Annotated in this window: 56 protein-coding genes and 1 tRNA gene (2 of these 57 only partly in view); 29 read left to right on the top strand and 28 right to left on the bottom strand. The window is 31.8% G+C overall.

Annotation, left to right across the window (positions count from 1 at the left end):
- The 7 genes from AC1RRQ_RS06900 to AC1RRQ_RS06870 form a co-directional block, all read left to right on the top strand.
- On the top strand, window positions 1–82 hold the 3' portion of the coding sequence (locus tag AC1RRQ_RS06900) for a GIY-YIG nuclease family protein (protein WP_493022271.1). Its footprint begins 164 nt before the window's first position; 82 of the gene's 246 nt are visible here — the last part of the coding sequence; the start codon falls outside the window, past its left edge; it ends in the stop codon at window positions 80–82.
- Between the two features lie 269 nt (window positions 83–351).
- Window positions 352–1,176, top strand: a complete 825-nt coding sequence (locus AC1RRQ_RS06895) for a helix-turn-helix transcriptional regulator (protein WP_493022270.1) — start codon at window positions 352–354, stop codon at window positions 1,174–1,176.
- 314 nt (window positions 1,177–1,490) lie between these two features.
- Window positions 1,491–2,846, top strand: a complete 1,356-nt coding sequence (locus tag AC1RRQ_RS06890) for a TolC family protein (protein WP_493022269.1) — start codon at window positions 1,491–1,493, stop codon at window positions 2,844–2,846.
- A gap of 148 nt (window positions 2,847–2,994) precedes the next feature.
- On the top strand, window positions 2,995–4,044 hold the full coding sequence (locus AC1RRQ_RS06885) for an HlyD family secretion protein (RefSeq protein WP_493022268.1): 1,050 nt from the start codon (window positions 2,995–2,997) through the stop codon (window positions 4,042–4,044).
- A gap of 1 nt (window position 4,045) precedes the next feature.
- Window positions 4,046–5,629 (top strand): MFS transporter, encoded by a 1,584-nt coding sequence (locus AC1RRQ_RS06880; protein ID WP_493022267.1) that lies wholly within the window; start codon window positions 4,046–4,048, stop codon window positions 5,627–5,629.
- Window positions 5,630–5,937: 308 nt separating this feature from the next.
- A complete protein-coding gene (locus tag AC1RRQ_RS06875) occupies window positions 5,938–6,597 on the top strand; it encodes an HAD family hydrolase (protein WP_493022266.1) in 660 nt (219 codons plus the stop codon).
- Window positions 6,598–6,814: 217 nt separating this feature from the next.
- Window positions 6,815–7,054 (top strand): hypothetical protein, encoded by a 240-nt coding sequence (locus AC1RRQ_RS06870; RefSeq protein WP_493022265.1) that lies wholly within the window; start codon window positions 6,815–6,817, stop codon window positions 7,052–7,054.
- 171 nt (window positions 7,055–7,225) lie between these two features.
- Here the strand turns inward: AC1RRQ_RS06870 and AC1RRQ_RS06865 are convergent, their stop codons facing one another.
- Window positions 7,226–7,870 carry a hypothetical protein gene (locus AC1RRQ_RS06865; RefSeq protein ID WP_493022264.1) on the bottom strand — a complete coding sequence of 215 codons (645 nt, stop codon included), beginning with the start codon at window positions 7,868–7,870 and terminating at the stop codon, window positions 7,226–7,228.
- Window positions 7,871–7,880: 10 nt separating this feature from the next.
- Window positions 7,881–8,681: a DUF5677 domain-containing protein gene (locus AC1RRQ_RS06860; RefSeq protein ID WP_493022263.1), complete on the bottom strand. Its 801-nt coding sequence runs from the start codon at window positions 8,679–8,681 to the stop codon at window positions 7,881–7,883.
- 396 nt (window positions 8,682–9,077) lie between these two features.
- On the opposite strand from AC1RRQ_RS06860, the gene AC1RRQ_RS06855 reads away from it, so the two are divergent.
- The 3 genes from AC1RRQ_RS06855 to AC1RRQ_RS06845 all read left to right on the top strand — a co-directional run bounded on the left by AC1RRQ_RS06855 (window position 9,078) and on the right by AC1RRQ_RS06845 (window position 12,182).
- On the top strand, window positions 9,078–10,457 hold the full coding sequence (locus AC1RRQ_RS06855; protein ID WP_493022262.1) for a tyrosine-type recombinase/integrase: 1,380 nt from the start codon (window positions 9,078–9,080) through the stop codon (window positions 10,455–10,457).
- Between the two features lie 248 nt (window positions 10,458–10,705).
- Window positions 10,706–11,896, top strand: coding sequence for an AlbA family DNA-binding domain-containing protein (locus AC1RRQ_RS06850; RefSeq protein ID WP_493022261.1), 1,191 nt, complete (start codon window positions 10,706–10,708; stop codon window positions 11,894–11,896).
- Window positions 11,897–11,930: 34 nt separating this feature from the next.
- Window positions 11,931–12,182 carry a hypothetical protein gene (locus AC1RRQ_RS06845; protein WP_493022260.1) on the top strand — a complete coding sequence of 84 codons (252 nt, stop codon included), beginning with the start codon at window positions 11,931–11,933 and terminating at the stop codon, window positions 12,180–12,182.
- 80 nt (window positions 12,183–12,262) lie between these two features.
- On the opposite strand, the gene AC1RRQ_RS06840 is transcribed toward AC1RRQ_RS06845, so the two are convergent.
- A complete protein-coding gene (locus AC1RRQ_RS06840; protein ID WP_493022259.1) occupies window positions 12,263–12,595 on the bottom strand; it encodes a hypothetical protein in 333 nt (110 codons plus the stop codon).
- 162 nt (window positions 12,596–12,757) lie between these two features.
- Between AC1RRQ_RS06840 and AC1RRQ_RS06835 the strand changes: the two genes are divergently transcribed.
- The 7 genes from AC1RRQ_RS06835 to AC1RRQ_RS06805 all read left to right on the top strand — a co-directional run bounded on the left by AC1RRQ_RS06835 (window position 12,758) and on the right by AC1RRQ_RS06805 (window position 21,949).
- Window positions 12,758–13,642 carry a hypothetical protein gene (locus AC1RRQ_RS06835; protein ID WP_493022258.1) on the top strand — a complete coding sequence of 295 codons (885 nt, stop codon included), beginning with the start codon at window positions 12,758–12,760 and terminating at the stop codon, window positions 13,640–13,642.
- 307 nt (window positions 13,643–13,949) lie between these two features.
- Complete coding sequence (locus AC1RRQ_RS06830; protein ID WP_493022257.1) at window positions 13,950–15,059, top strand: IS3 family transposase; 1,110 nt, start codon at window positions 13,950–13,952, stop codon at window positions 15,057–15,059.
- 18 nt (window positions 15,060–15,077) lie between these two features.
- Entirely contained in the window at window positions 15,078–16,238 is a 1,161-nt protein-coding gene (locus AC1RRQ_RS06825; RefSeq protein WP_493022256.1) for an IS3 family transposase, read from the top strand.
- A gap of 290 nt (window positions 16,239–16,528) precedes the next feature.
- Entirely contained in the window at window positions 16,529–17,623 is a 1,095-nt protein-coding gene (locus AC1RRQ_RS06820; protein ID WP_493022255.1) for a hypothetical protein, read from the top strand.
- Between the two features lie 6 nt (window positions 17,624–17,629).
- Complete coding sequence (locus AC1RRQ_RS06815; protein ID WP_493022254.1) at window positions 17,630–19,171, top strand: hypothetical protein; 1,542 nt, start codon at window positions 17,630–17,632, stop codon at window positions 19,169–19,171.
- Window position 19,172: 1 nt separating this feature from the next.
- Window positions 19,173–20,900: a hypothetical protein gene (locus AC1RRQ_RS06810; protein WP_493022253.1), complete on the top strand. Its 1,728-nt coding sequence runs from the start codon at window positions 19,173–19,175 to the stop codon at window positions 20,898–20,900.
- Window positions 20,888–21,949 carry a DNA adenine methylase gene (locus tag AC1RRQ_RS06805; protein WP_493022252.1) on the top strand — a complete coding sequence of 354 codons (1,062 nt, stop codon included), beginning with the start codon at window positions 20,888–20,890 and terminating at the stop codon, window positions 21,947–21,949. The genes AC1RRQ_RS06810 and AC1RRQ_RS06805 overlap by 13 nt, the downstream gene beginning before the upstream one ends.
- Window positions 21,950–22,258: 309 nt before the next feature.
- On the opposite strand, the gene AC1RRQ_RS06800 is transcribed toward AC1RRQ_RS06805, so the two are convergent.
- From AC1RRQ_RS06800 to AC1RRQ_RS06785, 4 genes are all read right to left on the bottom strand, one after another.
- On the bottom strand, window positions 22,259–24,637 hold the full coding sequence (locus tag AC1RRQ_RS06800) for a hypothetical protein (RefSeq protein ID WP_493022251.1): 2,379 nt from the start codon (window positions 24,635–24,637) through the stop codon (window positions 22,259–22,261).
- A 3-nt stretch (window positions 24,638–24,640) separates the two neighbouring features.
- Window positions 24,641–24,919: a helix-turn-helix domain-containing protein gene (locus AC1RRQ_RS06795; protein WP_493022250.1), complete on the bottom strand. Its 279-nt coding sequence runs from the start codon at window positions 24,917–24,919 to the stop codon at window positions 24,641–24,643.
- A gap of 73 nt (window positions 24,920–24,992) precedes the next feature.
- The gene (locus tag AC1RRQ_RS06790; RefSeq protein WP_493022249.1) at window positions 24,993–25,742 is read right to left on the bottom strand and encodes a hypothetical protein; all 750 of its coding nucleotides are present in this window, start codon (window positions 25,740–25,742) and stop codon (window positions 24,993–24,995) included.
- A gap of 190 nt (window positions 25,743–25,932) precedes the next feature.
- Window positions 25,933–26,014 (bottom strand) — tRNA-Leu (locus AC1RRQ_RS06785).
- A 109-nt stretch (window positions 26,015–26,123) separates the two neighbouring features.
- On the opposite strand from AC1RRQ_RS06785, the gene AC1RRQ_RS06780 reads away from it, so the two are divergent.
- The 4 genes from AC1RRQ_RS06780 to AC1RRQ_RS06765 all read left to right on the top strand — a co-directional run bounded on the left by AC1RRQ_RS06780 (window position 26,124) and on the right by AC1RRQ_RS06765 (window position 30,482).
- Window positions 26,124–27,512, top strand: a complete 1,389-nt coding sequence (locus AC1RRQ_RS06780; protein WP_493022248.1) for a dipeptidase — start codon at window positions 26,124–26,126, stop codon at window positions 27,510–27,512.
- Window positions 27,513–27,927: 415 nt separating this feature from the next.
- Window positions 27,928–28,884, top strand: a complete 957-nt coding sequence (locus AC1RRQ_RS06775; protein WP_493022247.1) for a DUF6624 domain-containing protein — start codon at window positions 27,928–27,930, stop codon at window positions 28,882–28,884.
- A gap of 3 nt (window positions 28,885–28,887) precedes the next feature.
- Window positions 28,888–29,262, top strand: a complete 375-nt coding sequence (locus tag AC1RRQ_RS06770) for a BlaI/MecI/CopY family transcriptional regulator (protein ID WP_253787085.1) — start codon at window positions 28,888–28,890, stop codon at window positions 29,260–29,262.
- Entirely contained in the window at window positions 29,259–30,482 is a 1,224-nt protein-coding gene (locus AC1RRQ_RS06765) for a M56 family metallopeptidase (protein ID WP_493022246.1), read from the top strand. Before AC1RRQ_RS06770 ends, AC1RRQ_RS06765 begins: the two co-directional genes overlap by 4 nt.
- Before the next feature lie 328 nt (window positions 30,483–30,810).
- Here AC1RRQ_RS06765 and AC1RRQ_RS06760 read toward each other — a convergent pair whose 3' ends face one another.
- On the bottom strand, window positions 30,811–32,175 hold the full coding sequence (locus AC1RRQ_RS06760) for a saccharopine dehydrogenase family protein (protein ID WP_493022245.1): 1,365 nt from the start codon (window positions 32,173–32,175) through the stop codon (window positions 30,811–30,813).
- 187 nt (window positions 32,176–32,362) lie between these two features.
- Here AC1RRQ_RS06760 and AC1RRQ_RS06755 point away from each other — a divergent pair, with 187 nt between their 5' ends.
- A complete protein-coding gene (locus AC1RRQ_RS06755; RefSeq protein WP_493022244.1) occupies window positions 32,363–32,749 on the top strand; it encodes a DUF423 domain-containing protein in 387 nt (128 codons plus the stop codon).
- 204 nt (window positions 32,750–32,953) lie between these two features.
- Entirely contained in the window at window positions 32,954–34,558 is a 1,605-nt protein-coding gene (pckA, locus tag AC1RRQ_RS06750; protein WP_493022243.1) for a phosphoenolpyruvate carboxykinase (ATP), read from the top strand.
- Between the two features lie 318 nt (window positions 34,559–34,876).
- Here pckA and AC1RRQ_RS06745 read toward each other — a convergent pair whose 3' ends face one another.
- Together AC1RRQ_RS06745 and AC1RRQ_RS06740 are read right to left on the bottom strand one after the other, a co-directional pair.
- On the bottom strand, window positions 34,877–35,935 hold the full coding sequence (locus AC1RRQ_RS06745; RefSeq protein WP_493022242.1) for a phytase: 1,059 nt from the start codon (window positions 35,933–35,935) through the stop codon (window positions 34,877–34,879).
- A 75-nt stretch (window positions 35,936–36,010) separates the two neighbouring features.
- Window positions 36,011–38,821: a TonB-dependent receptor gene (locus tag AC1RRQ_RS06740; protein ID WP_493022241.1), complete on the bottom strand. Its 2,811-nt coding sequence runs from the start codon at window positions 38,819–38,821 to the stop codon at window positions 36,011–36,013.
- A gap of 236 nt (window positions 38,822–39,057) precedes the next feature.
- Between AC1RRQ_RS06740 and AC1RRQ_RS06735 the strand changes: the two genes are divergently transcribed.
- Window positions 39,058–40,158 carry a DUF4407 domain-containing protein gene (locus tag AC1RRQ_RS06735; protein WP_493022240.1) on the top strand — a complete coding sequence of 367 codons (1,101 nt, stop codon included), beginning with the start codon at window positions 39,058–39,060 and terminating at the stop codon, window positions 40,156–40,158.
- A 135-nt stretch (window positions 40,159–40,293) separates the two neighbouring features.
- Here AC1RRQ_RS06735 and AC1RRQ_RS06730 read toward each other — a convergent pair whose 3' ends face one another.
- The 6 genes from AC1RRQ_RS06730 to ruvC form a co-directional block, all read right to left on the bottom strand.
- On the bottom strand, window positions 40,294–41,001 hold the full coding sequence (locus AC1RRQ_RS06730; protein WP_493022239.1) for a PH domain-containing protein: 708 nt from the start codon (window positions 40,999–41,001) through the stop codon (window positions 40,294–40,296).
- Between the two features lie 82 nt (window positions 41,002–41,083).
- On the bottom strand, window positions 41,084–41,443 hold the full coding sequence (locus AC1RRQ_RS06725) for an MmcQ/YjbR family DNA-binding protein (protein WP_493022238.1): 360 nt from the start codon (window positions 41,441–41,443) through the stop codon (window positions 41,084–41,086).
- Between the two features lie 81 nt (window positions 41,444–41,524).
- Window positions 41,525–41,926, bottom strand: a complete 402-nt coding sequence (locus tag AC1RRQ_RS06720) for a GNAT family N-acetyltransferase (RefSeq protein WP_493022237.1) — start codon at window positions 41,924–41,926, stop codon at window positions 41,525–41,527.
- A gap of 41 nt (window positions 41,927–41,967) precedes the next feature.
- Window positions 41,968–42,756, bottom strand: a complete 789-nt coding sequence (locus tag AC1RRQ_RS06715) for a cyclase family protein (RefSeq protein WP_493022236.1) — start codon at window positions 42,754–42,756, stop codon at window positions 41,968–41,970.
- A gap of 78 nt (window positions 42,757–42,834) precedes the next feature.
- A complete protein-coding gene (hemW, locus tag AC1RRQ_RS06710; protein WP_493022235.1) occupies window positions 42,835–43,989 on the bottom strand; it encodes a radical SAM family heme chaperone HemW in 1,155 nt (384 codons plus the stop codon).
- Between the two features lie 65 nt (window positions 43,990–44,054).
- On the bottom strand, window positions 44,055–44,609 hold the full coding sequence (gene ruvC, locus AC1RRQ_RS06705; protein ID WP_193846381.1) for a crossover junction endodeoxyribonuclease RuvC: 555 nt from the start codon (window positions 44,607–44,609) through the stop codon (window positions 44,055–44,057).
- Window positions 44,610–44,690: 81 nt separating this feature from the next.
- On the opposite strand from ruvC, the gene AC1RRQ_RS06700 reads away from it, so the two are divergent.
- Complete coding sequence (locus tag AC1RRQ_RS06700) at window positions 44,691–45,635, top strand: hypothetical protein (protein ID WP_493022234.1); 945 nt, start codon at window positions 44,691–44,693, stop codon at window positions 45,633–45,635.
- Window positions 45,632–46,735: a glycosyltransferase family 2 protein gene (locus tag AC1RRQ_RS06695; protein WP_493022233.1), complete on the top strand. Its 1,104-nt coding sequence runs from the start codon at window positions 45,632–45,634 to the stop codon at window positions 46,733–46,735. The genes AC1RRQ_RS06700 and AC1RRQ_RS06695 overlap by 4 nt, the downstream gene beginning before the upstream one ends.
- Before the next feature lie 27 nt (window positions 46,736–46,762).
- On the opposite strand, the gene AC1RRQ_RS06690 is transcribed toward AC1RRQ_RS06695, so the two are convergent.
- Together AC1RRQ_RS06690 and AC1RRQ_RS06685 are read right to left on the bottom strand one after the other, a co-directional pair.
- Window positions 46,763–47,251 (bottom strand): hypothetical protein, encoded by a 489-nt coding sequence (locus AC1RRQ_RS06690; RefSeq protein ID WP_493022232.1) that lies wholly within the window; start codon window positions 47,249–47,251, stop codon window positions 46,763–46,765.
- Between the two features lie 47 nt (window positions 47,252–47,298).
- Window positions 47,299–47,676, bottom strand: coding sequence for a hypothetical protein (locus AC1RRQ_RS06685; protein WP_493022231.1), 378 nt, complete (start codon window positions 47,674–47,676; stop codon window positions 47,299–47,301).
- Between the two features lie 45 nt (window positions 47,677–47,721).
- Between AC1RRQ_RS06685 and AC1RRQ_RS06680 the strand changes: the two genes are divergently transcribed.
- Both AC1RRQ_RS06680 and AC1RRQ_RS06675 read left to right on the top strand, forming a co-directional pair.
- On the top strand, window positions 47,722–48,222 hold the full coding sequence (locus AC1RRQ_RS06680; RefSeq protein ID WP_493022230.1) for a DUF456 domain-containing protein: 501 nt from the start codon (window positions 47,722–47,724) through the stop codon (window positions 48,220–48,222).
- Between the two features lie 283 nt (window positions 48,223–48,505).
- Window positions 48,506–49,108: a DUF937 domain-containing protein gene (locus tag AC1RRQ_RS06675; RefSeq protein WP_493022229.1), complete on the top strand. Its 603-nt coding sequence runs from the start codon at window positions 48,506–48,508 to the stop codon at window positions 49,106–49,108.
- 63 nt (window positions 49,109–49,171) lie between these two features.
- On the opposite strand, the gene AC1RRQ_RS06670 is transcribed toward AC1RRQ_RS06675, so the two are convergent.
- The 6 genes from AC1RRQ_RS06670 to AC1RRQ_RS06645 all read right to left on the bottom strand — a co-directional run bounded on the left by AC1RRQ_RS06670 (window position 49,172) and on the right by AC1RRQ_RS06645 (window position 54,574).
- The gene (locus AC1RRQ_RS06670) at window positions 49,172–50,080 is read right to left on the bottom strand and encodes a pseudouridine synthase (protein ID WP_071636064.1); all 909 of its coding nucleotides are present in this window, start codon (window positions 50,078–50,080) and stop codon (window positions 49,172–49,174) included.
- Window positions 50,081–50,426: 346 nt separating this feature from the next.
- Window positions 50,427–51,383, bottom strand: a complete 957-nt coding sequence (locus AC1RRQ_RS06665; protein ID WP_493022228.1) for a geranylgeranylglycerol-phosphate geranylgeranyltransferase — start codon at window positions 51,381–51,383, stop codon at window positions 50,427–50,429.
- 62 nt (window positions 51,384–51,445) lie between these two features.
- The gene (locus AC1RRQ_RS06660; RefSeq protein ID WP_493022227.1) at window positions 51,446–52,036 is read right to left on the bottom strand and encodes a DUF502 domain-containing protein; all 591 of its coding nucleotides are present in this window, start codon (window positions 52,034–52,036) and stop codon (window positions 51,446–51,448) included.
- 70 nt (window positions 52,037–52,106) lie between these two features.
- Window positions 52,107–53,045, bottom strand: coding sequence for a mevalonate kinase family protein (locus tag AC1RRQ_RS06655; protein WP_493022226.1), 939 nt, complete (start codon window positions 53,043–53,045; stop codon window positions 52,107–52,109).
- A 30-nt stretch (window positions 53,046–53,075) separates the two neighbouring features.
- Complete coding sequence (locus AC1RRQ_RS06650) at window positions 53,076–53,426, bottom strand: four helix bundle protein (RefSeq protein WP_493022225.1); 351 nt, start codon at window positions 53,424–53,426, stop codon at window positions 53,076–53,078.
- A 29-nt stretch (window positions 53,427–53,455) separates the two neighbouring features.
- The gene (locus tag AC1RRQ_RS06645; RefSeq protein WP_493022224.1) at window positions 53,456–54,574 is read right to left on the bottom strand and encodes a diphosphomevalonate decarboxylase; all 1,119 of its coding nucleotides are present in this window, start codon (window positions 54,572–54,574) and stop codon (window positions 53,456–53,458) included.
- A gap of 150 nt (window positions 54,575–54,724) precedes the next feature.
- On the opposite strand from AC1RRQ_RS06645, the gene AC1RRQ_RS06640 reads away from it, so the two are divergent.
- On the top strand, window positions 54,725–55,201 hold the full coding sequence (locus AC1RRQ_RS06640) for a TspO/MBR family protein (protein ID WP_493022223.1): 477 nt from the start codon (window positions 54,725–54,727) through the stop codon (window positions 55,199–55,201).
- A gap of 37 nt (window positions 55,202–55,238) precedes the next feature.
- On the opposite strand, the gene AC1RRQ_RS06635 is transcribed toward AC1RRQ_RS06640, so the two are convergent.
- The 4 genes from AC1RRQ_RS06635 to AC1RRQ_RS06620 all read right to left on the bottom strand — a co-directional run.
- Window positions 55,239–55,946: a BamP family beta-assembly machinery protein gene (locus AC1RRQ_RS06635; protein ID WP_493022222.1), complete on the bottom strand. Its 708-nt coding sequence runs from the start codon at window positions 55,944–55,946 to the stop codon at window positions 55,239–55,241.
- A gap of 11 nt (window positions 55,947–55,957) precedes the next feature.
- The gene (locus tag AC1RRQ_RS06630; RefSeq protein ID WP_493022221.1) at window positions 55,958–56,710 is read right to left on the bottom strand and encodes a BamP family beta-assembly machinery protein; all 753 of its coding nucleotides are present in this window, start codon (window positions 56,708–56,710) and stop codon (window positions 55,958–55,960) included.
- Window positions 56,711–56,783: 73 nt separating this feature from the next.
- Complete coding sequence (locus tag AC1RRQ_RS06625) at window positions 56,784–57,461, bottom strand: MBL fold metallo-hydrolase (RefSeq protein ID WP_493022220.1); 678 nt, start codon at window positions 57,459–57,461, stop codon at window positions 56,784–56,786.
- 60 nt (window positions 57,462–57,521) lie between these two features.
- Window positions 57,522–57,671, bottom strand: the final stretch of a protein-coding gene (locus tag AC1RRQ_RS06620) for a Crp/Fnr family transcriptional regulator (RefSeq protein ID WP_493022219.1). Its footprint extends 423 nt past the window's final position; 150 of the gene's 573 nt are visible here — the last part of the coding sequence; the start codon falls outside the window, past its right edge; the stop codon is at window positions 57,522–57,524.

The following is a 57,671-nucleotide window of genomic DNA, read 5'->3' as shown; positions in this document are numbered from 1 at the left end:
AAAAGAAGCTTTAATTGAAGAATTGAGATTGAAAAAGTTAAATCGAAAATCACTCGAAGCTTTAATTCAAGATTCAAAATAAGAAAGATAGGATTAGGTTGGAATACATGCCTGTCATCTCGTCTACGGACGAGACGGGTTCGAGTCCTCTCGTTTTCAAGAACGAGACTAAGTTGTTAAAAGCCTTTCTTAACGGAAAGGCTTTTTTGTTTTTTAGGTTTAAACGCAAAGAGCGCTAAGATTTACGCAAAGTTCGCAAAGTTTTTTTTAAGCTTTGCGAACTTTGCGCTTTTACTTTGTGTGCTTTGCGGTTAAATTTCTTTCTTATCTTTATAATAAGAAATCGCATTAATGGAACATTCCGGTCAGAAATTAGATAAGTATTACATCAAAAAAGTAGATGCCGATAAAAAAAGCATTTACTGCCACCACGATTTGATGGGAGAATTGTTTGTGCCTCCGCATAGACATGATAAAGCGCAAATGCTATATGCCGAAGGTGACGTTGTGTTTGTAACAACCGAAACTAAGACTTATTTTTTGCCGGCAAGACATTTTATCTGGATTCCGAGTGGAGTAGAACACAGCATTGAGCCCAAATCAGAAAGTGTCACGATGCGAAATTTATACTTTCCGGTAGAAAAAGATGAAGATGATTTTTATAAAGTAGAAGGAATTTATCCGGTTAATAATCTGCTTTTGCAAATGATGCTTTTTACCAATCGATGGAATGGTGATCTTAAAAAAGGAACGCCAAACTTTACCATTGCAAAAGCGATAAAAGCGATTCTTCCTCAAATTTGTACCAATAATTTACCTTTAGAATTGCCGCAGCCAAAAGACAAGCGGCTTAGTAAAATTCTGCGTTATATCGAGAATAATCTGGGCGAAACGATTCTGTTTGCTGATGTTGCCCATGAATTTGGTTACAGCGAACGCTCTTTGTATCGCTTGTTTCAAAAAGATCTTAAAATGTCTTTTATACAATATTATACCATTCGCCGAATCTTAAAGGCTATTGAGCTTTTATTAGAAAGGAAACTTTCTGTAAAAGAGGTAGCTCAAGAAGTTGGTTATAGTAGTGTTCCGACTTTCAGCAATACATTCTTCAAGATTTTAGGTCAAAGACCTTCTGATTATTTAAGCGGTGAAGAGATTTTAGAAGGAACAAGGTAGTTTTTTAGACAAACATATATATATGCTTAAAAAAATATTTCACGCAGATTCAGCAGATTTTAGCAGATAATTATTTGATTCTGTATGTCTAAAAAAGTAAAATCTGCGTTGATCTGCTTAAATCATTTTAAATCTGCGTGAAAATTTCATAAACATATCATTTTTATAATGAATTGTTTTACAGTGTTTTAATATAACGTTTTCGGGAAATACAATTTTAACATTTGTCCGAAATGAATATGTTATTGACTTTTTAGAATTATCAGTCAATAGAAAAATGAAGGAACTTTGCAGCATAAAATATTTAATTATTCATGTTCCTTAAAACAACAAACTCTACAGACGATTGTTTTCTCAAAATCCTGCTGTTATTTTTAATTGTAATAGTATTCGATGGTCTACAAGCACAGGAAATTCATTCGGTTTCTTTAAAAGAAGCGGTGAAACTGGCTAAAGAAAACAACAAAAAAATCCTTAGATCTCAAATAGAGATTACGCTCTCGGAGCAAAACATTAAAGAAAGAAAAGAACTCCGCCTGCCGGACATCGCATTAAACGGTATGTATTCCAGAATTACCAATATTACCGAATTTAAAGGAAGCGGTTTCTTAAAAGACAAAGAAGTTACAAAGGCAATTCCAGAAATTTATGAGGTCAATTCGACTTTTAAAATGCCAATTTATGCTGGAAATAAGATTAACAACGCCATCAAAATTGCCAATCAGGAAAGTGAAATTGCCAAAATTAAAACCGAAAAGACCGAAAATGATATCGAGCTTGAAGTGGTGGCCAACTATCTGGCGATTTATAAAATGATGGAACTTCAGAAGATTTTTGAAGAAAACATCAAAGAAGAAAAAAGCCGACTGAAAGAAGTGCAATCGCTTCAAAAACACGGAACGGTTACAAAAAATGAAGTTATTAGAGCCGAATTACAGCTTTCGGATCGTGAATTAAGTGCGCTTACAAATTCCAAAAACATACAAATTGCGCTTCACGATCTGAAAACTTTAATTCAGATTCCGGAAAACGAAGAAATCGCGATCGATACAACGGCAAATATTGATGAACTGAATGGTTTAGATCCGTATGATTTTTATTTGAATAAAGCTTTTAACAATGAAGAAATGCGAATTGCAAGTCAGGAACTAAATATCAAAAAAACAGAATTGCAATTAGTAAAAGGAAATTATCTGCCAACGGTAAACTTCTTCGGGAATTATGGTTTTTATTATCCTAACTATAAATTTTTTCCGCCCAATCCATATTTGTACACTTTAGGACAAGTAGGTATCGAAGCGCGTTTTGATATTTCGGCCTTGTATAAAAATAAAACCAAAGTAGAACAGGCCAACAAAAAAATCGAATGGCAGCAAATGCAGTCGGAAATTATAAAAGATGAAATTCAGGATCAATTGTATAAAGAACATACGCAGTATCAGGAAATCCTTGAAAAATTTGTGGTAGTCGACAAAGCGTTGGATTTAGCGAATGAAAATTACCGAATCGTAAAACTGAAATACTTAAACCAACTGGTTTTAATAACCGAAATGGTCGATGCTGATAATGCTTTGCTTCAGGCGAAATACAACAAAATTTCTACCCGACTAGATGCGATCTTAAAACATTATGAGCTGCTTCATACGGCTGGGATTATGCCTCAGAGTTAAAAGTTTTTAGAAGAAAGAGGCAAGAGAATAGAGTAAAAAATATAGATTTTCAGTTCCGGAGGAACGATTCATATTGTAGCGCCGTCCCGATAGCTATCGGGATTAATCCGGTCGAGAATTAGAAAAATAGATAAAGAATATAGAGTTTATGGTTAAGATAAAAAATGAAACTAGAAGAAACAGAACGTTTCATATATTAATAACAATTATTGCGTGTACGCTTGTGGTAAGCGGGGTTATTTTAGGGATTTGGTTTTATGTATTCAACAGAAACCACGAAGAAACCAATGACGCTCAGGTAGAACAATATGTAACGCCAATTATGTCGAGAATTACAGGTTATGTACAGGAAGTTCGTTTTAACGAAAATCAGTTTGTGCACAAAGGCGATACTTTGGTTGTAATTGACAATCGCGAATACAAATCGAAATTGAATGTGGCTCTTGCCGATGTTCAAAACGCACAGCAAAACAGCGTTGTGGCGCAAAAAAATGCGGTTACGACAGCAAGTGCAACGGCAATTAACGAATCACAGTTAGAAGGCGCAAAATCAAATCTTTGGAAAACTAAATTAGAATACGAAAGATACAAAGCTTTGGTTAAAGACGAAGCAGCAACTTCTCAGCAATTAGAGAAAGTAAAAGCCGATTACGAATCAGCGCAGGCACATTTTGCGGAAATGAAAAACAGAATTCACTCTGCTGCTTTAAGTACATCGGTTGCCGAAGCCAATGTTCCTACAACACAAACCAATATTGCATCGAAACAAGCTGTGGCTGATAATGCGGCATTATTTCTTTCGTATACAATCATTACAGCGCCTTACGACGGCTGGGTTGGAAAAAGAACTTTACAGCCAGGGCAATTGGTAAAAGAAGGACAATCATTACTTTCTATAGTAAGCAAAGAAAAATGGATTACAGCCAATTTTAAAGAAACGCAATTGCAGTATTTAACCGTAGGGCAGGATGTCGAAATTAAAGCCGATGCTTTGAGCGGTAAAACGTTTGTGGGTTCAATTGCGTCTTTATCTCCTGCTAGCGGCGCGAGATTTTCATTGCTTCCTCCTGATAATGCTACAGGAAACTTCGTAAAAATCGAACAAAGAATTCCGGTGAGAATTCAGTTAAAAGACAACGACAAACAAACCGATTTTTTAAGAGCGGGAATGAATATCACTGTGATTGCAGCGCACTAAAATGGAAGATAAAAGTATTTTTAAATCCTGGGTTCCAAGATGGGCAATCATTATTATTTTGTTTGTCTGCCTTTTGCATTCCATGATTTTATTGGGAGTTTATACTTCAAACGTAACCTATGCAGCAAGTTTTCTGGACATTGAACCCGAAGATTTGCAGTTTGCAATGTGCGTTACATACGGAACTTTGCTGGCAACGATTTTGATCGAAAGCCGATTTTCGAGTTTTTTCCCTGCAAAAAATTACCTGATGGCCGTTTATTCCTTAATCGGGATTACGATTGTTTCATCGGCGTATATTACCAATTTTTATCTTTTTTTAATGTTGCGAATTGCCGAGGGAATCCTGATGGCGCTTCCGGTAATTACAATCAGGCAGCTATTGATCGAACAGTTTAATTCTAAAAATGCCATTATAATTGGTTTCTCGTTTTATTACGGTTCGCTTTTATTGTCAACGCCTTTTATTATGAATATTGCGGTTTGGTTTCTGGATCATTACGATTGGAAATACATGCTGTATGTTTCGGGCGGCTTGCAGGTTTTGAATGTCTTTTTAATCTTAGTTACTTTTCGTGGGCACCGAATCACAAAGAAAATCCCGTTGTATCAAATCGACTGGATGAGTTATTTTTTGGTTTTAACTGCAATTCTTTGCGGTGCTTACTTTTTTGTTTATGCCGAGAAAAAATATTGGTTCGATTCTTCTCAAATGGTTTTAACGTTAATGATCGCCTTGATTACAGGCGGATTATTCATCTTTAAAGAACTTTTGGTAAAAAGACCCACTTTTGATTTTGAAGTTTTTAAATACGCCAATCTTCGAATCGGGTTTTTATTGTTTTTTCTTTTTTACATCAGCAGGGCAACGCTGAGTCTTTGTCATTCGGCGATGTTTTCTATTTGGAATTGGGATCCGTCGCGTGTTGCGGGCGTACAATACATAAACGGACTAGGAAATGTAATTGGGTTAATTTTAGCGGCTTATTTTCTGATGAAATCTGTTTCTACCAAAATCATTTTTATGATTGGTTTTTCGCTTATCGCGTTGTTTCATTTTTGGTTTACGTTTTTGTTTGTTCCAGATGTGGCTTTGTCTGATATTATTATTCCATATATTTTGCAAGGAATCGGAGTGGGGTTTTTATTTGTTCCGTTAATTTTATTTACGACATCTTCGGTTCCGGCAAAAATGGCGGTTTCATCAGGAATTGTTGGCGTTTCGGGGCGTTTTTGGGGAAGCACAATTGGATTTTGTGTCATGCAGAATGCGGTTGTATTTTTAAACAAAAAGCACTTTTTAAAACTAAGTCAATTCGTAACCGGCGAAAATCCCGAAGCACAGCAAACAATTGCCTCTACAGCACAAAGTTTTATAGCAAAAGGATATTCTGCAGATAATGCGAATACTTTGGCCTTAAAAAAAGTCTTCGGAACAGTTGCCAAACAAGCCACTCTACTGGCCGATATGGAGATTTATACCATCGTAGGTTATGGTTTGGTAATTTTGATTGTTCTCATTGCGTGTAATCAGCATTTAAGACAAACGATGACATTGGTTAAAAGCAAGATTTGGATTGGCTAAAAGGCAAATACCAATTTTTTTTAAATTCCAAATTCCAAAAGGCGCAAAGATTTTATTTTTAAAGCCGCAGATTAAAAGGATTGAAATGATTTTTTTTCACGCAGATTCCGCAGATTTTAGCAGATTTAATTTTATAATTATCTGCGTTTATATGCTTAAATCATTTTATCCCGATAGCTATCGGGAACGTGAAACCAAAACTTAGCGCCTCTGCGACTTTGCGAGATTCAAAAAAACTCCGCGAAAAACCTCTACGTAACTCTATGGAAAAACTTATCTTGCAGTCGTTAAAACAACAAAAAAATAAAATGAAACAGCAATGTGTAATTTTTGATATGGATGGCGTGATTTCGCACACCAATCCGCATCATGTGAAGGCTTTTGAGGCGTTTTTCGATAAATATCAAGTTCCTTATACCAACGAAGAATTTGAGGAACACATGTACGGAAAACACAATAGTTATATCCTGACGCATTTCTTCAAACGTCCGATTGAGGGAGAAGAACTTTTAAAACTCGAAGACGAAAAAGAAGGAATGTTTCGTGAAATTTATAAAGACAAAGTCGATACGATTCCGCATTATTTGGATTTTTTAAGCGAATTAAAATCACGCGGATTTAAAACGGCCGTTGCAACATCGGCGCCGCGAGCAAATTTAGATTTAATTGCCAACGCCTTGAAACTCGGTGACAAAATGGATTCGATGATGTCCAGCGAAGACGTAAAATTTCATAAACCAAACCCCGAAGTATATCTAAAATCGGCAGAGCGAGTTGGTGTTTCTCCGTCTGATTGTGTGGTTTTCGAAGATTCTTTTTCGGGTGTTACAGCAGGATTAAATGCCGGAATGAAAGTAGTAGGCGTTTTGAGTACGCATACAAAAGAACAGCTTCCGCCATGCGATTTTTATATTTATGATTACAGCGAAATTAATGTAGATAAGGTTTTGGAATTATTAAATAGCTAAAATTTTAAACCATATAAGCGATATAAGTTCGTTTAAAAAATGAGCATAATTTGAAATGCCTCGTGCTTTAGCTGGAGGTTTTTTTATGTTTAAAAGAGAACGGCTTTAGCTGGAAAATCGATTCTGTATAGGAAAAAAATAACTAAAGTTGTAGGCATATTTGCTCAAATTAAATAAAAGCTTCTGATGATTTTTGTAATATTTAAATTGTAAAATTATGAGCATAGAAAAGCTTTCAAAAGAAACAGAAAAAAAATTATTAGACTTTTTTAATAATGTTATTGAGCCAAAAGATTTAGCAAAAGCGATAAGACAATCAAATTATTTAATTGCTTTAAGTATTGTAAGAGAAAATGAAAATGGAACAATTTATTCCCAGAGAGAAAACATAGAAAAAGGGTTTTATTGGCTAAATGAATTAGCAGAAATTTTAGATCCTTATTTAGAGGTTGAGTAAGGGAGAATAACGTTTTTAAAACATCTTCATTTCGACGAAAGGAGAAACAAAAAGCAGAACCGACAAAAAAAATCCAGAGTGATTTCCGCAATTTTTTTATAGTGTACAACCTGTTGGTTATGCTGAAAAGTTCCTTCCGTCAAGATGGATCACAGGATGGTTTATATTTATCTATTGTTCGCATAACTTGTCAAACTTTCTTATAAAGGCTTCTTTTCTATCAGACGAAACTAATAATTCATTTTTGTAATTGATATTAATAAATTCAAGTAACGAGTCATAGAAATTATCTCTGTAAACAATCGTTTCGATTGTATTTTTTTTAATTAAGATATTATTTCCTGAATTTGCATGAATAGTCCAATTTCCATTAGTCCTTGCTTCATGCAATAGTCCGCATCTTATGTTTCTGTAAAAATCTTCGGATGTTTGTGCTGTAAATTGAGTATTAAAAGGGGAGTGGGTTGTTAAAAAGTCTATAAATATTGGCATACTTAAAGAGTATTCAAATTGTGTGAGAGGAGGCGTACCAGTTCTAACAAAGCGATAATTTATTCCTTGGTATGTTGTTTCTAAAAATTCAATTATTGAGCAGATTATCGTCATTATTGAAAAGCCTTCACCAGTATATCCGCCATTATCTTTTATTGATTTTATTGGGTCTAAATATCGATCTTTAAGCCTTGCTATGTAAAATTCATTATATGTTTTTTCCCATAAATTAGAATTACTAAAGTCAAGTAAAGATGGTCTTAAAGAATTCCAATCTGCAACTGTTTTTCTTCCTGCTATATAGGTAGTTAAAGGTAATTGCATATTATGCTTTTTATTTAATTATTTCTTCTAATGGTTTAAAGAATAATGCAGTTTTATTAAATTCATCCATTTTTTTTATTAATTCAGGATCTACATTTGTATTGTTATGCTTTGAAGAAATATGTGTAAGCCAATAATAGAAGGCTACACAATCACTTAATAATCTTACTTCATGAAGATTCATTAATGCTTCTCTTTGTTCTTCTGTTCTATTTTCTCTATCGAAGATTACTCCGATTGCTGTTTCATCTGCATGAATTAAATGACTTGATTGGGTATAGCTTCTAACTAGTCCTTCTACTTCTTTGAAGTCATAGTTTTGAGAAATGGTTTTTATCATTTCATTATAAGACCAAGGCTGTTCTTTGCGTTGTCTTATTGATTTTGTCCATTTGGTTGATAATCTAAGATGTTCATCATCGCTTAATATCATCGCCGAAAGAAAAGCAGAATCAATATTTGTTAATTCAATAGCAGTTTTTGCTTGCTTAGATTGCTTTAACTGATTTATTTCTGCTAAATCTTCCCAAAATTCACGTATTTTTTCAACTCGTTCTTCTTCATTAAAAGAAGATATGTAAGCAAATTTTACAGTGCATTCTGCAATTGGTCTTAAGATAATATCAGCATCCCAAAGACAATCATGTTGTATCAGTAAAAATAATGATTGAGTTCTTTTATGTATAAAATAATAGTATGCACGAAGTAGTTTAAAAAAATCTTCATCCTTTTTAAGGGTTAATTCACAAATTGATATATGAAATAAATCAATTGTTTCTCTGAATAGTTTTCTAAAATCTTTTGTAGGCATATTTTCTGAATTCTATGAATGTTTGTTCAAATATAGAAATAGAAAATGGTTTATATATTTGACTTTGATAATTTAAACTAAAATATCCAAAAACAAAAAAGCTTCTGAAAAATCTTCAGAAGCTTTTTTTTGGTGCGGATAATAGGACTCGAACCTACACGCCTTATGATTCTATTTGGTAAATTTGTAACTTCCATAATTACTGTGAATTTAATTTAAAAAATCAATAAATTCTATACTTTACAGGGTTTTTTAGAAAATTTAAAAGTAGAATAAAATATAATTAAGTAGTATGAAATAGAAAAAGTGTTTGGCAAATGTTTGGCAAAGTTTAAAAGATGCCAAACATTTTGATATATTTGTTTGTTTGAAAAAGTAGAAAACTAAAAATAAAGAATGGCATCAGTAAAATTTAGATTGAGGAGTAAGGCAAACAAGAATGTTTCGATAAAAATTTACCTTTCAACAGGTAGGAGTAATAAGTTTTTAGAGCTAAGTACAGGATTTACTATAAATCCTAAAGATTGGAGCGAAGCAACTAATTTACCAAAGCAGAATAACGCTGATAATAAGATATTATCTAACAATCTTAAAAAACTTGAAACATTTGTTTTGAATAGACTTAACAAAGATTTATCTAAGGGTATTCTAATAGATTCATATTGGCTCGAAAAGAACATTAATGAATGTTTTAATAGAGTTGTCCAAACTGATGCAGGTTTATTAGTAAATTATATTCAGTATATGATCGACAATGCAAATACACGCAAAGTAGTTTCGAATGGAAATGTAACAATTGGATTAAAACCTGCTACAATTAAAAATTATAAAATTTTTAAAAACAGGATGTTGGAATATGAAACACATTTGAAACGACAAATTCATTTTAGTGAAATAACAAAACCTTTTATTGATAAATTAACCAATTGGTTGATAAACACTAAAATGTATTCTACTAATTATTCAGGAAGATTATTGGAAGCTTTAAAAACTGTTTGTAAAGATGCGGGAGAGAATGAAATAGAGACTACTTCTTTTTCAAAAACTATTCAAAATTTTAGGGAATCAGATAATGATCGTTATATTCAAACTTTGTCATTTGATGAATTAGAGCAGATTAAAAATGCAGATTTTAGTAATCAGGACTTTTTGAATAAATTCAAAAAAGATAATCCAGAATTGACAAATCGTCTGGCAATAACAACAGATTCATTAAATAATGCTCGAAACTGGATTTTATTAGGTTGTGAGATAGGTCAGCGTGGAGGCGATTTATTGAATATTGAATTAGAGGATATAAGATATGATGGAAAATCAATTTATATCGATATACTACAACAGAAGACAAATAAAAGTGTGACAGTTAGTGTTGTTTCTCCTTATGTTGCAGATATGGTCTTATATAATTTTCCTAAAAAAATACAACATCAAAAACTAAATGATATTATCAAAGTAGTTTGTAAATTGGCAGAAATAGTTGAGGTTGTAAAAGGAACAAAGTTAAATATTGAAACCAATCGCAAAGAATTGGGTTTTTATCCTAAGTATGAACTAATAACTTCACATTGTTTTAGGCGTTCATTTGCTACTAATTACTACAAGAAAGTACCGACAGCTATTCTGATAAATATTACTGGACATAGTAAAGAATCTTTGTTTTTAAGTTATATCAATAAGCGTGAAGACAAAGATGCGAATGCTGATTTGTTCAAAAAATTTTTAGAAGACCTCAACAAAGACAAAGAACCGCAATTGAAATTGATAAAAAAAGGCTGATTAATAGAAATCGTGGTTATTATTGTTAAATTTATCTTTTCAAAAACAACCAAAAAGGAAATAATAACGTTGGAGATTATCTTGAAAATATTTAACGTTATTTTTATGCTATAGCTTCTATGAAAATTATCTTTTTTTAAGATAATTCTGGAACATTGCAGTCATTATTAATGTGTTTTTTTTAATTTTAGCTCAATAACTATTTTATTAAATTGGCTGTTTAAATAGAGAAAAACTAATGATTTTGTATGAGAGAACTTTCAGAATTAATTGAATATGAAAATGAAAATACTAGTTTGGATTTTAAATCACAACAGTATAAAAAAGAGCAGAATGAAAATTTTCTAAAAGATATTATGTCTTTAGCAAATGCTAATACAAAAGATGAAAAGTTCATAATTATTGGAGTTAAACATTATTCGGACGGAAGTAGAGATTTTTTAGGAATAGATGAGCAATTTATTGACGATGCATGTTATCAGCAGTTAGTCGATGCTAACATTGAACCCAACATTGGGTTTAAATATTATCCATTTCGGTTTGAGGATAAGACTTTTGGAGTTTTTGAAATTACAGATTGTTCCAACCCTCCATATATGATGAAGAAGGATTATGGGAAGTTGAAATTAGGAGAGTCTTTCATAAGGAAAGGATCGTTTCAAAATAGATTAACGCGCAAGGATATTGATAATCATCAAAATTCAAAAACACAGATCGATATCTCTGGAGAGATCTTTGTTTCATTTGTTTCTGAGGCTATAATAAAAGATAAAAAAATTAATCGTCAAATAATTGAGCTACCTTCAGAAATATTTAAAGAGAAGATACAAAAGATAATCATAGATAAGGAAAGGGAACAATTAGAAAGAGATCAAAGAGAAAAAAATCTTCTTAATATTCAAAAACTTTATATACCAAGACTAAACTTTAGCTCTGGTTTCACAAAATACGAAGATCGTGACTTAGATACTTTAAGAGCTAATTTGCAAGATGTAAAAAAGACTTATTTAGATGATGATGAGTATTGCATAAACGAAACAACATCTTATAAAATGAATTTTTTTATACATAATAATAGTTCTAGTTTTCTAGAAGATGTATCTGTAGAAGTTTTAATACCAGTTTCTAATAATTATTACATTAGAGATTCAATATGTAGAAAGCCGCAATCTTATAGTCAAATGATTCAATCTCCAATGCCTGTTGCCAGCTATGAAGAATTACACTATCCAAATGTGGTAATAAATGATTCATTATATAAAGTTTATGAAGAAGTTGGAAATGTAAAGCATAAATTACCTGCAAAAGCTTTGGATGTGTCTCTTAGGTTAGTGCTAGAGAATAATAATTCAGATGTAAGTTTTGAAATAACAGTAAGGATATTTGCAAAAAATATAAAACAGCCGATAGAAGAAAGATTAACTGTTTTATTTGAATGAAATAATATGTGTATAAATAATAAATTATAATAATATGTGGCAAGACATAATTCAAGTAGACCAGATAGTGGCTGGAGAAAAAATTAGAAAAATAATTTTAGAAGGAAATGATCAGCATGAAACGATTTATAATATTTCAAGAGTTGGTGACTATTATTTTTTTATTAAAATGATAGAAAACAACGGAAAAATATTAAATGAAGATCAGCAAATAGTTCTACCATATAAGTTAGCTAATACTTTATATCACGGTTTTCAAATTTGGAGAGAAGAAGATATTTTATAGTTAATATCTAATAAAGTTATAATCAATGTTCTTACTTGTAACTGAAAAAAAACACTATTTAAGAGTGTTTTTTTTTGGACTTAATTTGGCATACCTTTTTTTAAAATTTCATTGTATTCCTCTAGAAGTTTTAAATATTTATTTTTCCAATATTCTACTTGTGATTCATCATCTTGATATTCAGAAACAGATTCATTTATTGCATTTTGATAAGAATTAAGCTCTGTAATTTCTTCTTTGAAATCATGATGTATAATTTTTCCAATCAATAATATTATATCCAGAGATACATTTCTGTTCTCAAACAGTAAGTACATGTATCTTCTACTCTTTGATAGCCTTTTTGCTAGTTCAGTAATAGGATATCCACTCTGGTAAACTGCTTTTTTTACTATTTCTCCTCTGTGTTGCATAATTCAAATATTTAAACTAAAACGAGAAATATTTTTTACAATTAATGCACACATATGTGCATTAATAATTATTTTTACATTGTATTTTCCTTACTAATTTTCAATTGTGTGAATTGAATGTGAAAAAATGTGAACTCAATAAATCTATAAAAAATGTTAAGAATGAAAGAAAAATTACTATTTGTGTCAGTGTTATTTGCTTTGTCTTTACAAACACAATCGCAAACAACAGAAGAATTAGAAGAAAAGAAACACCTTGAATGGAATTTCAGTGAATGTGGAAAGTGTAAAGAAAATCCATTTACTTTTGACTCAACAATAGTTAAATATTTAGTTGCGAATGTTTATGATAAGGATAACAGAAATTCATTTGGAGCTAGTCAAGATGAAAACGATAGTGATGAAGACTACAAAATTAAACTTGAAAATGCGAAAAAAGCAATGATTTCTATGGAAGTCTTTACAGATTCAACCACAGTTACAAAAAGTGGAACAATAAAATTATCAGAAGTTTCGCCAACAGAAATTTTTGTTATGCTTGCTTTCAGACCTTATACAGGTCAAAAAATGATAAAATCTTTAAGAGATAAAAAAATTTATGTAATTAAAGAATTTGCTTTTGATTTTAGAGATTATCATTATACTAGTGGAGGTTCAATTATTAAAATGTACACAGATCCTTTAGCACTTCAAAAAGAAAAATTAGCAGTTACAAATTATCGTACAGTACTGAATAATGCAATAGCTACAGTTAATCAATTAGAGACAATACAAAAAAAACATACATTTAAAAAGACCAATCAATATGGATACGTATTATCAACATATTATGATACTTCTAAATTCACTAAATTAGAAATAGCCACATACAAACAGCTACTAAAGAAACTGAAAGTGCAACGTGAAAATGTAATCACAAAGAACAAAGAAAAAGTCGGCAACAAATCTTTGCAGTATGATTTATTAGATATTCCAGATTTTGCAAAACAAACTAGAATAGAAGAAGCATATATGTCCTATATCAATGATTTTGGTTATATAGAATAAAGTTTAAGAAGAGTTTAAAAAAAGCCCAGTACAATTACATGATATTGGGTTTTTTTTTGGTTAATATTATTGTGTTTAAACTCATAAGAAAGAGGTGCAATAATAATGTTCACGGTTTTTAATTATAATTAAAGTGTAATATTTTGATTCAAATGTTTTGTATAAAAGTGCTGCTAAATTTTTTTTCTTAAAGTATGATCAATAAGTTTGTTTAATATTTTGATAATTAAGTGTTTGTATGGTTATTTTTTCATGTAACGCATTATATTCTTATATTCACACAAGAACTTAATTTGAAATTTAAGAAATGGAGAAGCGAAGAGTTTTTGATCGGAATTTTAAAGAGCAAGCAGTCAAATTAGGATTTGAAATAGGTCTCACAAAAGGAGCAAGAAAACTAGGCATTTATCCTTCGTATATGGGTAAATGGAGAAAGGATTTTCTTGAATTTGGTTCATCAAGTTTTTGCGGTCGTGGTTCAACAAAATTAAAGCCAGAGCAAATAAAATTTTCCAAACTAAGGAGAAAGCTTAAAAATGAGCTTAAAGAGTCAGAACTTAAGCTTGAGATTTTTAAAAACGGAGGTAAATATATTTCGCAAGGAAGATTAATGCTTTATCAATTTATGGAAAATAATGCAGAAAAGTATACCATTGGAAAAATGTGTAAAGTTTTTGGAATATCTTATCTGGCATATACAAAATGGAAAAATCAGGTTCTTTCACCAAGGCAACGTAGAAATCAATTATTAAAGGAAGAAATAAGCTCTATTTTTTATGAATATAAGGAGTTGTATGGTGTCCCAAGAATTACGGCGGAACTGCAAAGTCGTGGATTTAAAGTGAAAGAGGGACGAATTTATATGTATATGAAGCAACTAGGATTGATTAGTAAAATTAGAAAAAATCGCCGACTCAAAACGACTATATGTTATAATCCTTATGCTTTTCCTAATATTTTAGATCAGCAACTTACAGTTGAAAAATCCTCTAAAGTTTGGGTCTCGGGTATAAATCGAATTAAAACTGCAAATGGACTTTTAGCCTTAACAATTATTATGGATTTATTTGATATGAAAATTATCGGCTGGAGTTTGAGTGATGGTCAATCCATTAATGAGACCACTATTCCCGCATGGGAAATGGCAGTGAAAAATAGAAAAATAGAGAAGGAATTAATCTTCCATTCCAATCACGGTGCTCAGTATGCGAACAAGATGTTTACTCGTAAATTAGAATCTTATAAATTCATCAAGATAAGTATGAGCGAAAAAGGCAATTATTCGGATAATTCTATGACTGAAAACTTTTTTAATTCCCTAAAATCTGACCTATTAGATTTAAATATGCTTTTATCAAAAAAACAGATGAGAGAAAAAATATTAGATTATTTACATAAAAAGGACGCTTTTATATAAATCGCCAAACTTCAAGCTATGAAAAGATATGAAAGAAGTTTTAAAGTGAAAGCCGTAAAATTAAGTTATAAATGTGGAAAGTGGCAAATAGCAAGTTTTGCAAGAAAGTTAGGTATTGCCCCTGATTATTTGTATAAATGGAGACAAGACTTTGAAAAATATGGATCTAGAAGTTTTTGCGGGATTGGACATCCAAAATTGACTCCTGAACAGTATGTAATTTCTAATCTAGAAAAGAAAATTAAAGATTCAAAAATTGCACTTGAAATTTTAAAAAGAGGAACTAAATATGTTTCTCAAGGAAAAGCGATGACTAAACAATTTATTGAAAATAATAAAAGTGAATTTTCAATTGCAAAAATGTTAGCTGTGTTAGAAGTTTCAGAAACAACATATTATAGAAGAAAAAAACAAGAAATTACAGATACAGAATCTCGAGTAATTTTAATAAAACAAGAAATTACAAAGATATATCATGAATTTAAGAAAAGATATGGGTGTACAAAAATTACAAAAGAACTTCAAAATAGAGGGTTTAAAATAAAAAACTCATCAGTAAAAAAATATATGAGAATGTTGGGTTTACGTAGAAAAGTTAAGAGAAGATATACGGTTACAACAGATTCACGTCATAATTATTATGTAGTCCCAAATTTTTTAAACAGAGAATTTACAGTTAGTAAGCCTTGTAAAGCTTGGGTTTCAGATATAACTTACATACAAACAATAAAAGGCTTTATCTATCTAACTATAGTCATGGATTTATTTGATAGAAAGGTTATTGGATGGACTCTGAGTAATAATATGAGTACGAAAGATACGACCCTTCCCGCTTTGGAAATGGCTATTAAAAATAGGAAAATAACAAAGGAATTAATATTCCATTCGGACAAAGGTGTCCAATATGCTAATAAAGTTTTCACTAATCGATTAGATTCTTTAGAGTGTGTTAAGAGAAGTATGAGTCGTAAAGGAAATCATAACGACAATGCGGTTTGCGAAAGTTTTTTTACTTCTTTTAAATCTGAATTGCTTACTGGAAATAAACTACATTCGAGAAAACAGATGAGAATCCAAGTCTACGAATACATTGAAAATTGGTATAATAAAAATAGAAGGCATTCATACCTTGGCTATAAAACAATCGAAGAATTTGATAGAATAAATAATTTAATCTAAATTTTAAATAATGTATATTGTTGTATTTCTGAGTCTTATTAAAAAGGATTTATGAACAATAATATAAAACATAGATTTGTATTAATGTCAAATTTAATTGCTTAAAAAAAGAAAAAAAGCATTTTAAAACATTAATAATATTTTATGATATCGACAAACTAGTGAGTTTTGAAATTAAATTTAAACAATAATTTATTGATTTTTAGTTAATTGAAAAAAAAACTATTCTCAAGAAATAGATCTATTTTATTACATTTAAATACCTATTTTTACAAAAATAAATCTAGTAAGTGAACGAAATAATTTACATAAAAAGTTTGCACAGACCATATAATCAGAATTTGAATTCTGTGAAGTGGGTGTGTAAATTTATTGAATTAAAGAATAGTGACAATCAGATATCAAAATCTGATTTATATATTGAATTCTATATTTATTTTCTGAAGAAATTTTATAATTTGTATCGAAAAGCGTCTGATACATATTTGGCGCATGGAATACCAACTTTTGATTCTATTCAAAATTCATATCTTCATCTTAAAGGCTTGCAGAAGGATAAAAAAAAAGAAAGAATTAGTGAAGCATTGTCGAACAGAACCAATGATGTTGAAAAATCTATTTTTAGTACTTATAAAGCATCTTCATATTTTTTGAATTTAGCAAAAACTAAATTAAAATTTGTTGATCAAAATAATAGATTAACGGAGGCTGGAATTACTTTGAATGGTTTTAGAAGCAATGATTTGATTCTTAGCAATAAAGAGAAGGAAATTTTATTTACTTCAATTTTAAAAAATGATTTTCATTTTTTTATTTCCTTATCACTATTAAAAAAAATCCAGAAGAAAGCAAAAATTTTAGATATAGAAGAAATACACTATGAATTTCTTGTTGACAAAATAAAAATTCGTCATTTTAATTTTACTGAGGACAGTAAATTAAATTTCAGTAAAGTGAGAGAATATTGGATTAAAGATTTAGAAATTCTTGATAGTAATTATAATTTAAGAAAGGTATTTTTAAATTTAATTTATGAAGGAGGTTTTCAAGCTGAATATCAAGAGATAAAAAATCTTGTTAATGATTATTACAAAGAGAAAATTGTTTCTAAAACTAAATATCAAAAAAGACTTGAATTGTTCAAAGATATTTATCTCGAATCTAAGAAAAATGAACTTGGATTTTTACCGTTATATTTTATCGCAGATAAAATGAAGTTAAGTAAAACTTCTTTTCAAAACTTCATAATGGAATTTTATGAATCAGAAAAAAGAACATTTAATATCTTCTTTAACAACATTGTTCAATCCACATCAATAAAGAATCAATATCTAATTAGAAACAGACCTGTAGTAAACATTAGAATTAAAGAATTAAACAAATAAAGAAAGATGGCACAACGTAAATTATGGGATGAACTTGATCATGAAGTTTCAGCAAGTTTTATCAATGATATAAAAGAAGGAAAAGTACCAGATCTGCCTTATAATATTATTGATCAAAATGAGGCTAAAAGTAAAATTGAAGAAAAGATAAGCACTATAAAAAATGGTAGATTTCAGTCATCTTTACTTATCGCTAATTATGGTAATGGCAAAACAAATATTTTAAAATATTTAAAGCTTTATTATAAACAAAAAGAAGGATCGGAGATAAATGTTTTGTATTATCCAGCAGATTCTGAAAATTTTGATATTATCACCAATCTATTAAAAATAATAGAAGAGAATTATACTGATTTTATAGTGAAAACTATAAAAGATTTGGTAGAATCTAATTTTAATTATAAAACTCTCGCAAATAATTTTGATGATAATTTTAGCGGTATTCAACAATATACGGAAAAAATATTTGCATCAAATAATGCTGATGTTATAAAAAATATTTTTTACTTAGGAACTGGTAGATTAAGTAGCAAAAGATATTTTGATAAAGAGGATTTGAGACCTCTTAGAGATTATGAAAAGAGGGTAATACTGGTGCTTTTTTTGAATATTTTAGCTAAAGGAAATAGATATGTTATTTTCTGCATCGATGAGGTTGAGAAAATCAGTGGAAAATCTAAAGCTAGATTTTCCCATTTTCTAACTTCATTGAGAGAATTGATTGATTTATCAAATAAAATAGCAGGTCATTATTTAATACTTGCTATGACAGACAAGACAGATAGTAACTTAATTCAATCAACAAACGAAGCTGTTTATTCTAGAATTCATCAGCATATTATTCCAATAAATCCAATTTCAGAGAAAAGCGACAAAGTTGAATTAATTGATTACTTAAAAAAAATATTTAGTTCAGATATTTCTACTGATATCATTTTAGGAAAGCTGAGTAAAGAAGAGGTTGAGAGTAATAGAACTTTAATACAGAAAATTTCTGAAATAATTTTTGAGAAAGAGGAGAAATTAAGTCTAGATATTTTATTGAAAAAATATAAACTACAAGACTTGTTTAATGAAACAAAAGAAGATTTAAAAGTCAATGTTGAAGCGTTTAAAAATATACATCGTAAGTTTTTTGATCCTCTAGAGTATTATTTAGATAATTTTAATGTTACAACAAGTGATTATTTTAAAAGTCAATTGAGATATTACTACAATATTGAGACAGATACATTCTGCTATTTTATCTTTAGTGATGATAGTTCAACTTTTGAGAATGAAACTATAAAAATTAAAAACTTAATTGATGGTTTAATAATAGATAAAGACATTTTAATTAAAAATATTTCTTTTTTTGTTCCAACTAATATGGAATTAAATTACTCAAAAGTTAGTGAAGTTGATTTCTTTGATAATTTTAAAATCAAGATTATTGACATTGATGATTTTGAGGATCTTTTCACTCTCCTTGAGTTATATAGGTTAAATTTTAATCATCAAAATGAAATTAAAGTAATTATAGAAAACTACACTAATTCAAGTTTGTAATATGTTTGATAATAATAACAAAATTTTTGCTTATAAAATAGCGTTAAAACTTGATCCTTATTTGCTTGGTTTATTTCATTTATGTTATGATGTGTTTTTGAAATTAGAAAACATAACGGAACAAAATGATGAGATCTTGCATGCAACCAAATTGTTTAAGAAAGAGTTTTATGAAAGCTTAGATATAGTAGTTGAAGATTATTTAGAGCAAGTAGAGGGGAAATATATATCTTCAAAAGATGTGTTTTTTAGTAGTATTGCAAGTAATCTTAATAAAGCGTATTTAAGAAATGAAACTTTTCTATCTAAATTGCATAAAGAACATTTATATTATTTTAAAGATAGTGCTACTATTTATTCTACAATTGATAAAAGTAGAGAATTGGCAAATAATTTAAATGAGAAGTTTAAAGGAATTAATTTGATACCTGAGTTACTTACAAATTTAGAAAATCAAAATCTTATTGATTCAATTAAGAGTATTTCTACTATCTATAATTTAAATAAGGCAGGTCAATATATTACAGTAAAAAATGACAACTTTTTAAAACCTCATTTGTATTTTATTGATGTTGTATTATTAGACCCGCAATTAATAAAAGAAGAAATATTTGATTTTGATAAAGTGTGGATTAATTATAAACACGCATTTTCAAAAGAGTTAAAATTTAATGATAAATTAGATGAATACTATTTAGTATCAAGTGTAGAATCAGGAAATGTAATTGGTCTCAGGGTAAATGAAAAGATTCTTCTGAAATATGATGTTGATATCGCTTCTTTTGTAATGAAAGAAAGTAAAAACATATTTTTGTGGGAATTTTTCAAGGAAAATTTATTTAGACAAAAAAAACCAATTAATATATTGGATTCGCAACTTATTGAAGACTTTAAAACCAACAGTGGTGATATTGAATTTAATAAACTACTTTGTAACTTAAAACACAACTTGTATTTCGAAAAAGACATCATAATAAAAGATGAATATCGTAAGTTTTTTGAAGAATTTATTGTTGTCAGAGAATTAGATGAGTTGTCAAATTTTAATATGTTTTTGCCTGACGAAAATACCGATAAGGATTTATTAGCAATTTATGCAAAAGAAAAAATTGGTGAAAAATATAATTTATTGCATCATCTTAAGCATGTAGATGGCAAATCATATCTTAGTAATATAAATTCAACCCCCCAAAAAAAGGATAAAGAAAAAGTTAATATTCTAAAAATTGAACTATCGTTTTATTTTGTTGAAAAGTATTATGAAGATATTATTGAGGAGTTATTAAAAGGATTGGGTCATAATCATTATCTTACGAATGTAGAGTTATGTATAAACGGAGAATCAAAGGCAGAGTTTGATTTTATAATTTACAGCAAGAATAAATTTTATTTTATTGAAGCAAAGACTACACTTTCAAAAAATAATGTTTATGATACTTCAAAAAAATATAATGCAAATATTAGTTATTTAAAAAATATTATAAAAAGTGATTTAGAAGATTTCAGATTTTTGCTTTTAGGATTGTTGAGTAATCCTAATTTAGATAACTATAAACATTTCTTTAAGTCTACTGACACTGATTATAATAATGACAGAGTAGGTTTTAGCATGATTCCTTACAAATTTAAAATACCATTTTTTAATCATCAAAGTCTAGAGCTTGAATGTATCTCTGAACCAGAAATTTTAAAGCTACAAGAATATATTAGAGAGACATGCCAGATATAATGTTACCGCAGACCAGGTACTATGGTTCGAAACGTAAAATAGTTGATAAAATTTGGAATGTTTTAATAAATGAAGCAAACCTTGAGTTTGAATCAGTTTTAGATGTTTTTGGTGGGTCTGGTGCTTTTTCTTATTTTGCTAAATTGAATGAAAAGCAAGTTTTTTATAATGACATTTTTCAATTTAATTATTTTATCGGAAAAAAATTAGTTGAGCAAAGTACGAATGATTTAACTTATGACGAAGCTATCAATTTGTTTGCTAAAAAACGAGATAAAAAATATTTGGATTATATAAGTAGTTACTATCAAGATATTTATTTTACAGATGAGGAAAATAATCAAATTGATATTTACATTCAGAATGTTTTAGATTTAGACGATGAGAACAAAAAATGTAGCGCTCTTTATATTCTTTTTCAAAGTTGTTTGATGAAAAGACCTTATAATTTATTTCATAGAAAAAATTTAAATATGAGAGTAAATTATACAAATGGAAATTTTGGAAACAAAAAGACTTGGGAAAGAAGTTTTAGTGAACTATTTGAAAGGTTTATTATTGAATTAAATAAGGTTTGCTTTGATAATGGAAGAATTAACACATCAAATAATTTCAATGCTCTTAATTGTCCTTTAAATGCAGATTTAGTTTATATTGATCCACCTTATTTCACAAGTAAAAGCTCTGCATCTTATCATAATAAATATCATTTTTTAGAGGGGTTAGTAAATTACTTCAAGATTCCTGAAAGTATTAATTTTGACAAAAATAATAGAGAAGTGAATATTAATGCTTCTAAAGAGTTTGAAAGTAAATTAAATTTCTTAGATGATTTGTCTTCATTGCTTGATATGCATACTAATTCTCATGTTGTAATTTCGTACAGAAACAATGGGGTACCGTCAATTTTAGAAATTGGTAATTTGCTAAGACAATATGTTTATTTTGAAGTGTTAGAATTTAATCTGGGAAAGTATAATTATGCTTTAAATAAAAATAACAACCTCAATGAAGAAGTGTTGTTTGTTTGTCGGAATTTGAACCGCTAAGGAGATCAAAATCTTTAAAGTTTTGGGGTGATACTTTCAAAAAAAAAGCCTACTGATCAATAAACAGTAGGCTTTATGAGTGGTCAATTGTTGCTTTAATGTGCAGAATAGTGTTTTCTTGCTTCACTAAAAAAAAAATAATATTATTACGGATAAACGGAAAAAAAAAGAATTTTTGTGTTGCTACTTCTAGAGTTTTACTTTAATTTATAATATTTTTTTAAAATATCGAATTAACTGTAACAACTGTAACAACCCTTGGAAACACTGGGGTTTTAACAGTGCATTTTCAAAATAAAAACTGTTTTCTTAGTAATATAATGATAGTTGATCAACTGGTAGGTCAATAATCTCATACATCCATTTTTTTGTCGATTTTGAATATCTCCAGTTTTTTAAATTATGGTATTCTTTAATGTTATAATTAAACCATATTTCGATAAATTCTCGAATATTTTTATGGGTAAAGAGTTTGTCATTCCGTAATTCATTGTCATAAACTTGATAGATTCTTAAAAAATCAGTTGCATTAAATGGCTGTTTTTTTTGTAATAATATATTTAAAATACGTTCAAATTCGTTTAGTACTACTTCGTTGCTAAATTTAACCTTATAATTATCAATGTCTTTATCGTAAACAGGTCTAGTTAAACCTTTGTTGAAATATATTTTTACGCACTTGAAAATAAATGTGTAAAACTTATTCCATTCTGTAACATCCCAGTCAACAAAAAAACGTTTGCCAAATTCTTGAAGCGGAGTGTGCTTGCTATTGTAATAATTATTAACCTTAAACTCAATAAACCTTCTGTTAGTAGAATTCTCATCAGCTGAATAAGGAACTAGCCAGTTGGTTGTTATTAAAAATTTAGGTGATTTATCAAACTCTAACATTTCTGCTTTCGTACCTTTTCTTTGGCGATTGATTCCAGTGGAAATATTTGTATACAAACTATCGTATTTAAAACCTGCAACAACATCATCAATACAATACAATTGAATGCCATCATCCAAATCTCCAAAAACAAAAGTGTAATCAGGATCAAACTCTTTACCACCTTTTGATAATATCGATAGTAATTGTTTTAAGCCTTCAAAAATTAGTGATTTCCCTCGACCACCATTTCGCTTTTTTCCGTCTGCTCCTTCATCACTTAGTATTATCGCAGGAGAATTCGAAGGGTCTTTGTAGTTATGGGCTAAGTAACCAATTATTATCATTAATATTTCAGCGTTTTTGCCTGAAATATTAGTGATAAATTTTTCGTAATCACCGATTTCATCAGTTTTTGTAAATACGTGCTGTTGTATAGGATGTTTTTTGAAAAATCCTTTTACGGAGTCATAATTTTGAATTTTTATATGTCCATCTTTATCCATTAAAAAAAAGCCATTCTCGAAAGGTAAGCCAAAAGTAAACTGACTATCTTTGTAAAAAATTAATCTTTCAGGTTCGATAAGAGGTAAAGCCTTCATTATAATGTTTTTGTATTCGTGGGAAATAAGATTTTCAACTTCTGAAAAATCATCTTTTGTTTCGATGATTCCTTTCAGTAATAATATTAAAAGATCTGTTTTAAAATTGAAGAATTCAACAACATTGTTCTTATTTAAAATTAAGTGAATTTTATCTTCGTTAGTAGTTATTCTTTTAATTCCCGCTTCAACTAAATAATTGCGAATACGAACAGTATCTGTTTTAAATTTACCATTGTCATCAATATAATAAAAAAGTTCCTTTGCATTTGTATTGTTTTCGGGTACATTAATTTCTTTAATTCTAAATTCAACTTTATCAAAAATGAGTGTGTTTATAATTTGAGACTTTAGTAAAATAACTGCATCATGTAAACGGACATAATGTATAACATTGTTCTTATAAATAAATTTTTCGATGTATATTTTCTCATATTTTGTAAGGTCTCTAAATAATTTTCCTTTTTCTGAAAAACGTTCTTTAGTTAAAACATAATAAGCTCTGTCACCATACACTTTTTTTAATTCTTCAATTATTTCATTGTAGTACAGATCGTTTTCTTGTGTAGAATTTGCATTTATAAGTTTAGAAAAATTTATTTTTCCCAATATCTCATAAGCTTCGTGTCTGTGGTCGGTTCCAAGTTCGATATCTAAAATCGATGGAAACGCTCTATACATATCACATTCTACTACTGAGATAGGTAAAAAACCCCGTAAAACTGATGGTATAATCACTGAAGGATTGTATTCACGACTATCCTTAATTTTAACATTAAATAACTGATCGTCAGATGGTTCGTAAACGCCATGAAGTTTCCACACCATATAAAGCACATAATTTTTGTATGCCTTTTTGTTAAATGGATTATAAATTTCATTTGTTTTCTTTTTTTCGTCAACTTTAAGGTAGTATTTCTCTAAAATTTCTACGTTGCCTTTGAAGTATTTTATATTTAGCTTTTTTTCAGTTTTAAAATATGCATTAACATATTTTATGTAATCGTTGTTTTCTGGAGGATTTTCCTTTAAGTAATCATGTGAAATAAGAAAATATCTATCTTTTTCTGAAAAAAATATTTCATTGTGCCGAGCGTCGTCAATAGTATATTTTCCTTTTCTACTACCTGATAGTTGCTTAATTTTTGCTGTAAATTTCTCTGTGTAATAATCCATTACGTCTAGAGTTCCAGTATAGTTTAAGTCTTTCATAAGTTAAACATTTAATGGTTTAAGACAGGCTTCGACTTCAGAACGTAGGAATAATATTTTTCCTGATATTCCGAGAGGATTAAGAATTCCTTTGCGTTCCCAGTTTAAAATTGAAGTAACATGTACCCCAAGCATAGTGGCTACTTGATTTCTGTTCAGAAATTCTTTTGGAGGTTCAGGTTTGAAGTTTTTTCTAAAATTGTCTAATTCTTTTTTAACGCTTTCTCCGATTCTTTTTTCTAGTTCCTCGAGAGTAATTTCATAAAGCTGTATTGCCTTCATAATTTCATTTTTTTAAATTAATGAGGCAAAAGAATGTTAGGGATAAATTAGGGATTCCCTAAAAAAGATACGGCTATTTTAATTTAACGCCCAGTTCATTAAGTTGATTTCTTACTTGATTTACTTTTTCAGCTTTTTTAGAATTATCTTTTTCGTACGGATTATTTTTTTGAGCTGTAGAGTCTGGATGTAACAAGGGATTTAAGATTGGTTGTAAAGTATGTGTTTTTTCTTTAGTAATTTTACTTAATACTACAGCCAAATTTCTGACACTTGTTTTGAAACAATGCTGTTCTAATAATAAATCAAGAATGCCTAATTCTTTTAAGTATATTATTTTTGTTACAGCCGTTGTGTCCGATAAATTTGGTGATTCAGTTAGATTTGAAAATTCAGTTTGTTGACTTGTGATTAAATTAATGTTGTTAAAAACAGATTGAATAAATTCTATGTCATTTATGCATAATTTGGTTATGGCATTTGGCAGTAAAGGTGTTAGGTTAACACAGAATGCATCGTAATCACTCACTGATGATGGATCTTTCATGGCGCTACCTAATAAAGGAATTATTGAAGGAATATTTTCGATCTCACTATATGAATCAATAGTAGTTTCAATAAAATCATTTAATGCTTCAACTGCAATGTTACAATTCTTAAGAAATTTAGTTTTTGTAAGTGAAGGTTTTTTTGCTTTGAATGCTTTAAATGCTTTTAAAATTTCCTCTTGAAATTTATGTTTTTTTTGCTCTGTCAAATCTGCAATTGGTTGGAATTTATCGAAGGTGTCTGTGATTAATTCCAAATACTTTTTTTTAGCCATCAGTCAAGCCTTTTATATGCTTTTTTATTTTTTAATTCTATTTCTGATTTTATATCAAGTAAATCATATAATAAAATATTCAAGAGGTGTTCCATTTTTTGCTTTATAGAAATAGTTTGGCAATGGTTTGGCAACTCTTAAAAAGACAAAACCCAATTATCTAATAATCAGATAACTGGGTTTTGTTTAGTGCGGATAATAGGACTCGAACCTACACGCCTTGCGGCACCAGATCCTAAGTCTGGCATGTCTACCAATTTCACCATATCCGCGTAATTGTGGGTGCAAAGATAAGCATACTTTCGAATATTCAAAGAAAAATTTCAAAATTTTTTTTAATTCTCTTTTTTGTACTTTTGGTTTTCTATAAAAATAATTTAAATGGAAAATATTAAGTCCTACGTTCAACAACATAAAGATCGGTTTATCAATGAATTGATCGAATTATTAAAGATTCCGTCGGTAAGTGCCGACACTGCATATTCTCAAGATGTTATTGATACAGCAGAGGCTGTAAAAGAAAGTTTATCTAAAGCAGGGTGCGATTTTGTCGAAACTTGCGATACTCCGGGTTATCCAATTATTTATGGAGAAAAAATAATCGACCCAAATCTTCCAACGGTTTTAGTTTACGGACACTATGATGTTCAACCGCCAGATCCATTAGAATTATGGACTTCGCCGCCATTTGAACCCGTTATTAAAACTACAGATATTCACCCAGAAGGCGCCATTTTCGCTCGTGGAGCGTGTGACGACAAAGGTCAGATGTACATGCACGTAAAAGCGCTTGAATATATGGTGCAAAATAATGCTTTGCCTTGTAACGTAAAATTCATGATCGAAGGAGAAGAAGAAGTTGGTTCGGCAAGTTTAGCCTGGTTCGTAGAACGCAATCAGGAAAAACTAAAAAATGACGTGATCTTAATTTCAGATACTGGAATGATTTCTAACCAACAACCATCGATTACGACAGGTTTAAGAGGTTTGAGTTATGTTGAGGTTGAAGTTACAGGACCAAACCGCGATTTGCATTCTGGTTTATATGGTGGAGCAGTAGCGAATCCAATTAATATTTTGGCCAAAATGATTGCTTCTCTTCACGACGAAAACAATCATATTACCATTCCGGGATTCTACGATAAAGTTCAGGAATTATCTGCAGAAGAAAGAGCTGAAATGGCAAAAGCGCCTTTTAGTTTAGAGAAATATAAAAATGCTTTAAACATTGCCGATGTTTACGGTGAAAAAGGATATGTAACAAACGAGCGCAACTCAATCCGTCCTACATTAGATGTAAACGGAATCTGGGGCGGTTATACAGGCGAAGGCGCAAAAACGGTTATTGCGAGTAAAGCTTTTGCTAAAATCTCAATGCGTTTGGTTCCTAACCAGGAATGGGAAGAGATTACGGAGCTTTTCACCAAACATTTTACAAGTATTGCTCCGGCTGGAGTTACAGTAAAAGTAACGCCTCACCACGGTGGGCAAGGTTACGTAACACCAATTGACAGCATTGGGTATCAGGCAGCAAATAAAGCCTATACAGAAACGTTTGGAGTTCCTGCAATTCCGGTTCGTTCTGGAGGAAGTATTCCAATTGTAGCTTTGTTTGAGAAAGAATTAAAAAGTAAAACGATCCTGATGGGATTCGGTTTAGACAGCGACGCAATTCACTCGCCAAACGAACATTTCGGAATCTTTAATTACTTAAAGGGAATTGAAACTATTCCGTTGTTTTACAAATATTTTGTGGAGCTTTCTAAGTAAGTTTTTTAACCGCAAATAGCGCTAAGAATTACGCAAAGTTCGCAAAGCTTTATCATATAGCTTTGCGAACTTTGTGTTTATAAACTTAACCAGAAAAAACTTTGCGCTCTTTGCGGTTAAATTTTCAACAACATTTTTAAAATGCAGAATCCGTTCAGAAATGAGCGGATTTTTTTTTGGGCGTTGCCTTCGGTCGGGCTTTCGGCTATATCTTTTATTCCGCTCCGCTGCATAAAAGGATACCGCCTCAATCCCTAACGCATATAGGGGTAAATAAAGAAAATTTCGATTTTAAGAATTTTTAAGTCTTGGAATATCAGAATCTTAAAAAAATATTTGCAAAATTGAAAATTAATTCTACATTTGTAGAGCAATGTCTATAAATGTAGAAAATAACCACTAATTAAATAAGTCTATGAAAAAACTAATTGCTTTCTTTTTTATCACAATGAATATTGGTTTAATGCAAGCTCAAACTTATAAAGATTGGGTTCGAAAAGCAGATTCTTGCTACACGGTAAAAAACTATGAATTGTCGGTTTCCTATTATGAAAAAGCTTTTAAAATAGAACAGAAAGATTATCATGACTTATACAACGCGGGCTGTTCTGCGGCTATGGCAAAAGAAAATAAAAAAGCATTTAAATGGCTGCATCTTTCTATAGATAACGGATACGAGAATATTGCTCATATTAAAATTGACAATGATTTAAAGCCTTTGCACTCAGAAAAAAATTGGAATAAAACAATTGAAAAACTGCAAAAGAAATTAGATATCATTGGCGCAAATTATGATAAGGTTCTGGAAAAAGAACTTGCCCAAATTTATACCGATGATCAGGAAATTCGCGGAGAATTTATGAACGTTTATAGAGCTTCTAAACCTGATAAAAAGAAAATAGACAGCATTGGTAAAATTATGGGGAGAAAAGACAGTATTAATCTTATTAAGGTTATAAAAATACTGGACGAAAAAGGCTGGGTAGGAAAAAATGTAGTGGGAACACAAGGAAATCAGACGTTGTTTCTGGTAATTCAGCATTCTGATTTAGAATACCAGCAAAAGTATCTGCCTATGATGAGAGAGGCGGTTAAAAATGGGAATGCAAATCCGGGAAATCTAGCGTATTTAGAAGATAGAGTAGCATTGAGAGAAGGAAAAAAGCAAATTTATGGCAGTCAGAGTTCAATGAATAAAAAGACGAATAAAATTCGCATATCACCAATGATAGATCCGGATAATGTAGACAAAAGGCGCGCAGAAGTAGGACTTGGCACAATGGCCGAATATGCAGCAAAAATGAATATTGAATGGAATTTAGAGGAATATAAAAAAGAATTGTCTGAAACAGAAAAACTTGAAAAACAGTAAACCATGATACAACTATCAAACTCAGAAGAGCAATTAATGGAGCATTTATGGAAGCTTGAAAAGGCTTTTATGAAAGATTTGCTCGAAGCGTACCCGGAGCCGAAACCGGCAACAACAACCGTAGCAACGCTTTTGAAACGAATGATTGACAAGAAATTTGTGGCGTATAACGAATTTGGAAATTCGAGAGAATATTATCCGCTGGTAAAGAAAACAGACTATTTTGCCAAACATGTAAAAGGGCTGATTAGTAATTTCTTTAATAATTCGGCTTCTCAATTTGCTTCGTTTTTTACAACCGAAACTAATTTGTCGGCTTCGGAATTAGAAGATCTTAAAAAAATAATCGATTCAGAAATTCAAAAAAAGAAAAAATGACAACCTATCTTTTAAAATCGGGATTGCTGCTTTTAGTGTTTTATGCAGTATATAAACTTTGGTTAGAAAACGAAAAAATGTTTCGTTTTAATCGCGCTTACCTATTAGGAAGTTTGGTTTTTAGTTTGATAATTCCGCTGCAGTTGTTTTCAATTGGAGCGCTTTTTTCAACTCAAATAAAGACGATTCAACTAGACGAAATTATGATTGTGAGCAATAGAGAGGTTTTAAACAAGCTTAATTTCAATGAAATTTTAATGTATGCTTTACGTATAGCGTATCTTATTATCGCTATGATTTTAATTGTTCGTTTTTTAGTAAATGTGTTTTCGTTTTATCGTAAAATGAAAAAAAGCAAAGTGCAGTTTGTAAACGGTCAAAAAGTTGTTTTAACAAAAGAGAGCGTTTTACCACATTCATTTTGGAATGCCATTTTTATCAATCAGGAAGATTTTGAGAACGGTAAAATTCCATCAGAATTAATAGCGCATGAAAAAGCGCATTTACAGCAAAAACACACTCTGGATATTTTGTTTATTGAAATTTTACAAATTTTGTTTTGGTTTAATCCGCTATTTGTTCTTTATGAAAAAGCTATTAAACTGAACCACGAATTTTTAGCCGATGAAGCTGTAAATAAGCAATTTGGCGAAGTTAAAAGTTATCAAAATCTTTTGCTTGATTTTGCATCACACAAATCGACAATTGCACTTGCCAGTAATATCAACTATTTAATAACTAAAAAACGTTTACTTATGATGACCAAAAAAGAATCTCCAGTTAAAATTGGATTCAAAGTTTGTACAGTTTGTGCTGTTTATATTTTATTGTTATTTGTTTTTAGTAACGAAAGCATTGCTCAATCGAGTAATAATTTGAAAAATCAGGAAGATTATAAAATTAGCTATGATACAACGAGTGTAAAAGAACCGCAATTTCCCGGCGGAATGAATCAGTTTTATATGTTCGTGGGTAAGAATTTTAAAATACCGGCAGAAATAACTAAAAAGCAAATTGATGGCAAATTAATAATGGAATTTATGGTTGAAAAAGACGGAAGTTTATCTGAAATTAAGGTTGCAAAAGATCTAGGATATGGTTTAGCCGAGGAAGCAATCCGAGTTTTAAAACTTTCTCCAAAATGGATTCCTGCGACTGAAAACGGGCAGCCTGTTCGTGTAAGTTATACATTGCCTATTACTATTAAGGCTGATAAGTAAGTTTTTTTGGGAAGGTTCAAAGGTTCAGAGGTACAAAGGTACAAAGGTTTTTGAGGAAGGTACAAAGGTGCAGTGAGACAAAGGGACAAAGTTTTTTTTTAAGGTAGAGACGCACTGCAGTGCGTCTAACATAAAGATTGACTAAATTTTTCAAGAGTTTATTCTAAGAATCTTTGTCAAAGTTTAAAACTTTGACAAAGAAGAAAAACCTTTGTGCCTCTGAACCTTTGCCTCTTTGAACCTTAAGAAAAAAAATCCGCTTTCAGGAAAACTGGAAGCGGAAAAATAAACTAAAAAAAAAATTCTAAAAAATCAAAGTTGATCTGGACTAAAACAAATCCGGATTGTATCCAAAATAAGGCATGGTTTGTTCGTTAAAAATTACACCATACTCTTCTAATTCTTTTAAAATAGGCTCGTAAACTTCTTTTTTTATAGGAAGCTGAACGCCCGGAGTGGTGATTTTTCCGTTTAAAATAAGTAAAGTAGCCATTGCAACCGGAAGTCCTACCGTTTTTGCCATTGCCGTATAAGTTTGATCGTCGCCAATACAAACCATTTTTGAGTCAATTTGTTTCTTTTCGCCGTTTAGCTCGTATCCAAATTTATGATACATTACGATCATGTCTTTGTCTTCAGGTTCCAGAGCCCAGCTGTCGGTTAAGATTTTTTCTAAAATTTGAGCGGGAGTCGCATTCGGCAGATTTACTTTTTTGTCAGGATTAAATAAATCCAGTTCCAAAAGTTTATCCCACATAATATCGTCCTGATCAATTTTTAAAATCAATCTGGTTTTAATTTCAACAGAATCTGTTGGGTGATACGGAAGAAAAGAATTCACAAACTGACGGTAACTCATGTTTTCAGAGTCTTCCATTACGTAGCTGTCATCCGTCATTCCGAGTTGTACAAACATATTCCATGCTTTCGAAAAACCAACTCGTCTAATTGTTCCTCTATATAAAGTCAAGACATCATCTAAACCATAAATCGATCTGTATTTAAGAGAATCCCGGTTTGAATACGCTTCGAATTTTCCGTAACCTTCCACTTCCAGAAATTCTGTACGGCGAAACAAAGCGCTGTAAGGTATATATTTATAAGTACCTTCCTGAATAAACTTAGCAGCGCCTCCTTGTCCGGCCAAAACTACATTTCTTGGTGCCCAGGTAAATTTATAATTCCATAAATTGTTATCGTATTCCGGTGCAACCAAACCGCCGCAAAAGGATTCGAACAGCAGCATATTACCACCTTTTTCCCGAATCTCGTCTATAACTTTCATCGCACTCATGTGATCGATTCCGGGATCGAGGCCAATTTCGTTCATGAAAATCAAGTTATTTCTCTTAGCGTCTTCATTAAGAGCCTGCATCGCATCACTTATATAAGAAGCCGTTACAAGGTGTTTTTTAAATTGAAGGCAGTCTTTTGCAATTTCGATATGTAAATGTGCCGGAAGCATCGAAATCACAATCGTGGCTTTTTCTATTGCAGCTCGTCTTTCTTCGGTATTAAAAATATCTAAAGCAATTGGAGTCGCGTTTGGATGTTTCTGAGTTTTTTTCTCGGCCAAAGCCAAAGATAAATCAGCTACAACAATATGCAGGTTTTCGGTTTCTGATTTTGCAAGCAAATAGCGAATCAGCGACGATGCTGATCTGCCTGCTCCAATTATTAAAACGCTTCTCATAATTCTAATATTTAACACAAACATATTAAAATGTTATAAATATAACAAATATAATTTTAAAAATGATAATTCGATACGCAATAAACTTCCTAAAAAATATTGCTTTTAAAGGTGAAATATTTCAAAAACTAAAATGAAAATTGAATGGGATGAAGTATTTTTGTTTAAATTTAAAAGTTTAGAAAATATGAAAAGAAGAATTGTTTTAACTGGTGCCTTTATAGGAATGTTAGCTATTATTTTTGGTGCTTTTGGAGCACATTTGCTAAAAAAATATTTGTCTATAGAGGAGTTAAACACTTTTGAAGTTGGTGTTCGTTACCAAATGTATCATGCTCTTTTTTTACTTTTTCTTTCTACCCGAAAAGATATCGCTGAGAAAACCGTAAAAACAATCTATAATTTGGTTGTTGCCGGTGTAGTTCTCTTTAGCGGATCGATCTATTTATTAGCTACAAAAAGTCTTACACTTTTCGATTTCAAAATTATCGTATTCGCAACACCTTTGGGTGGTTTCTTATTAATTATTGCCTGGGCGGTATTATTTCTTACTATTTTGAGGAAAAAATCATAAAATCTCGAAAAAAAAATTCTGTGTAAAAATTAATCTTTAATTTTGTCTCATAATTAACATATAAGGTTACTTATGTGAATTTTTATTGCTTTTTATCTGCTTTGATAAATAATATAACAATTTGCAAACTTGAGCTTTACGTTTGGGTATTAGTAAAATTATACATTGTTGCACCAAAAAAATAACACACACAACATTAAATTTATGGACAATAACACACTTTTCGCGCAATCGATTTCGTTAAAAGAATTAGGAATAGAAAATGCAACGGTTCGTTACCAGTTATCAGCAGATGAATTGCATGCGATAACGGTGCAGTCAGGACAAGGTGTTGAGGCCTCTACAGGTGCTTTGGCAATTAATACAGGTGAATTTACAGGACGTTCTCCACAAGATCGTTTCATTGTAAAAGACAGCATTACAGAAGATAAGGTATGGTGGGGAAATGTAAATATCCCTTTTGCACCAGAAGCTTTTGAGAAATTATACAATAAGGTAACAGCATTTTTATCGAACAAAGAGGTTTTTGTTCGTGATTCTTATGTTTGTTCAGATCCTAATTATAGACTAAACGTTCGCGTTGTTACAGAAACAGCCTGGTCAAATTTGTTTTGCTACAATATGTTCTTAAGACCAGAAGAGTCTGAATTGGCAAACTTTACACCAGAGTGGACAGTAGTTTGTGCGCCAAGTTTTATGGCAGATCCTGCTGTAGACGGAACACGCCAGTCTAACTTTGCTATTTTAGATTTTACTAAAAAAATCGCTTTAATTGGCGGAACAGGTTATACAGGGGAAATGAAAAAAGGAATTTTCTCTGCTTTAAACTTCATTTTACCGGTTTTTGAAAATACATTACCAATGCATTGCAGTGCCAATGTTGGTAAAGATGGAGATACAGCTATTTTCTTTGGATTATCCGGAACAGGAAAAACAACTTTATCTGCAGATCCGGAACGTAAATTAATTGGAGACGACGAACACGGCTGGACAGGCGAAAACACTGTTTTTAACTTTGAAGGCGGATGTTATGCTAAAGTAATTAACTTAACAGAAGAAAATGAACCGGACATTTTTAGAGCGATCAAAAAAGGAGCGCTTTTAGAAAATGTAGTTTTCAAAGCGGGAACTAATGAAGTTGATTTTGATGATGTTTCGATTACTCAAAATACACGTGTAAGTTACCCAATAACACATATTGATAATATTCAGCCGGGTTCTATTGGGCATAACCCAAAAAATATATTTTTCCTAACAGCAGATTCTTTCGGAATTCTGCCTCCAATTTCAAGATTAACTCCTGGGCAGGCTGCTTACCATTTTATTTCTGGATACACAGCAAAAGTAGCAGGAACAGAAGCTGGAGTTACAGAGCCGCAGCCTAATTTCTCTGCTTGTTTTGGAGCGCCTTTCATGCCATTACATCCAACAAAATATGCTGAAATGTTAAGCAAAAAAATGAAAGATGCTGATGTAAAAGTTTGGTTAATCAATACAGGCTGGACAGGCGGTGCATACGGAACAGGAAGTCGTATGAAATTAAAATACACTCGTGCTATGATTACAGCTGCATTAAACGGAGAACTGGATAATGTAGAATACCAAAACCACGCAGTATTTGGAATTGCAAAACCACAATCTTGTCCAAATGTTCCTGAGGAAATTTTAAATCCTAGAAATACTTGGGAAGACAAAGATTTATACGATAAAAAAGCGTTAGAATTAGCTCAGAAATTCAAAGCTAATTTTGCCAAATTTGAAGAGTTTGCCAATGCCGAAATCTTGGCTGGCGCACCGATTACAGAATAAAGGGCAATTACTAATTCAAAGAGAAAAAGCTGTTCAGTTATGAACAGCTTTTTTTTAGTATTCAGTTTACAGTCTCAGTTTACAGTCTCAGTATTCAGTCGCAGTATTCAGTCTCAGTATTCAGTCTCGGTTTACAGTGTCACCCTGAGCGAAGTCGAAGGGCTTTTATGTTGAGAAGGGCTTCGACTTCGCTCAGCCCGACAATTTTTAGTTTACGGTTTTCAGTCTCAGTCTACAGTTAGTTTGAAAACTGAAAACTGACCACTGTGACTGAATACTGCGACTGAATACTGAATACTGAATACTGCGACTGCAAACTTACTTACCCTGTTCGTCAATACGTTTCTGGATCAAATCCCAGGTGTAGTAATGAAACGTCATTCCGTTGCTCATGGCTACGAAAAGTCCGTTTTTGTATTTTGGGCCTAAGTTCATGTTTGTAACATCGGCACCATCGCATTCAATTGTTGAGGTTGGAACTTCGGCTAATAACGGATATTGATTTGGATTGCCTTTGGCACCTTCTCTCGGATAAACCATAAAAGAATTTGCTTGTTGGTTTGAAACCAGAATATATCCGGTAGAATCTGTTTTTTTGTAAATCGCAATTCCTTCGTGATCTGCTTTGAAATCTTTCTGACCAAAGAAAGCCAGTTCTTTATTATCGTTTAAAGCAGGATCGGCTTTGTATTTTCTAATTCCGACTTGTTCGTCGCAGTAATAAACATTTTCTAATTCGTTATCAACGGCAATAGCTTCGATTTCTTTCTTTCCGCTGTAAGTTCCAAATTTGCGAACCACTTTTGCAGCAGCGAATTTTCCGCTTCCAGAAAGCTCATATTGCCATAAATAACTTCCGGTTGGTCCTGTTTTTCTTCCCACGATGGCAAAAATCTTCTGATCGCTTGAACGGGTGTATAAAGCAACTCCCATTGGATCGCGTTCTGAATCTCCTTCAAAAACAGGAATACCGCCATTATCAATTGGTTCTAAATCAGGCAAACTAAAGATTCTGATTTTATTGGTTTCGCGTTCTGTTGTAACCGCAATATCTACTTTTTTTCCGTCGATAAATAATCCGTAAGCGATATCAACATTGTTTGGACGTTTTAAAACAATAGATTTTTTAAGGATTTTTCCATTTAAATCAAAAGCATACAAAGCGCCATCAGTATCTTTATCTGTTCCCACAATAATACTTTTTGAAGCATCTGTTGGGTGAATCCAGATCGAAGGATCGTCTGTATCGTGAGGCAAGGCTTCAGTAACAGTTGTTGGTTTTACGGCGTTTGGCTGAACTGGAGCTAATTTATCGTCTTTACAAGCTGTAAAAGAAAGGCTTAAAAGTAAAAAAGCAAGTATCGATTTATTTTTCATTTTGGGTATATTATTTTAAATGAATTAGACAGAACCGCAAAGTCCTGTCTAATTTAGTCGTTTTTATAATTGATTTTACAAGTCTAGTTTCAATCCAAAATTGTAACGAGCCTGGTAATATTCTGCTTGTTTTGTATGAGCTGCAACTCCTTGATAGTAACGTAACGGCTGATTAGTTAAGTTATTTGCTTCGGCAAAAAGACGAAGTTTTGGAGTAATTTTGAAAGCAGCATTTGCATCTAAGAAAAACTGTTTGTCATAATAACTGTCTTTATAAGATTCAGAACCTAATTCATCTAAATAATCAGAGGTAAAGTTGGTTGAGATTCTGGCAGAAAAACGTTTGTTTTCCCAAGATAAAGATCCATTAAACATGTGAGGCGTAGTTCCCGGAAGACTGATATTTTTTCTTTCGTTTCCATCTTCATCGGCAATACCTTTTGCTTTAGATTTTGTGTAAGTATAGTTTAAATAAACCGCAAAACCTTTTAAGAATTTACCAGGAAGAAAATCTAACTGACGCTGAAAAGCAACTTCAAATCCGTAAACATCAACCGTATCTCCGTTTCTTGATTGTAAAAACGACCATTTTTCTCCAACCGGAATTGGGTTTGCCTGAGTAGGAAAATCGTTGGCAAATTTTACGCTGTCGTATTGGTTATCGCTGTAATTGTAAATGAAATCATTTAATCTTTTGTAGAAAACACCTCCAGAAATTAAACCAACCGATTTGAAATAATTCTCGGCCATGAAATCATAATTGTATGAATACGTAGCATCAAGATCTGGATTTCCGGCTGTAATTTCTTTATCGGCTGCAATATTGTTTACATAAGGTGCTAATGCATAATAATTTGGTCTTGCCAGAGCTGTTGTAGCAGCAGCTCTTAAAACTAAATCTTTAGTAGCGTTATATTGAAAAGAGATACTTGGCAATAAATTAGTATAAGAGTTTGTGGTGTTGATTTTATTCTCTAATTCTTCTTCATCTAAAACGCGGTTTCCAGTATAATCGATGTGTGTATTTTCCATACGGAAACCTAAAACCATAGAAAGTTTATCGTTAAAATCCTGATCCCATCTTACATAAGCGGCATAAATATTTTCTTTGGCATTGTAGTTTACAGCTAAATATTCTGCAGGATCTGTTTCTTTATCAAATAAAGCAGGATTGTTTAAATCTAAACTTCCTAAGAAATTAGCCGAAGCAAATGTTCCCGGTACATATTTACTTCCCGGATTAAAGTTTTTTCCATCATAATAACTTGTTGGAATTTGAGATAATAATTCCATTCCGTCGTTGATTGGCTCATAAGAAAAGAAGTTGTTATTTCTTTCTTTTTCTTTCAAACGAAGTCTAAGACCTGTTCTAAGTCTTCCTTTTTCTCCAGCTATTACAGAGAATGGAAAACGGATGTTTACTTTAGCACCAAATTCACTTTCGCTTGTTTCATCTGTATTTTCGGTAACCGAATCAAATTTGAATTTATCAACAGATTCTCCAACCGTTGTCATTAAAGGAAATCTAGGATCAGATAAATCTTCGAACATTTCCAGTCCTTTTTGACGGTATTCGATGTAACGTTCTCCCGGACGGTATTCTCTTGCTTTTGCATAGTTTGCGGACCAGTCTAAATCTAAAGAAGAATTGATTAAATGCTCTCCGCGAATAGAATAATTCTGTACGCGTTGATCTTCAAGTCTTCTGTTTTTGTTGCGGTTGTTATCAAGACCACCTTTTGTCTGACGTTTTACGCGGCCTTCAAAACCAGTAATTTCTTCACCATTATAAATTGGTTCTATATCATCGTAAGTAGTTCTAAAACGGTTTTCTCTATCGTCTCTCCAATTGTAAATAGCATTGGCAAAAATAGTATTGTTTTCGTTAAATTTATAATCTAAAGCAATAGATCCACTGCGGCGAATACGCTGTACGTCATATTTTCTAATTTCTGATGCTTGTAAATATTCATTTCCAAATTCATCTTTAACCCATTCGTTTTCGATGTTATCAGATCCGTAATCTACATTATTATACGAACCGCTGAAAACAGCTCCTAACTTATTGTCGAAAAAGCGATTACCATAAACTAATCCAGCAGTATAGCTCGCATGTTCGCGTATTGGTAAATAACCTCCCGCAAGAGTTGCAGAGATTCTCTCACCATTTGGAGTTGCTCTTGTAACTAAATTTACAGAACCACCAATAGCATCCGCATCCATGTCTGAAGTCAGAGTTTTGTTTACTTCGATAGTCGAAATCATATCAGATGGAATTAAGTCCATTTGTACGTTTCTGTTGTCTCCTTCTGCAGATGGAATACGGTCTCCATTTAAAGTAACCGAGTTTAAAGAAGGCGCTAAACCTCTAATAATGATATTACGAGCTTCACCCTGATCATTTTGCATTGTGATACCTGGAACACGTTTTAAAGCGTCTCCAACGTTGGCATCAGGAAAACGACCCATTTGATCTGATGAAATTACGTTTCCGATATTTTTATTGTTTTTTTGTTGATTCAGTGCTTTGGCCTGACCTTTTAAAATGTCTCCAACCACAACTTCATTCAGCTCTGTTCCAGAAGCTTTAAGAGCAAAATCTACAACATTATTTTTGCCTTGTTCTACTGTGATTTCATGAGTAATTGCAGTATATCCAATATATTTTACTTCAACTTTATAAGTTCCGGCATTAATATTTAATAATTCGAAACGACCATTGTAGTCAGAAACGGTGTATTTGTTTTCGCCTACGATCTGTACCATTGCTCCCGGCAAAGGAAGTTTGTCGTCTGCATCCAGCACTTTTCCGGAAATTATGGCCTTTTGAGCATAACCTGAAACGGCTAAAAACAGCAACATTAATAATAAATAGATTTTTTTCATTGTGTGTTTAGTTTGATTTGTTGCGAAACTAGACTCTTTGTATTACTAAAAGCCCTACAAAAAATTAATATAGTGTTATGATTCCCCTTCAACATTAGAAATAGATTAATGTTAAAATAACATTTAATAAAAAAGGAATTTTATAGCGCCAAGTAAAAACAAATCAACTATTTACCTGAGAATTAAAATTTTGGCGCTAAATTTGCCGTATCAATCACAATCAAAAATCATCAATCATGTTAAAACAATTTTTTATCCTTTGTTCCGGCGCGGACCGAGACATATTAGAAGGATGCTCAGAAGGCGAACAAACCAAATATGTTGGTATTGGTGCCACCGTGTTTTTTACCGCAGTTATGGCCTTTCTGGCCAGTGCTTATGCGCTTTTTACCGTTTTCGATTCTATTTATCCGGCTTTAATTTTTGGATTTGTATGGAGTTTACTGATTTTTAATCTGGACCGATTTATCGTTTCTACCATTAAAAAGAGAGATCGTTTTATGGACGAATTTCTGCAGGCAACGCCGCGAATTATTTTGGCGGTTATTATTGCTATTGTAATTTCGAAACCTTTAGAGATTAAAATCTTCGAAAAAGAAATCAATACCGTTTTATTGAAAGAAAAAAATGAAATGGAATTGGCTAATAAAAAGCAGATTGGAACGTATTTCAAAACAGATTTAGATAAAAATAAAGCGGAGATTGCGGCTCTAAAAGCAGATATTGTAAAAAAAGAGAAAGAAGTAAATGCTTTGTATTCGACTTATATTACAGAAGCAGAAGGAACTGCTGGAACTAAGAAATTAGGGAAAGGTCCGGTTTATAAAGAGAAACGCGAAAAACATGATGCAGCTTTAAAAGAATTTGCAGCGTTAAAAACCGCAAACGAAGCTAAAATTGCGGAAAAAGAAAAAGCCGGTGTAAAGCTTCAGACCGATTTAGATAAAAAAGTTTCGCAGACACAGCCTATTATCGAAGGTTTCGACGGATTAATGGCACGTATAAATGCACTGAATAAACTGCCTTGGCTTCCGTCGTTTTTTATCATGCTGTTGTTTCTGGCGATCGAAACGTCTCCCATTATTGCTAAATTATTAGCACCAAAAGGCGAATTCGATTTTAAACAGGAAGAAGCCGAAACAGCGATGAAAGCGACTTTGGAACAAAACAAATACCAACGTCAATTATTGGTTAAAACCAGCGCCGAAATGCATGATAAGGTCTATGCCGATATTTCCGGAGATAATGGACTATACGATCTGCAGCGAAAAAACGCAAAAGAATTATTGGAACTGCAATCGCATAAATTTGTAGAAAAACAGAAAGCGACTCTGTGAGAGCTTAACCGTAAAGAGCGCAAAGGCATACCGCAAAGTTCGCCAAGTATTTATAAAAGAAAACCATCAACATAAATTGATGGTTTTTTTCTTTGCGAACTTTGCGTAAAATCCTTGCGTTCTTTGCGGTTAGATTTACATATAACTTAATATCTCTTTTTTGTAAGCGTCATATTCACCCTGCATGATCAATCCGTTGTCAAGAAGTTTTTTGTAATTCTGTAGTTTGTCAAAAAGTTCTTCTTTAGATAATTCGCTTAATTTGCGTTCTCCGGTTGAAGGCTGCGCTGGCTGAATTGGCTCAAAAGTTTCAGTATATACTGGCGCTGCAGGTAAAATTTCTGCAAAACTAGTTACTTCTTCTGTTTCAACCTCTTCAATTTCTTCTGCTTCTTCTTCAAAAACTGGTTCAACAGTTTCCTGAATTGGTGTTGCTGCAACAACTGGATTTTTTAATAAGTCCAATTGTTCTTTAGCGTAAGTATAAATTTTTCTAGCCTGAATTTTTGGAATATAATCGATAGAAACAGCTAAATCTGTTTTGGTGCCAAATGAAAATTCAGAACCTAAAATGTTTTCTTTTACAAAAGTACTAGCAATATCATCCCAAGTATAATCTGTAAAATCCATAGAAAGACCTAAATTTTTAGGTTTACAGATAATAATACGCTTGTTTGTTAATACAATACTATCAGGAAAAACAGTAATAGCAGGCTTTTTCTGCACTGCGATATATCCAACTTCTTCGCCTTTCATTAATAAGTCTGTAAGTTTCGAAGTGATTTTTTCAATCGCTTTTGGATCTTGTTCTTCGTTTAGAAATTTTTTAAATTGTTCTTTCATGGTGTATAAGTTGCTAATTTATCTAGTAACTAAGTTGCTAAGTTTTTTTCTTACGATGCAAATGTAATGCCTAATTTTTTAATTAGATAATTTCATTCTGAATTTTCTTGGTCAAACTTTTGAAAACCAATTCATACGAATGATCTATGAGTTCCTTAACGAATTTGTCCGGAAGATTTCCGTTTAAAACGATCGTGTTCCAATGCACTTTGCTCATATGGTATCCAGGCTGAATTTCGTCATATTCAGCTCTGAGTTCCTGCGCGCGGTCCGGATCGCATTTTAAATTGACAGACTGTTCGTTCTTTTCCCATTGCGATAAAGATGATAAAGCAAACATTTTACCGCCCACTTTAAAAACCAAAGTATTTTCATCAAAAGGAAAATGTTCACTCACTCCTTTTTTTGAAAGACAATATTCATAAAACGTTTCTAAATTCATATTATAAAAAGTTATAATTCAACACAAATTGCACAAATTTCACTAATTGATTTTTTCGTGTTAATTAGTGAAATTAGTGTTTCATCCTACTATTTTTTCCATCATTTTTTCAGGATGATTGAGTTTTGTAAATCCAAATTTCTCGTATAAAAAATGAGCATCACTTGTGGCTAATCTCCAAATTTTTACATTTTGAAGCTGCGGTTCTTTCATCATCGTATCAATTAAAATCGATGAATATCCTTTTCCGCGATGTTTTTCATCAATAAAAACATCCATTAAATAAGCAAAAACAGCATAATCAGTTATCACGCGAGCAAAGCCAATTTGTTTGTCATCTAAATAGATTCCAAAACAAACCGAAGCATCAATTGTGGTCTGGACTTCTTCCATTGTTCGTCCGGCAGCCCAATAAATATCTTTTAAAAAGTTTTGTATAAACGGAACGTCGAGTTTGGTTTTGTCTGTTGAAACATTAATCATAGTATTCAGTCTCAGTTTTAAGTATTCAGTAAATCTAAAATCTACACTCTAAAATCTAAAATTTTATAGAGAATCGGTTTTGATGGACTTGCGTCATTTTCAAACGAAGCAATTTGAAGATCTAGTATGTAATTTCCATCTTCAATTTCATCCGGAACATAAATCATTTCTGTAATTGTTGCCTCTAATCTGGCATCAGAATTGAGATTATGCGTGTCTTTTACGTTCCAAAATGCTTTGTGCGCTAATAATTTTCCTTCGTCATGTTCTTTATCCACGCTTGGTAAATCGATCAATAAATGCTGAATTTCGCTTTCGCGGATGAAATCCGCCGCTTCTTCAGACAAATAAGGCGGATTTGTATTCGAATATTTTCTTGATTTTTTATCTTTTTGATTTGGAAGTGTTCTGATAATTAAAGCCTCTGTCACGCTGAGCGGAGTCGAAGCACTTGTCACATTGAGCGAAGTCGAAATGCTTTCTTTCGTAATCACCAAATCATCTCCAATTTTCTCAGGCTCAACCGTAATTAAATTAGCAAAAAAGAAAAACTGTTTCAAAGACTGATTAATGCTGAAAAAATCATTCGTAATATGTCCCAGACATTCCGTGTGCGTTCCATGTCCATGCGGATTGAAGAAAATATTATTAAAGTTGGTAGATGATTTTCCTTCCGAAACTTTCCCGATCCAATCGCCAAAAACTACGGGTTCAATTACCGGTTTTTCTATATACCAGGCAATTGGGTTTTCATCTGTATTGGTTAATGGAATAGAAATATCAATAGGTTTTGATAAGTCGATTTCGAAGTTGTTGATTTTAGCTAGCACAAATTTGGATTTTATGCCGCAAAGACGTTAAGCCACAAAGATTAATGAATTTGCGCCTTTGTGCCTTCGTGGCTAATTTTATTCTTCCAAATTTAGATAAAATAAATCTGAAGCAATTCCATCTGTTAAAAATTTTCCTTTTGGAGTTGGTTTTAGAATGTTGTTTTCTATTGAAAGCAAATCATCGTTTAAGAATTTTTGAGATTGTTTTTTGAGATAATCTAAATATTCCAATCCAAATTCGTTTTCAATTCTCTCTAAAGAAACACCCCAAATGGTTCGTAAACCTGTCATAATATATTCATTATAACGATCTGAAACAGTTAAGGTTTCCGTTTCGATAGGAAGTTCATTGTTCTGAATTGCTTTTATATAAAGCGAATTATTGGCAATATTCCAGCCTCTTTTTTCTCCGTCGTAACTGTGCGCAGAAGGTCCGATTCCGATATATTTTTTGCCTAACCAATAAGCCGAATTGTTTTTGGAGAAATAATTCTCTTTTCCAAAATTGGATAATTCGTAATGAATAAAGCCGTTTTTTTGAAGCGTATCGACCAAAATCATAAAATGATTCGAAGCCGCTTCGTCTTGTGGTTCGGCAATTTTTCTGGTTTGAATTAATTTGCTCAAAGCTGTTTTCGGTTCAACCGTTAAAGCATAACTCGAAATATGCGGAACGCCGAAACTCAGAGCCGTTTCGATATTCTGTTTCCACATTTCATCGCTCATTCCGGGAATTCCATAAATTAAATCAAGTGAAATATTATCAAAATATTTGGTTGCTTCTTCTAAACATTTTTTGGCTTCCGCCGAATTATGAGCGCGATTCATCATTTTTAAATCTTCTTCATAAAAAGACTGGATTCCAATGCTTAAACGATTTATAGGGCTTTTAGATAATTCGAGAATTCGTTCAGCAGATAAATCATCTGGATTTGCTTCCAGCGTAATTTCCGGATTTGCCGAAACTGTATAGTTTTTATAAACTTCTGAAATTAAAAAATTGATTTCGTCATTTGATAATACAGAAGGAGTTCCGCCGCCAAAATAAATGGTTTCTATAATTTCATTGTCACCTCGAGCGGATTCGTGAAGTTCATTTTTGCGCATGGCAATTTCTTTGGCCAAAGCCAAAACCATGTCGTCTTTCTTTTTCATCGAAGTCGAAAAATGAAAGTCGCAATAATGACAAGCCTGCTTGCAGAAAGGAATATGGATGTAGATGCCGCTCATTTTTTAGTTTTCAGTCTCAGTTTTCGGTCTCAGTCTCAGCTGTAAACTGTGACTGCGACTGTAAACTATTTTCTAATCTTATCTTCATTTTGTTTTACAAAAGCATCCCAGCCCGAATAACTTTTTCCTGCCACGACTTTTCCTGAATTAAAGAAATGACAAACTGCAGCTGCCAAACCATCTGTAGAATCGAGATTTTTTGGTAATTCTTTTAAGCCTAAAAGCTGTTGTAACATTTTGGCAACCTGTTCTTTGCTGGCATTTCCGTTTCCGGTAATCGCCATTTTTATCTTTTTTGGTTCGTATTCCGTAATCGGGATGCCTCTTGAAAGCCCCGCTGCCATGGCAACTCCTTGTGCACGCCCAAGCTTTAACATCGATTGTACGTTTTTACCAAAGAAAGGTGCTTCAATCGCAATTTCGTCTGGACAATGCGTTTCGATTAATTCGATCGTTCGTTCAAAAATGATTTTTAGTTTTTGGTAATGATTGTCGTATTTGGACAATTGCAATTCGTTTAACTGCAAAAACTCCATTTTTTTATTGATAACTTTTATCAATCCAAAACCCATAATGGTGGTTCCGGGGTCAATACCTAATATGATGCGTTCTTTTGTCAAGATTTTTGTTTAAAGTTTCAGGTTTAGAAAATTGGCACATTTTCTAATTTTCTAATTGCCGCATTTGCTTACTTTTGCGACATGATTTCAATTCCTCACAAAGCTAAGCAATTCCTAGTTCTTCTAATCAAACTTTTGATTGTTGGCGGCGCATTTTATTTTATTTACAATCAGCTGGCGAATAACGACAAACTCGATTGGAATAAGTTCCTTATTTTGTTCCGAAAAAACCAGTCGGTTTTAGGGATTTCGTTTATTTTACTTTTGAGCGTTTTGAATCGTTATTTTGAGATTTTAAAATGGCAGAATCTGGCCAAAGTAATTCAAAAAATCTCGGTTTATGAAGCGGCAAAACAGGTTTTAGCAGCATTAACTGCCGGAATTTTTACGCCAAATGGAGTAGGAGAGTACGCCGGAAAAGCATTGTATTATCCAAAAAGTGAAGCTAAAAAAGTGGTTTTTCTAAACCTGATCTGCAACGGAATTCAAATGATTCTAACGATTATTTTCGGGATATTCGGGTTGATGTATTTCAATGCCCAGTACAATGTTATTACATCTAAAACAGTTGCGATTTTGTTTGGCGGATTTATTGTGATTTTGATTGTTTTATTCTCTCTAAAAAAGATCAAAATAAAAGGATATTCGATTGAAAAACTGATTCATAAAATCAATGAGATTCCAAAATCAATTCATCAAAAAAATATTCTTTTAGGTATTTTAAGATATTTGGTTTTCTCACATCAGTATTACTTTTTGTTTTTAGCTTTTGATGTCGAATTACCTTATCTAACCTTAATGGCTGCAGTTACATCCGTTTATTTTCTGGCTTCGTCACTGCCTACGTTTCAGTTTTTGGACTTTGCAGTAAAAGGAAGTGTTGCTATTTATTTCTTCGGAATTTTGGGTGTAAACGAATGGATTGTCGTTTTCATCAGTACGCTTATGTGGTTTCTAAACGTTGTTCTGCCGGTTGTTTTGGGGAGTTATTTTGTGCTGAATTTTAAAACAAAAACAACAGCATGATATGGGCTTTGTTAACCATATTAACTATTTATACAATAAGTATAGGTTTGCTTGTTTATGGTTTTTTTAAAGTGAAGGAATATCAAAATAAAAGCCTTGAACCTAAAACAAGTTTTACAATTATAGTTCCGTTTCGAAATGAAGCAGAAAATCTACCCAATCTCTTAAATAGTTTTTCAAAACTAAATTATCCAACAGATTTGTTCGAAGTGATTTTGGTTGATGATAGTTCAAATGAAAAGTTTCAATTATCAATTGTTAATTATCAATTGTCAATTATTAATAATATTCGTGTTTCAAATTCTCCTAAAAAAGATGCGATTACAACGGCAATGCAGTACGTAAAAACCAATTGGGTTATCACGACAGATGCTGATTGTATTGTTCCGGAAAACTGGCTTTTGACTTTTGATAATTATATTCAGGAAAACAAAGTTTCAATGCTGGCCGGAGCGGTTTCGTATGAATGTGAGAGTTCATTTCTGCATCATTTTCAGCAGTTAGACTTAACCAGTTTACAAGGCGCTACAATGGGTAGTTTTGGTTTAAACAATGGATTTATGTGCAACGGCGCTAATTTTGCCTACACAAAATCGCTGTTTGAAAGTTTAAATGGCTTTGAAGGAAACGATAAAATTGCCAGTGGAGATGATGTTTTTTTATTACAAAAAGCCATTGAAAAATTTCCAAATGAAGTACATTATTTAAAAGCACAGGAAGCAATTGTAATTACAAAACCAACCGAAAACTGGAGATCATTATTCTATCAAAGAGTACGCTGGGCAGCCAAAACAAGTTCGTATAAAAGTACTTTTGGCAAGTATTTGGGATTAATAGTTTTCTTCGGGAATTTGAGTTTGGTAATCGCTTTTTTATTATTCCTTTTCGGAATTTTGGCTTATCCGTTTTTAGTATTGTTTGGATTTTTAAAGTTCACAATAGACTTTGTTTTACTTTATAAAACCAATCAGTTTTTGACCAAAAGCAGGATTAAAAGCCTTTTGTTAAGCAGTTTGCTTTATCCTTTTTTTAGTTCTACAGTAGCTTTGTACAGCTTGTTTGGCTCTTATGAATGGAAGGATCGAAAATTTAAAATGTAATTATTTCGATGATGAGAAATAGTAAACCTATTTTTTATCTTTTGCTTTTATAATAACAGGCAAAATAAACTGCGTTTTTACCGGAACGCCTCGTTTTATAGCTGGGTTTACTTTAGGGAAATCGATTAAACGAGCGTGAAGAATGCTGTCAATTCTAATCGTGTCGTAAGCTACAGAATCTTTTTGAAATTTTGGCTCGAATTTCATTTTCGAATTAGGAAAAATAGTCACTTTTACCTGAATCGTATCCAAATCAGGGTAAAGAATCGATAAACTGTCTACGTCCAGTTTTTCCTGAATAAGCTGCGACATCACATCAAAAAAACATTTTTGGCGTTGCTTTTTATCGCTAATGGTTTCGCAGTCAGCAACTGTTGGATATTCGTCTACTTCTTTCCAATTAATTGATTTTAGTTCTTTTTGAAGTAATTCTTTTTCAGACGGAACCTGCTTCTCAAAATATTGACAAGAATTGAAAAATAGAAAAACTAAAAAATAGAAAAAATAAGGCCTCAAGATTTTGACTTTGAATTGAAAAAAGAATTAATGATATAAAAATACGATTATTTTTTTTGAGAAGCTTTATAAACTAAATAATCTTCATAATTTTCCGAAAGCCATTTTTCTTTGTTCTCTGCGGCAACTTTTTTTTGGTCTGGATATAATTTTTCAAGACGATCAGAAAATGCGGCAATTTGAACTGTGTAATTGTAAAATTCGACTTTACTTAAAACAATATTTGGGTCACTTTTACGATTAAAAAATTCAAAAAAGAGTGCATCAAATTCTTTCATAGAGAAATTTAATACTTTTTTCTTATTACTTTTATAGATACTGTCTTGTATAAGCTGGTCGTCGATTGAAATTTTTTTGCTTTGTGCAAATCCCGAAGCACCAATCGATAACAGAGATAAGAGTAGAATTAACGACAAATAACGCATTTCTAATTTGTTTAAAAATTTGTAAGTGCAAAATTACAAAAATATATGGATTTATTATTGGTGATCTTAGGTTTTATATGCATGATTGTGGGGATATTTGGGAGTTTTCTGCCTGTTCTGCCCGGGCTTTCCTGCTGCTGGGTTGGTTTGTTGCTTTTATACCTAACAAAAGCAGTCGATAATAATTATTGGCTTTTAGGAATAACACTTTTGCTAACCATCATCATTACCGTTTTAGATTATATTATTCCGGCAAAAGGCACTAAAAAGTTTGGCGGAAGTTCATACGGAGTATGGGGTACAAACATTGGTTTAATAGTCGGTATTCTTGCTCCAATTCCTTTTGGAGTCATCATTGGCCCTTTTGTTGGCGCATTAATTGGCGAAATGATTTACGATTCTACCAATCATAAACGTGCCTTTAAAGCAGCTACAGGATCTCTGCTAGGCTTTCTGGCTTCGAGCTTTATTAACTTTATGTTCTGTATAATTTATCTTGGAATATTCATCCATACAACATGGGAATATCGAAACTTATTGTTTTAATTATGTAACAAATACTTAGCTTTTTTCTTATTTTTTGCTTTTTTTAAGAAAAAAATGAACTTTTTAAGAAAAATAATATGCTTTGTTTTGATAGCGAAAGGGTTATATTTACTGGTATTGAGCGTTTTTGTTGTTAACATGCTCATAATGTTCTTAGTAAATTCTTAACTTATTTTTTGGATATGTTAAAATATTTTATATTTTTATCCTGATAAACGATAAAAAGCCCCACTTTATCGATTATTTTGAATAAGTATAAATAATTATTTAATAAGTTATGAGTATGACCCCAAACCTACAAATTGAGCTTAGACGATTTATTTCTTCTAATGTTGTTTCAAAGTTAAACAAGTTTTATTTTGAAAATGATGCACTCCTGATAAAGGGAATTGATGTTTCGATAGGTACAGTTTTAATGGGTCTCTATAACAAGGCAGAAGAATCTGGTTTTTACAAAGGAATTGTTTCTCAAATAGAAGATAATTCAAGTTTTTATCAGGAAGTCGATTTTACTTCCGGCAGAATTTTATCAGTCGACGACTGTTACCGCATAGAAGGAAATCCAATACTTAAAGAAATCTTCACCAACAAAAAAGGCCGAATTTCTGAAATGATTTCAAACGAAGTCGGCATCAAAAGCGAAACCGCCCGTGAAATACTTAACTTTTCTGCACTCCTTGTAATCTCTTATCTTAAAAATAACATTCAGTTATTAGATAGTCTAAAACTACTTTTAGAAGAACAAAAAAGAGATATTTTAAACAGCATTCAGCCCGGAATAAAAATCATCTTAGGATTTTCATGTTACGAATCTGTTGAAGACAAAAATCAAAACATCGGAAGATCCATCTTTTCACTTTTCGGACATAACTTTTTCAGTTTCTAAATAAAAAAATCCCATCTTACAAAAGTAAAACAGGATTGTATTTAAATCAATTTTGAAGACGTTTTATGCGTTTTTCAAATTGATAACTTCTTGATCTGTCAAAAAGCGCCAGTTCCCTCTAGGAAGATTCTTCTTAGTTAAACCAGCAAAAGCAACACGGTCAATGCGCAGGACATCATAATCAAAATGTTCGAAAATAGCGCGAACCACTTTTACATTAGATGAACGAAGTTTTAGACCCACTTCACTTTTTGCTTCTTTTTCAATATAACTTATTTCCTCAACAAATACACGGTGGCCGTCAAGAACCAAACCTTTGCTTATTTTTTCTAAATCCTCAAATTTCAAGTTTTTATCTAAAGAAACCTGATAGATTTTAGACGATTTCTGGTTTGGTAAAGTAAACTTACGAATCATATCCGTATCGTTTGTAAACAACAACAATCCGGTTGTGTTTTTGTCCATTCTTCCCACTGCAGCAATTTTTGCATTCGTAGAACCGCGAACTAGTTCCAGAACGTTACGATATTCCTGACCTTCGTCAAAAGCAGTAGTAAAGTTTTTTGGCTTGTTTAATAAAATGTATTCTTTCTTTTCAGGAGTCAAAACAACACCATCAAAGTTCACAACATCATTCAGTTTTACTAAATAACCCATTTCAGTAACCGGAACGCCATTTACTTTCACGTTTCCAGACTGAATATATATATCGGCATCACGACGCGAACACACACCAGAATTAGAGATGTATTTGTTCAAGCGAATTTCGTCTGAAGCCTTTTGTCTCTTAGGTGCCTGATTCTGTTTCTTAAGTTTTTGCGCAGCTTCTTCTTCTGCAGCCTTAACAGCAGGTTTCACTTTCTTTGGCCCTTGAGCGCGTTTAGCCATAGGAGGTTTTGGCTTGCTAGAGTTTGATCTTGAACTATTTGGTCTCGATCCGCCTCTTTTATTATTGCCTTCCTTATTGTTCATAAATTCTGTAATTTGTGCAAAGATAGTTTTTTCCTGCTAATAAAACTTAAGTTCAATGTTCTTAGATTGATAGCTTTTAAATTTAAGATAATTTGAAGCATTGCAATTGGCTTTTTTTCAGGCATGGTTTCCCGCTTTTCGTTCCAATCTTTTATTTTTTAAAGAAAAAAATAAAAGGATTTCCACTGCAATCGGGGCTAGAAATCAAACAATAGGCTTCTTTTTAAATATTTAGTTATTTCACAAAGTTGCTCAAAGGTTTCACAGAGATGCACAAAAAAGAAAAGCAATAAAATAACCAGCAAAACCCCGTTCAATCCGTAAAATCAGCGGTCAATCTAAAAATCTAAAACGTCGAAATCAATTGACGTCCGTGCCATAAAACACTCGGATTAATCAAAACGATGCAGAAAACGCCCGAAACAATCAGGAATTTTAAAACATTATGCAGTAATAAAAATTGCTCTTTAGAATTTGATTTCCACAAATAAAGCAGAAAAAAAAGCAAAACGATAAAACACACATAAAAGTAAATATCCATATACCCAACATCATAAATGTCGACCAGAATATAAACCGGAATTATCGTTAAAAATGTCAAAACCGTAATAATTTGCTTTGAAACCCTTTCGTTAAACTTAATGGGAATTGTGTGATAATCGTTAGCCAGATCGCCTTTTAAATTCTCTAAATCTTTTATCATTTCCCGAATCAGAAGCAATAAAAACAAAAACATGGCATGTGCCGAAATTACAGCAAAATGACTTCTGTGATTTTCAATTTCTTCAAACGAAATCGAATTATAGAAATACAATAAAATGGCAAAAAATGGAATTACAGCCATAAATGCGGCAGTTAAATTCCCCACAATTGGGTATTTCTTTATTTTATGAGAGTAAAACCAAATCAGGAAAATATAGGCTGAAAAGAATAAAAAAGCGCGCCACGATACAATCGAAGCCATTAAAACCGCCAGGAAATTAAGGCTGAAATAAACGGTCAGTTTTGTTTTTTGACTAACTAATCTGTCCAGCATTGATTTATTAGGGCGATTGATTAAATCTTTCTGGCTGTCGTAAAAATTATTGATAATATAACCCGAGGCTATCGTAACTGCCGAAGCAAATACAATTAAAAACAAATAAAAATCCAGCAATATATCTAACGCTCTTTTTTCTGGAGCCAGAATAAAAATCGCCGATAAATATTGTGCCAGAATAATAATTGGAATGTTGTAACCGCGTACCACAGAAAACAAACTAACAATTTTCATTACTAAAAGTTTGTGTTGTCTGCTTAACATAGATTATAAGTTGTGGATTAAATTAGATTTTGAAGTTAAAGGTTATTTTTGAAACCTGAAATTTAGAGTTTGTTTTTTAACAATTCTTTAGTGCCATAGCCTAATTTTCTAATACAGGCCAAGGCTTGTTTTTGCGAAATTCCAACTTCTCTAATGTCTTTCTTCTCTACAAAACAAACAGAACCGCTCCACGGATTTGGTGCATCCGGAACAAAAACAGTAAAGTTATTTTCGTCGATTTGTTCTATTAAAAAAGCAAATTGCCAGCCGGCATCTGTAGGAACAAGAATTACTTTTAAATCTTCCTTCGATTCTATTCCTATAATGTTTTCATTCATACTTTTCATGAACGAATATCCTGGAACAAAACTTAGTATTCCGTTTTCTAATTTATGAATTAGTTTTTTTGCTCCGGCTGTTCGAGCTAGTATGCCGGCAGTAAAACAAATGAGAATTAAGATTAAAGTTCCAACAAGTTCCTGAATTGCAATTCCTAAAACATGTACTCTCGGCAGGTAATTTACCAGCGGAAGCGTAACTTTTTGAATTATGCCGTATCCTTTTTCAAGTATAATGAGCAATACTACTAAAGGTGCTAAAAATAGAATTCCTCCTAAAAAAGTTGCTTTGATTATTCTTAAAATGCTTTTCATAATAATAAATAACTTTTTAGGGTGAAAACTTATGAAAATGTACTCAAATAATGTCGGCTTTTAAGAGTTCTTAGAATTGATAAACCACTTCTAATTTATAGTCTTTTAGAGAAGCTTTTGCACGTTCTAAATCTTCAGTAAAACCAAGGATATAACCGCCTCCGCCAGAACCACAAAGTTTTAAGTAATAATCGTTTGTGTCAATTCCGTTTTGCCAGATTCCGTGAAATTGTTCCGGGATCATGGGTTTAAAGTTATTTAAAACAACTTTAGAAAGCTTTTTAGTATTGGTAAATAAAGATTTCATATCGCCGTGTAGAAAGTTTTCTACGCAGGCATCTGTATACTTTACGAATTGGTTTTTAAGCATGGTGCGGAAACCTTTGTCTTTTAGGTTTTCCATAAAAATATTAACCATTGGAGCCGTTTCTCCCACAATTCCTGAGTCTAATAAAAATACAGCCCCTTTTCCGTCAAAACTTTGAGTCGGAATTCCGGTTGCTTCAATATTATCTTTAGAATTAATTAAAATTGGGATACTCAAATAACTGTTCAGTGGATCCAAACCAGAACTTTTTCCGTGGAAAAAGCTTTCCATTTGAGAGAATATATTTTTTAACTGTAATAGTTTTTCGCGGGTTAAATTTTCTAAAACCGTGATTTTGTTTGTAGCATATTTATCATAAATCGCAGCTACAAGCGCACCGCTGCTTCCTACGCCATATCCTTGCGGAATACTAGAATCGAAATACATTCCGGTTGCTACATCATTTTTTAGTGTCTCTAAATCAAAAGTAACCAATTCCGGCTGTTGTGCCTGCAGTACTTCAAGATAAGATGCAAAGCTTGTTAAGCTTCTGTTTGATGCAATAGCTTCGTCTGAAGGTTCTTCAGATTTCTTTAAAGCACCGTTGTAAAAATTATAAGGAATAGAAAGTCCTTTAGAGTCGCGGATGATTCCGTATTCTCCAAATAGTAATATTTTTGAGTAAAATAAGGGTCCTTTCATAATTGAAAATGGATAATTAACAATTGATAATTATGTGTTTTTTGAAGTTTTTACGATGCTTGTCAACAAACGCAAAAGCTCTGTTATTTTTGGTTTTATATTTAGAAAATCAATATCAGATAGATACTTCGTTTCATAAAGCAAATCTAACCAATATTCAGTTTCATTTGCTTCTTTTAGAGAAATAGATAATTTATGAATGAAATCTGCTTTACTTTGAGCATGTTCAGCTTCTCTAATATTGGCTCCAATTGATGTGCCAGAACGTAACATCTGTCTTGATAATACAAATTCTCTTTTCTCCGCTAAAACTTTATAAAGATTAACAACTTCGATTGCAAATGCAAAAGATTTTTCTTTAATAATGTTTTTTCTCTCCATAAATTTAATCAATTATTAATTAACAATTGTTAATTATCAATTAATAAAGCGCCCTCTCCAATTTTGTCGCAAATGTACTGAGCATTCTGACAAAATACAACTAATTCGTCTTGAATAAATTGTAATACTTTATCGCTAACGTTTTCGGGATAAAGTACATGCACATTTGCACCGGCATCAAGTGTAAAACAAACGGGAATCTGGGTTTCTTGTCTGAATTTCCAGATCGCATTTATAATTTGAAGTGTGTTTGGTTTCATCAAAATAAAATATGGCATTGATGTCATCATCATAGCGTGCAGAGTCAATGCCTCGCTTTCTACCACTTTTATAAATTCGTCTAGATTACCATTTTCAAAAATAGAAATCAGCTTGTCTAAATTTTCGTGTGCCTGAGCAAAACGTCTTTCTGCATAAGGATGATTGTGCATTAAATCGTGTCCAACAGTGCTCGAAACTTGTTTTTCGCCTTTGTCGACTAATAAAATAGTATCTTGATAATTCTTGAAATTCTCATGAATTGTATATGGAAATTCAACTCCAAATAAATCCGAACTTCCTTCAATATTAGCTTGATTTCCCCAAACGACCACTTTTCCTTTCACACTTCGGCAGGCACTTCCTGAGCCTAAACGAGCAAGAAATGAAGCTTTTTGATAAAAGTATTCATCCGTCATTTCCGGGTTTAGTAATTTTTCTAAACTCATAAAATTCATTGCCAAAGCAGCCATTCCGGAAGCCGAAGACGCAATCCCGGAACTATGCGGAAATGTATTTTGTGTATCAATCGTAAAATGGTAGTCTTTTAAAAAAGGCAGATAAACTTCGATTCTTTCTAAAAACTTCTGGATTTTAGGTTTAAAATCTTCTTTTGGTTTTCCTTCAAAAAGTAAATCAAAAGAAAAACCATTTGTCACGCTGAGCGATCCCGAGGCTTCGGGAGAAGCGTTTCTTTTTTCAAAACCTAATTTCGTAATTGTTTTGCAATTGTTTAAAGTAAAACTTACCGAAGGATTTGCCGGAATCTGATTGTTTTTTTTTCCCCAATATTTAACTAATGCAATATTGCTGGGAGCGCTCCATTCAAAGTTTCCGTTTTCGATTGATGAAGTATATGGATTTGGAATAAAATCAGCTGCTGTAAACATGAATTATAAATTTTGGCAAAGATAGTTTTTAAAATATTTCACCATATAAGTTATATAAGAAATTATAAGCAGGTTTTACTAAATGAACTTGAATGACTTATATGGTTTAAAGTTTTCTTTTGACTATTTTTGACTACAAAATTTGATGAAATGAATAAGATAGTTAAGATCGCAATAGCTTTAATCATTTGTTTAGCAGTAGGATATTCTGCCAGTACAGTAACCAGACCAAGTGTAGAATCGTGGTATCCAACTATTGTAAAGCCCGTTTTTAATCCGCCAAATTGGATTTTTATGCCTGTTTGGACTTTGCTTTATATTTTTATGGCAATTGCGGCAGCATTAGTTTGGGATAAAATAAAAGAACAAACCGAAGTGGTAAAAAAAGCACTTCTTTTCTTTTTAATTCAATTAACGCTTAATGCGATTTGGTCTTATTTATTCTTCGGATTAAAAAATCCGCTTTTGGCTTTAATCGAAATCATTCTTTTATGGCTGATGATTTACGAAACGTATTTAAAATTCATCAGAATCAATAAAATATCCGGTTATTTGTTAATTCCTTATTTGGCTTGGGTTGCATTTGCAGCGGTTTTAAATGCCAGCATTTGGTGGTTGAATAAATAGAACTTTTGGTTTCAGGTTTTTTTAGTTTTAAGTTAAGCTATTTCAATTTTTTAAACTCTTCATTTTTAGCATATAAAAAATCCATTGTAGCCAAAACATTCGGATGTTCTAAAAGTATTTTTGATTTGGGATCTGCTTCGCAAAAATTAATAAAAAGCTCTTTTTCTTCAGGTTTTATTTTTAAATTTTTTAGAAAGAAATCAGCAGGACAAGCAGAAATAATTAGTTTCTTAAAACGGTCGTCGGCAACTTCAATTGTTTTCTTATGCTTACCTTTTAAAGGGAACGAAACTCGAAGCGCTTCTCTAATTGAATTATCACTAACTCCTGTATTCCAGAATAAATCTTTGGCATTTTTACTGATTAATATATCTGCAACATTATCAGCACTAATCTTAACTTTATCAAATTCAACCTTATTTATTATAACTTCATTCAATTCTTCAGGTTTCAGAATCATGTTAACGAGGAGATTGTTGTTCTCAATATCTTTAGTGGTGATTTTTAATCTAGTAAATAAATAATTCTTTGAAAAAAACAATAAACTGTCTTTCTCTTTTACTAAAATCGAAAATTCTCCAAGTTCATTGGTTGTTGTACTTGTTTTGGCGGTTTTATTGATAACCTCGACTTTATTAAGAGGAGTTTTATTCGAAAGGACCTTTCCTTGTAGTAATTTTTCGGTTTGAGAAATGCTTAATTGATACGTTAAAAAAGAAATTGTGGTGAGTAATTTTACTTTCATTATATGATTTTTTAATTTTTACTTTCAGAATTTACTTTCTTAAACTCTTTATTTTTAGCATATAAAAAATCCGTTATAGAAAGGGTATTAGGATTTTCTGAAATTATTTTGGACTGAGGATCAGCATCGCAAAATTGTAGAAACAATTCTTTTTCTTCTGGCTTCAGTTTTAAATCTTTGTCAAAAAAATCAGGATTTATAGTGTTTCTAATTAGTTGAATAAATTCTATTTTTTTGATTTTTGGTTTAGGTTTTTCTTCCTTACTTTTTAATAGGTGATAAATTTGCTTTCCGAGATAGACGAAATCGGCACTAAAAGGGTCGGCCTTAAATTCGTGATAACCTTCTATTTTTAATTCGGGTTTCGGTTTGTGAGAATTTAGTTTAATTTGCAACATTTCTTCTTCGCTCAGTTTAATTGAGGTAGTTCTCCTGTCTAAAATCACTACTTCATTCAATTCTTCCGCTTTCGGGATCATATTAACAATAAGATTGTTGTTGTCAATATGTTTGGTGGTAATTTTTAATCTTGTAAATAAATAATCTTTGGCAAAAAACAATAAACTGTCCTGCGCTTTTATGACAATCGAAAATTCTCCTAAAGCATTTGTAGTCGTACTCGTTTTTGCAGTTTTATTTATTACCTCTACTTTGTTGAGCGGTGTATTATTAGAAAAGACTTTTCCGTGCAGTAATTTTTCTGTTTGAGAAATGGTTAATTGATACGTTAAAAAAGAAATTGTAGTAAGTAATTTTACTTTCATCTGGTGGTATTTAGTTGAAAGTAAAATTATTAGAATACTCTTAACGAAAACTTACAGAACATGTAAATTCTTGTTAATAAAGCGATTTGGTTTTTTCGGCGAATTTTTCGAACCCGCCATTATTAAATAAGACGGGACCATGACCAAAACATAATATTTTGGGCTTTAATGATGTAAGTTTTAATATTGATTTTCTATTGATCCCTTTATCAGCGGTAAATAAATTGGGAGGCTCATGCAAACCAACTTTTGTCGTTAATAAATTCATGTTGGTCATAACATCGCCCACAATTAAAACGCCATCTTTTTCCCTGAAAAAAGAAATATGACCACTTGAATGTCCGGGAGTTTCAATAACGGTGAATCCGCCAATTTGATCTCCTTCTTTTAGGGTTTCAGAAACCGGATGTCCTTTTCCTGCCCAAAAGTTCTTCTGAAATTTTGAAATAAGATGATTCGGATTAGGATATTCTGTAAATACATTTCCGTTTTCTGCAAATGCTTTTTCAGGTTCACTACAGGAAAGGGAAATATTCAAGGTTTCGCAGATTATTTTACTGCTTCCCTGATGATCGGCGTGAGCATGAGTCAGCGCATGTTTGGTTATGGTTTTGTCTTTTAAGGCTTTTAGAATTATTTTACTCGAACTCCGAATTCCGGCATCAATTAAAATATCTTCAATTACATAACAATTAATGGCGTTGCGAGGAAATAACGGAATCTGATAAACGTCTTTGGCAATATTCTTCATCTTTTCAAATTTAATTTTGACAAAGATTAGAATTCAGTTTTTCAATCCACTTGATAAATGTTAAGAAATATCTTGTCGTATTCTGCTCAGCGATTCGGGCGTAATTCCTAGAAATGAAGCAATATAAATTAAAGGTGTTCTTTGAATTATTTTGGCTGGAGCCGATGCTAAAAAAGTGTGATATTTTTCTTTTGCAGGAATCATCTGGAG

Source organism: Flavobacterium sp. GW821-FHT12A05 (genome assembly GCF_058807735.1).
This window is presented reverse-complemented; position numbering and strand designations above follow the sequence as displayed.

Coding starts and splice junctions, on each gene's coding strand:
- AC1RRQ_RS06700 (WP_493022234.1), top strand. CDS start 44,691: ATGATTTCAATTCCTCACAAAGCTAAGCAATTCCTAGTTCTTCTAATC.
- AC1RRQ_RS06725 (WP_493022238.1), bottom strand. CDS start 41,443: ATGAATTTAGAAACGTTTTATGAATATTGTCTTTCAAAAAAAGGAGTG.
- AC1RRQ_RS06625 (WP_493022220.1), bottom strand. CDS start 57,461: ATGAAGAATATTGCCAAAGACGTTTATCAGATTCCGTTATTTCCTCGC.
- AC1RRQ_RS06805 (WP_493022252.1), top strand. CDS start 20,888: ATGCCAGATATAATGTTACCGCAGACCAGGTACTATGGTTCGAAACGT.
- AC1RRQ_RS06845 (WP_493022260.1), top strand. CDS start 11,931: ATGTGGCAAGACATAATTCAAGTAGACCAGATAGTGGCTGGAGAAAAA.
- AC1RRQ_RS06640 (WP_493022223.1), top strand. CDS start 54,725: ATGAATAAGATAGTTAAGATCGCAATAGCTTTAATCATTTGTTTAGCA.
- AC1RRQ_RS06850 (WP_493022261.1), top strand. CDS start 10,706: ATGAGAGAACTTTCAGAATTAATTGAATATGAAAATGAAAATACTAGT.
- AC1RRQ_RS06795 (WP_493022250.1), bottom strand. CDS start 24,919: ATGAAGGCAATACAGCTTTATGAAATTACTCTCGAGGAACTAGAAAAA.
- AC1RRQ_RS06870 (WP_493022265.1), top strand. CDS start 6,815: ATGAGCATAGAAAAGCTTTCAAAAGAAACAGAAAAAAAATTATTAGAC.
- pckA (WP_493022243.1), top strand. CDS start 32,954: ATGGACAATAACACACTTTTCGCGCAATCGATTTCGTTAAAAGAATTA.
- AC1RRQ_RS06840 (WP_493022259.1), bottom strand. CDS start 12,595: ATGCAACACAGAGGAGAAATAGTAAAAAAAGCAGTTTACCAGAGTGGA.
- AC1RRQ_RS06645 (WP_493022224.1), bottom strand. CDS start 54,574: ATGTTTACAGCAGCTGATTTTATTCCAAATCCATATACTTCATCAATC.
- AC1RRQ_RS06755 (WP_493022244.1), top strand. CDS start 32,363: ATGAAAAGAAGAATTGTTTTAACTGGTGCCTTTATAGGAATGTTAGCT.
- AC1RRQ_RS06760 (WP_493022245.1), bottom strand. CDS start 32,175: ATGAGAAGCGTTTTAATAATTGGAGCAGGCAGATCAGCATCGTCGCTG.
- AC1RRQ_RS06860 (WP_493022263.1), bottom strand. CDS start 8,681: ATGCCTACAAAAGATTTTAGAAAACTATTCAGAGAAACAATTGATTTA.
- AC1RRQ_RS06770 (WP_253787085.1), top strand. CDS start 28,888: ATGATACAACTATCAAACTCAGAAGAGCAATTAATGGAGCATTTATGG.
- hemW (WP_493022235.1), bottom strand. CDS start 43,989: ATGAGCGGCATCTACATCCATATTCCTTTCTGCAAGCAGGCTTGTCAT.
- AC1RRQ_RS06880 (WP_493022267.1), top strand. CDS start 4,046: ATGGAAGATAAAAGTATTTTTAAATCCTGGGTTCCAAGATGGGCAATC.
- AC1RRQ_RS06735 (WP_493022240.1), top strand. CDS start 39,058: ATGTTAAAACAATTTTTTATCCTTTGTTCCGGCGCGGACCGAGACATA.
- AC1RRQ_RS06670 (WP_071636064.1), bottom strand. CDS start 50,080: ATGAACAATAAGGAAGGCAATAATAAAAGAGGCGGATCGAGACCAAAT.
- AC1RRQ_RS06800 (WP_493022251.1), bottom strand. CDS start 24,637: ATGAAAGACTTAAACTATACTGGAACTCTAGACGTAATGGATTATTAC.
- AC1RRQ_RS06790 (WP_493022249.1), bottom strand. CDS start 25,742: ATGGCTAAAAAAAAGTATTTGGAATTAATCACAGACACCTTCGATAAA.
- AC1RRQ_RS06815 (WP_493022254.1), top strand. CDS start 17,630: ATGGCACAACGTAAATTATGGGATGAACTTGATCATGAAGTTTCAGCA.
- AC1RRQ_RS06660 (WP_493022227.1), bottom strand. CDS start 52,036: ATGAAAAGCATTTTAAGAATAATCAAAGCAACTTTTTTAGGAGGAATT.
- AC1RRQ_RS06675 (WP_493022229.1), top strand. CDS start 48,506: ATGACCCCAAACCTACAAATTGAGCTTAGACGATTTATTTCTTCTAAT.
- AC1RRQ_RS06810 (WP_493022253.1), top strand. CDS start 19,173: ATGTTTGATAATAATAACAAAATTTTTGCTTATAAAATAGCGTTAAAA.
- AC1RRQ_RS06695 (WP_493022233.1), top strand. CDS start 45,632: ATGATATGGGCTTTGTTAACCATATTAACTATTTATACAATAAGTATA.
- AC1RRQ_RS06835 (WP_493022258.1), top strand. CDS start 12,758: ATGAAAGAAAAATTACTATTTGTGTCAGTGTTATTTGCTTTGTCTTTA.
- AC1RRQ_RS06780 (WP_493022248.1), top strand. CDS start 26,124: ATGGAAAATATTAAGTCCTACGTTCAACAACATAAAGATCGGTTTATC.
- AC1RRQ_RS06655 (WP_493022226.1), bottom strand. CDS start 53,045: ATGAAAGGACCCTTATTTTACTCAAAAATATTACTATTTGGAGAATAC.
- AC1RRQ_RS06895 (WP_493022270.1), top strand. CDS start 352: ATGGAACATTCCGGTCAGAAATTAGATAAGTATTACATCAAAAAAGTA.
- AC1RRQ_RS06685 (WP_493022231.1), bottom strand. CDS start 47,676: ATGCGTTATTTGTCGTTAATTCTACTCTTATCTCTGTTATCGATTGGT.
- AC1RRQ_RS06635 (WP_493022222.1), bottom strand. CDS start 55,946: ATGAAAGTAAAATTACTCACCACAATTTCTTTTTTAACGTATCAATTA.
- AC1RRQ_RS06885 (WP_493022268.1), top strand. CDS start 2,995: ATGGTTAAGATAAAAAATGAAACTAGAAGAAACAGAACGTTTCATATA.
- AC1RRQ_RS06855 (WP_493022262.1), top strand. CDS start 9,078: ATGGCATCAGTAAAATTTAGATTGAGGAGTAAGGCAAACAAGAATGTT.
- AC1RRQ_RS06765 (WP_493022246.1), top strand. CDS start 29,259: ATGACAACCTATCTTTTAAAATCGGGATTGCTGCTTTTAGTGTTTTAT.
- AC1RRQ_RS06775 (WP_493022247.1), top strand. CDS start 27,928: ATGAAAAAACTAATTGCTTTCTTTTTTATCACAATGAATATTGGTTTA.
- AC1RRQ_RS06665 (WP_493022228.1), bottom strand. CDS start 51,383: ATGTTAAGCAGACAACACAAACTTTTAGTAATGAAAATTGTTAGTTTG.
- AC1RRQ_RS06875 (WP_493022266.1), top strand. CDS start 5,938: ATGAAACAGCAATGTGTAATTTTTGATATGGATGGCGTGATTTCGCAC.
- AC1RRQ_RS06825 (WP_493022256.1), top strand. CDS start 15,078: ATGAAAAGATATGAAAGAAGTTTTAAAGTGAAAGCCGTAAAATTAAGT.
- AC1RRQ_RS06720 (WP_493022237.1), bottom strand. CDS start 41,926: ATGATTAATGTTTCAACAGACAAAACCAAACTCGACGTTCCGTTTATA.
- AC1RRQ_RS06730 (WP_493022239.1), bottom strand. CDS start 41,001: ATGAAAGAACAATTTAAAAAATTTCTAAACGAAGAACAAGATCCAAAA.
- AC1RRQ_RS06865 (WP_493022264.1), bottom strand. CDS start 7,870: ATGCAATTACCTTTAACTACCTATATAGCAGGAAGAAAAACAGTTGCA.
- AC1RRQ_RS06650 (WP_493022225.1), bottom strand. CDS start 53,426: ATGGAGAGAAAAAACATTATTAAAGAAAAATCTTTTGCATTTGCAATC.
- AC1RRQ_RS06890 (WP_493022269.1), top strand. CDS start 1,491: ATGTTCCTTAAAACAACAAACTCTACAGACGATTGTTTTCTCAAAATC.
- AC1RRQ_RS06740 (WP_493022241.1), bottom strand. CDS start 38,821: ATGAAAAAAATCTATTTATTATTAATGTTGCTGTTTTTAGCCGTTTCA.
- AC1RRQ_RS06630 (WP_493022221.1), bottom strand. CDS start 56,710: ATGAAAGTAAAATTACTTACTACAATTTCTTTTTTAACGTATCAATTA.
- AC1RRQ_RS06680 (WP_493022230.1), top strand. CDS start 47,722: ATGGATTTATTATTGGTGATCTTAGGTTTTATATGCATGATTGTGGGG.
- AC1RRQ_RS06830 (WP_493022257.1), top strand. CDS start 13,950: ATGGAGAAGCGAAGAGTTTTTGATCGGAATTTTAAAGAGCAAGCAGTC.
- AC1RRQ_RS06745 (WP_493022242.1), bottom strand. CDS start 35,935: ATGAAAAATAAATCGATACTTGCTTTTTTACTTTTAAGCCTTTCTTTT.